Origin of the sequence: Streptomyces sp. NPDC052101 (assembly GCF_040680235.1) — a bacterium.
Classification (GTDB): Bacteria; Actinomycetota; Actinomycetes; order Streptomycetales; family Streptomycetaceae; genus Streptomyces.
This window is the reverse complement of sequence record NZ_JBFAWH010000013.1, coordinates 110,783-168,453: the sequence shown is the minus strand read 5'-3', so window position 1 is coordinate 168,453 and position 57,671 is coordinate 110,783. Positions and strand designations below refer to the sequence as shown.

At 70.9% G+C, this 57,671-nt stretch carries 26 protein-coding genes and 1 pseudogene (2 of these 27 running past the window's edge); 8 read left to right on the top strand and 19 right to left on the bottom strand.

From position 1 onward, the window contains the following. The 12 genes and pseudogenes from AB0L75_RS23755 to AB0L75_RS23700 all read right to left on the bottom strand — a co-directional run. Nucleotides 1-1,162: pseudogene (locus tag AB0L75_RS23755) on the bottom strand (thioredoxin domain-containing protein); it reaches 946 nt to the left of the window's first position. Nucleotides 1,163-1,336: 174 nt separating this feature from the next. Then, nucleotides 1,337-1,972, bottom strand: a complete 636-nt coding sequence (locus AB0L75_RS23750) for a LuxR C-terminal-related transcriptional regulator (RefSeq protein WP_365184046.1) — start codon at nt 1,970-1,972, stop codon at nt 1,337-1,339. A 528-nt stretch (nt 1,973-2,500) separates the two neighbouring features. Beyond that, a complete protein-coding gene (locus tag AB0L75_RS23745; protein ID WP_365184043.1) occupies nt 2,501-4,519 on the bottom strand; it encodes an ATP-dependent DNA helicase in 2,019 nt (672 codons plus the stop codon). 176 nt (nt 4,520-4,695) lie between these two features. Further along, nucleotides 4,696-6,261 (bottom strand): MFS transporter, encoded by a 1,566-nt coding sequence (locus AB0L75_RS23740; RefSeq protein WP_365184040.1) that lies wholly within the window; start codon nt 6,259-6,261, stop codon nt 4,696-4,698. A 280-nt stretch (nt 6,262-6,541) separates the two neighbouring features. Beyond that, the gene (locus tag AB0L75_RS23735) at nt 6,542-17,968 is read right to left on the bottom strand and encodes a type I polyketide synthase (RefSeq protein ID WP_365184038.1); all 11,427 of its coding nucleotides are present in this window, start codon (nt 17,966-17,968) and stop codon (nt 6,542-6,544) included. A gap of 2 nt (nt 17,969-17,970) precedes the next feature. Beyond that, complete coding sequence (locus tag AB0L75_RS23730) at nt 17,971-36,549, bottom strand: type I polyketide synthase (protein ID WP_365184036.1); 18,579 nt, start codon at nt 36,547-36,549, stop codon at nt 17,971-17,973. A gap of 167 nt (nt 36,550-36,716) precedes the next feature. Further along, entirely contained in the window at nt 36,717-38,255 is a 1,539-nt protein-coding gene (locus AB0L75_RS23725; RefSeq protein ID WP_365184033.1) for a long-chain fatty acid--CoA ligase, read from the bottom strand. A 2-nt stretch (nt 38,256-38,257) separates the two neighbouring features. Next, nucleotides 38,258-39,484 (bottom strand): 5-aminolevulinate synthase, encoded by a 1,227-nt coding sequence (gene hemA / locus AB0L75_RS23720; RefSeq protein WP_365184030.1) that lies wholly within the window; start codon nt 39,482-39,484, stop codon nt 38,258-38,260. Between the two features lie 56 nt (nt 39,485-39,540). Then, nucleotides 39,541-41,124 carry a long-chain fatty acid--CoA ligase gene (locus AB0L75_RS23715; protein WP_365184027.1) on the bottom strand — a complete coding sequence of 528 codons (1,584 nt, stop codon included), beginning with the start codon at nt 41,122-41,124 and terminating at the stop codon, nt 39,541-39,543. 456 nt (nt 41,125-41,580) lie between these two features. Further along, a complete protein-coding gene (locus tag AB0L75_RS23710; protein WP_365184024.1) occupies nt 41,581-41,805 on the bottom strand; it encodes a hypothetical protein in 225 nt (74 codons plus the stop codon). Between the two features lie 239 nt (nt 41,806-42,044). Next, the gene (locus AB0L75_RS23705) at nt 42,045-42,254 is read right to left on the bottom strand and encodes a hypothetical protein (RefSeq protein WP_365184022.1); all 210 of its coding nucleotides are present in this window, start codon (nt 42,252-42,254) and stop codon (nt 42,045-42,047) included. Next, a complete protein-coding gene (locus AB0L75_RS23700; protein WP_365184021.1) occupies nt 42,235-42,825 on the bottom strand; it encodes a helix-turn-helix domain-containing protein in 591 nt (196 codons plus the stop codon). The genes AB0L75_RS23705 and AB0L75_RS23700 overlap by 20 nt, the downstream gene beginning before the upstream one ends. Before the next feature lie 156 nt (nt 42,826-42,981). Between AB0L75_RS23700 and AB0L75_RS23695 the strand changes: the two genes are divergently transcribed. Both AB0L75_RS23695 and AB0L75_RS23690 read left to right on the top strand, forming a co-directional pair. Continuing rightward, entirely contained in the window at nt 42,982-43,470 is a 489-nt protein-coding gene (locus AB0L75_RS23695; protein WP_365184018.1) for a hypothetical protein, read from the top strand. Nucleotides 43,471-43,649: 179 nt separating this feature from the next. Next, complete coding sequence (locus AB0L75_RS23690) at nt 43,650-46,853, top strand: tetratricopeptide repeat protein (RefSeq protein ID WP_365184015.1); 3,204 nt, start codon at nt 43,650-43,652, stop codon at nt 46,851-46,853. 8 nt (nt 46,854-46,861) lie between these two features. Here AB0L75_RS23690 and AB0L75_RS23685 read toward each other — a convergent pair whose 3' ends face one another. Further along, nucleotides 46,862-47,107 carry a hypothetical protein gene (locus AB0L75_RS23685; RefSeq protein WP_365184013.1) on the bottom strand — a complete coding sequence of 82 codons (246 nt, stop codon included), beginning with the start codon at nt 47,105-47,107 and terminating at the stop codon, nt 46,862-46,864. Next, nucleotides 47,100-47,981: a mycothiol conjugate amidase Mca gene (gene mca, locus AB0L75_RS23680; RefSeq protein WP_365184011.1), complete on the bottom strand. Its 882-nt coding sequence runs from the start codon at nt 47,979-47,981 to the stop codon at nt 47,100-47,102. Before mca ends, AB0L75_RS23685 begins: the two co-directional genes overlap by 8 nt. Nucleotides 47,982-48,094: 113 nt before the next feature. On the opposite strand from mca, the gene AB0L75_RS23675 reads away from it, so the two are divergent. After that, nucleotides 48,095-48,493 carry a DUF4307 domain-containing protein gene (locus AB0L75_RS23675; protein WP_365184008.1) on the top strand — a complete coding sequence of 133 codons (399 nt, stop codon included), beginning with the start codon at nt 48,095-48,097 and terminating at the stop codon, nt 48,491-48,493. A gap of 197 nt (nt 48,494-48,690) precedes the next feature. Next, complete coding sequence (greA, locus tag AB0L75_RS23670) at nt 48,691-49,191, top strand: transcription elongation factor GreA (protein WP_365184006.1); 501 nt, start codon at nt 48,691-48,693, stop codon at nt 49,189-49,191. 439 nt (nt 49,192-49,630) lie between these two features. Here greA and AB0L75_RS23665 read toward each other — a convergent pair whose 3' ends face one another. From AB0L75_RS23665 to ilvA, 3 genes are all read right to left on the bottom strand, one after another. Continuing rightward, the gene (locus tag AB0L75_RS23665; RefSeq protein ID WP_365184004.1) at nt 49,631-50,482 is read right to left on the bottom strand and encodes an ABC transporter permease; all 852 of its coding nucleotides are present in this window, start codon (nt 50,480-50,482) and stop codon (nt 49,631-49,633) included. After that, nucleotides 50,479-51,480 carry an ATP-binding cassette domain-containing protein gene (locus tag AB0L75_RS23660; protein ID WP_365184001.1) on the bottom strand — a complete coding sequence of 334 codons (1,002 nt, stop codon included), beginning with the start codon at nt 51,478-51,480 and terminating at the stop codon, nt 50,479-50,481. The genes AB0L75_RS23665 and AB0L75_RS23660 overlap by 4 nt, the downstream gene beginning before the upstream one ends. A 115-nt stretch (nt 51,481-51,595) precedes the next feature. Beyond that, nucleotides 51,596-52,825: a threonine ammonia-lyase gene (ilvA, locus tag AB0L75_RS23655; RefSeq protein ID WP_365183999.1), complete on the bottom strand. Its 1,230-nt coding sequence runs from the start codon at nt 52,823-52,825 to the stop codon at nt 51,596-51,598. A 144-nt stretch (nt 52,826-52,969) separates the two neighbouring features. Here ilvA and AB0L75_RS23650 point away from each other — a divergent pair, with 144 nt between their 5' ends. From AB0L75_RS23650 to AB0L75_RS23640, 3 genes are all read left to right on the top strand, one after another. After that, nucleotides 52,970-53,494, top strand: coding sequence for a MarR family transcriptional regulator (locus AB0L75_RS23650; protein ID WP_365183997.1), 525 nt, complete (start codon nt 52,970-52,972; stop codon nt 53,492-53,494). A gap of 214 nt (nt 53,495-53,708) precedes the next feature. Next, on the top strand, nt 53,709-54,212 hold the full coding sequence (locus AB0L75_RS23645; protein WP_365183995.1) for a sigma factor-like helix-turn-helix DNA-binding protein: 504 nt from the start codon (nt 53,709-53,711) through the stop codon (nt 54,210-54,212). Nucleotides 54,213-54,261: 49 nt separating this feature from the next. Further along, on the top strand, nt 54,262-54,510 hold the full coding sequence (locus AB0L75_RS23640; RefSeq protein WP_365183993.1) for a hypothetical protein: 249 nt from the start codon (nt 54,262-54,264) through the stop codon (nt 54,508-54,510). Nucleotides 54,511-54,581: 71 nt separating this feature from the next. Here the strand turns inward: AB0L75_RS23640 and AB0L75_RS23635 are convergent, their stop codons facing one another. After that, on the bottom strand, nt 54,582-55,736 hold the full coding sequence (locus AB0L75_RS23635) for a cystathionine gamma-synthase (protein WP_365183991.1): 1,155 nt from the start codon (nt 55,734-55,736) through the stop codon (nt 54,582-54,584). A 427-nt stretch (nt 55,737-56,163) separates the two neighbouring features. Between AB0L75_RS23635 and AB0L75_RS23630 the strand changes: the two genes are divergently transcribed. Continuing rightward, nucleotides 56,164-57,282 (top strand): hypothetical protein, encoded by a 1,119-nt coding sequence (locus AB0L75_RS23630; RefSeq protein ID WP_365183988.1) that lies wholly within the window; start codon nt 56,164-56,166, stop codon nt 57,280-57,282. Between the two features lie 180 nt (nt 57,283-57,462). Here the strand turns inward: AB0L75_RS23630 and AB0L75_RS23625 are convergent, their stop codons facing one another. Beyond that, nucleotides 57,463-57,671 carry the 3' portion of a MerR family transcriptional regulator gene (locus AB0L75_RS23625; protein ID WP_365183986.1) on the bottom strand. 193 nt of this gene lie beyond the right edge of the window, so 209 of the gene's 402 nt are visible here — the last part of the coding sequence; its start codon lies off the right edge, out of view; the stop codon is at nt 57,463-57,465.

Sequence of the window (57,671 nt, the reverse complement as noted above, 5' to 3'; positions counted from 1 at the left end):
AAGGTGCCCTCGTCGGTCACGCCGTAGTACCGGGCGGCGAGTTCGCCGTCCGCCTCACCGAGGACGGCGCGCAGCTGCTCGGGAGTCCACGCGTAGTACGCGCCCTCGACGTGCCGTCCGCTGCCGCCCTCCCGTCTCCCACCACCACCCTTCTGAAGACGCGCTTCGCGCGGCACCTCCTCTTCGCTGTCGGCGTCGAGCGCCGAGGCGAACCCGCCCTGCTCGGTGCGCAGTTCACGGACGACGAAGTCTGCGGTCTCCAGGGCGACACGCCGGGCGAGGTCCGATCCGGTGGCCCGCCAGAGATGGGCGTACACGCGGCAGAGCAGCGCGTTGTCGTACAGCATCTTCTCGAAATGGGGCACGACCCAGTCACGGTCGACGGAGTACCGGGCGAACCCGCCGCCCAGCTGGTCGTAGATCCCTCCCCGGGCCATCCGCTCGCAGGTGTCCTGGGCCATCTGCAGCGCGCCCTCGGCGCCGGTGCGCGCGTGGTGCCGCAGCAGGAACTCCAGCACCATGGACGGCGGGAACTTCGGCGCCCCGCCGAATCCGCCGCGCTGCGGGTCGTACTCACGGGTCAGTCCGAGCAGCGCCTGCGCCAGCTCCGGTTCGCCGGGGGCCCGGTCGTCCTGCTGGCTGATCTCCCGCTGGGCGAGGTCGCGCACGATCTTCCCGGCGACCTCGGCGACCTCGTCCCGACGGGTGGTCCAGGCCTGCCGCACACCCTCCAGCACCTGCCGGAAGGAGGGCATACCGTGCCGTGGCGCGGGCGGGAAATAGGTCCCGAAGTAGAAGGGCTCGGCGTCCGGGGTCAGGAAGACGGTCATCGGCCAGCCGCCCTGCCCGGTCGCGGCCTGCACCGCCTCCATGTAGACGGCGTCGACGTCCGGGCGTTCCTCGCGGTCGACCTTGATGCTGACGAAGTGCTCGTTGAGGTAGTCGGCGGTGGCCCGGTCCTCGAAGGACTCGTGCGCCATGACATGACACCAGTGAATCGGTAGAAGCATAAGTGGCAGGACGCATAGCCCACACTCAAGAGGATGGGTACGTCCCGCCGCTTCGCTTCTGTCATCGCCTCCTCTCCCCATGGCCACCAGTCCACTGGATTGGAGGCGTGCTGGAGCAGATAAGGCGACTGGGAGTTGGCCAGTCGGTTCATATCGGCATCGTCGCACGATCCGGTGCGTCCGGCCCTGCAATCGGGGGCCGGACCCGGGAGCAGTCGGATGCACGCGGAACGTGATCAAGAAGATGCGTGCCCCCCGCCCCGGCGGAGGAGCCGGGCTCCGCCTCCGCCCCGGCGCGCCCTACTTGATCGCGTACTCGCGCTTCCTTACATGACGAGGAGCCCCGACTCCATGGCCCGAACAACCGCAAGAGTCCGATTTGGGCAGTTGAGCTTGGCCAAAATGATGCCGACCGCGCGTTTGACTCCATGCTCAGAGATGCTCAGCGACCGAGCAACTTGTCGGTTGCTCAGCCCCTCGGCGATCAGGCGCAGCACTTGGTGTTCACGTCCCGTCAACGCAATCATCGACGCGCGCTTCGAGGTGGTGTCGTCACCGGCTCGGTCGGGCGCCGTCACGGATCGTCGCGCCAGGGCCGCCGACACATGAAATCGTCCGTCCTTCACGTCGACGATCGCTTCGCGCAGTGTCTCAGGGCGGAGATCTGCCCAGTCCAGGAAACCGTTTGCATGATCGGCCCAGGACTGCTCGACGACGTCTGCCGAATCCACCAGGATCAGTACATTTATGTTCTGGGTGCGCAGCTTTTCAGCGATCTCGTCAGGTACAGATCCCAAAGCATTGCTGTCCGAAATGACCAGCTGGCCGTCGCAGAACACCGAGAGATCTTCGACATCCGTGATGGATTGCACTCTCAACTGACTGTCGAGCGAACGCAGCATTCCCTTGATACTGTATCGCCGAATATCGTCTTCGATCATCAGCGCTATCTCGGTCTGCAACAGGGATCGTCCAGCCCGCAGGAAAGCTCGTCTGCCAGATATATCGGGCGTCAAGTAGTCTATTTGACTGCTATAGTTTTCGTGATTTCCGCCGCTCGAAATCGGTTGCCATGTCAGCCTGCTTTTCACGCTACTCATATCAGCGATCCCCCGTCAGCCGTACCGGCGATCCCTCGTTTTCTCACGCTAAATCTGGAAGGTTCGCCCTTCGGCAGATGAGGATGGCACGGAGCGTCGGGAACTGTCCACCGCGAACCAGCCACCGCGTGATGGGCTGCCATAGGGCGGAGAATAGGGAAGAGGTGCCTGCTGACCTGCGAGGTAGGAGTTCCTGCGCTTCCACCACGCTCGATCGATAAAGCATCTCTCAAGTGAAAGTCAGGCACAGGACCACGGAACTTTTTGCCGCGTTCGATGACCCCGGCCTGATCGCGCAAAAACTCGTCGGCGGCGAACAGCCCCGTGCGCGCGGGCCGGTGTCCATGCCGCGTCGGGTGCGCCCGCGCCGACGGCGCGGGCGCCGAGCCGTCAGGCGGGCTGGACGGTGATGGTGCAGAGGCGCTTGGTGGCCCGGGTCAGGGCTACGTACAAGTCCCTTTCCCCACCGGGGCGGTTCGTGATGATTTCCTCGGGGTTCATGACGACGACCCCGTCGAATTCCAGGCCGCGTGCTTCGGACGCCGGCACGATGCGTGCGTGCTGAGCGACGCCCTGGGCCGTCAGCTCGCTCACCCTGGTGTCCGCGCAGATCACTCCCAGAAGCTCGCCCGGATGCGCGGTGCTCTGGGCGCGGAGTTCCTGAACGACGGCGGTGACCAACCCGTCCGGAGCTGTGGTCACGGTGCGAGGGATCTCACCGCTTCGCAGTGACCGCGTGGGCTTCTGGTCCGGAGCGATCCGCGTGAGCAGATCCCGGACGCTCTCCAGGATCTCTTGCGTGGTGCGGTAGCTGACGGTCAGCTCGTGCAGTTTGAACCGCAGTCCGACGTGCGGGCTCAGTGCTTCCTTCCAGTCGCGTGCTGTCGCGACCGGGCCTGCCTGGGCGAAGTCACCCACCAGCGTCATCGACCTCGACGGGCAGCGGCGGACGATCATCCGCCACTGCATGGCGGTCAGTTCCTGCGCCTCGTCGACGACCACGTGCCCGTACGTCCGCTCGGGGGGGCCGTCGACCAGGCTCGTCGCCTCGTCCAGCAACGGCACGTCGGCGTCGGTCCACGGGTCGTCCGGACCGCGCAGCAGAAGGGACCGCTCCTGCGCGGTCAGGCGGGGCAGGCGCTCGGCCAGAACCTCGGTGTCCGTCAGGAGCGCCTTCACGAGGTCACCGGGTAGCAGTCGCGGCCACAACACCTCGACCGCTCGGTCGACGGCGGCGTCGTCGAGGAGATCGGCTCGGATGGCGTCCAGGTCCAGCTCGTGGACCGGACCTGAGTCGGCCGCGCCTTCGACGCGGCGCTGGGCGACTCCCGTGAACCGGTCGAGGTTGATGCCCGTCATCATTTCGGCATCGGCGTCGATCTGCTCCAGGATGTCGCCCATGTCTCGTTGCATCGCGTCGGTGACGGCGTCGACCAAGAGCTCTTTGAACACCTGGCGCGCGGGGTTGTGCCCCTGTACGGCTGCCACGGCGGCGTCGCGTGCCGCGGCGACTTCCTCGCCGGGGAGGTGAACCAGATCCTGTCCGACCCGCACCGTGAAGTCACCGGCGGGGGCTTGGTGGACGCGCAGCAGGCCGGCCAGGGCGTCGGCGAGGTCGGAGCTGCCCTTGAGTCGCGCCGTGTCGAACGGGCCCACCGTGTCCACCGACACTCCGGCCAGTTCCCGGCAGGTCGCCAGAACGACGTCGTTCTCTCCGAGCGAGGGAAGGACCTGGGAGATGTAGTCGAGGAACCGGGCGTTCGGGCCCACCACCAGGACACCCTCCTCCGCGGCGCGCGGGAACGCGTACAGGACGTAGGCCGCCCGGTGCAGGGCGACCACCGTCTTGCCGGTGCCGGGCCCACCCTGCACCACGGTCACCTTACGGTGGGCGGAGCGGACGATCTCGTCCTGCTCGGCCTGCAGCGTCGCGACGGCCGCGTGCATCCTGCCCGTACGCCGTGCCGACAGAGCCTCGGTCAACGGGCCGTCCCCCACGACGTCCTCGTCGGTCGGGGCGGTCCCGTCCAGCAGTTCGTCGCTCACCGAGACGACCGTGCGCTCCTCGAGGCGCAGGTGCCGACGGCGCCGCAGGTCCATCGGGTGGACCGGTGTCGCCTCGTAGAAGGGTCGCGCCGCGTTCGCGCGCCAGTCCACGAGCAGGGGCAGTTCGTCCTCCTCCGTCTGCAGTCCGATCCGCCCGATGCGCAGGGCCGTGCCGTCCGTCCAGTCGATGCGCCCGAAGACCAGCCCCTTTTCGGCGCCTTCCAGCCGGCCGATTTCCTTGGTCAGACGCTCGGCGGCGATTTCTCTCTCGTATGCCTCACCCGCGCTGTCCGCCTTGGCCTTCAGCACACTCGCTCGATTTGCTCGCGCCTCCGAAAGCCGCTCGGTGAGCAACTCGTACAAGGAGGAAACATAATCCTGCTCCGATTCGACCGCACGCACAGCGGGATCAGTGATGTTCGACAACAGGGGTCTCCTTGACCTACTTGGTGAAATGTGCCGCTGCCGCCAAGCGCACCGTCCGGCCGACGGCAGGCAGCTGGAGGTCATCGCCATATGTGCTCAATGCCAGGGCCAGGTCAGGAGCTGCGGGCCTCTGCGTAGTCCGGCTCCGGGGCCGGAACATTCTTCTTTCCGGCAGAAGGCGAAGGCAGGGTGATCAGCAGCACAGCTGCTCCGAGGAGTGCGATGGCCGCGATCCAGCCCGCACCGACGTGCATGGCATGGATGAACGCATCATCAGCAGCCTGAGCAAGAGAGGGCCGGTGGATGGCGGTGGCGACGTGGCGGGCCTGTTCGGCGGAGACTCGCGCCTGGTCCCGCACCGGACCGGATGCACCCTCCAGCGAAGGTTCGATCGCATTTCGGTACGTGATCGACATGATCGTGCCGCCTACGGCGATACCGATCACACTGCCGGTCTGTCGCACGGTGTTGGTGACGGCCGATCCCGCACCGGCCTGTTCCAACGGCAGGTCGCTGACCAATGCGGCCGTGACGGGGCCGATCACCATGCCGACCGAAAGACCCTGTACCAACAACAGGATCTCGATCCAGACGAGGGGAGTCTGGAGTCCGAGGAACCCGTACCCGCCCATGGTCAGCGCGGCCATGGCCAGCGGCGGCACGGTGACAAGGCGTAGCGGCAGGCGGCGAACCAGGCGCGAGGCAAGGGGCGCCCCCGCGAGCGCGCCGAGTGCGGTCGGGATGTTGGCCAAACCCGCCTTCATCGGCGAAAATCCGAGCGCGCCCTGCAGGTAGAAGGCGTTGTAGAAGGTGATGGCGGCCACGCCGAAGAGCAGCAGCCCGAGCGCCACATTGCCGCCACCGAATGTGCGTTGCGCGAACAGTCGCGGATCAAAGCTGGGCACCTTGAGGCGCAGTTCGACGAGTACGAAGACGGCCAGCAGAACCAGACCGACAACGATCGGCACCCAGACGTCGGTACGACTCCACGCCGCCACCTGCCCCGCCCGGATCAGCCCGTAGGCCAACGCCACGAGCCCACTGATCGACAGCAGCATTCCAGCGGGATCCAGTGGGCGCGGAGTGGGGCTGCGGAAATTCGGAACCAGCATGGCAAGCCCGACCAACGCCAATGCCGCGACCGGAACATTGATCAGAAATACCGAGCCCCACCAGAAATGAGCGAGCAGGAACCCCGCCAGCACCGGTCCGGCAGCCATTCCGACACCGGCCGACGTCGAGAAAATGCCGATCGCGGCAGCCCGTGCGGGGCCGGTGAAGGTCCACATGAGGATGGCCATCATGGCGGGCGTGATCAGCGCGCTGCCCACCCCCATCGCAGCTCGAGCTGCAATCAGCTGGCCCGCATCGCCTGCGTACGCCGCACACAGCGAGGACCCGGCGAAGATCACCAACCCACTGGAGAACACAGTCCGGTGACCGAACCGGTCGCCCAGTGCGCCTGCGGTGAACATCAATGTGGCGAAGGCCAGAGTGTACGCACCGGTCGCCCATTGCAGCTGACCGGGATCGGCCCCCAGTCCACGGACCGGGTCCGCAAGGGTCTCCAGCGTATTGCTCAGGACGGTGTTTTCTATCCAAATCAGCAGTGAACACAGCATAAGAATGGCGAGAATCAACTGCTGCCTGGATTTCGGCAACGCTAGAGGCGCGGTCATGAACACCTTCCGATATCGCTGGGCGGGAACTTGACCGACTGAAATATAAGCAGACGCCACACCGCTGTCAAGCTTGGATTTTCTCGCCGAAACCATTGCGGCCGGACGCACTGTATGCCTCTGCCGGATTTGCGGACTGAGTAGTTTTGTGCCTCTGAAGGAATTGAGAATTGCTGGATTTTCACTTGAGGAATGGTTGCGGCTGAACGGATTTCATGTCTCCAGTGCTCTTGGAGCCGTCGAGGGACCTCGACGGCTCCAAGAGGCCAGGGTTCGGATATCAGTGGCCGCTGAGCGAATCGAGCCAGCGCCGGAGGTGCGCGGCGGTCTCTGCCACCTGCTCCTCGATGATCGAGAAGTGATCTGCCTCGATGTACTCGGCCGGTCCACGGTGTTGCCAGTCGGGGACGGGGTCGACGTCCCCGAAGCCGCTCAGTGTCACGGTGGCCCGCAGATTCAGCGTCGGCGCGGCGATCGGCTTGAACTCCCGCTCGGGATATATCCGCACATAGCCGCCCATGGAGACCAGGCCATGGTCGTCGACGGGGGTCAGTGCGTTGTCCCGGGACAGGATCTGCCCCAGCGCGTCGGTGAGCACGAGGCGGTTGAGTTCGTGCTCGTCCGGGGAGTAGGTGTCGACCATCGCGACGCCCACGAGCTCGCGGCCGTCGTCTTCGAGCCGCCGGGCGACCGCATGGGCGAGCGCACCACCGGCCGAATAACCGACGAGCGCCACCGGCCCTCGCTCGAGTTCCGGCGCGACGGCCGCGGCGAGGCTCTCGATCGCCGCCGCCCATGTCGCCGGCAGGTCGTCGCCCGCGCGCATGCCGGGCAGCCGCAACGCGCTGACCTGCCGCTCGCCGCCCAGTTCGCGGGCCAGGCGGGCGAACTGGTGGGAGCCCGATCCCGCCAGGAACGAGGGAACGCAGATCAGTGCCGGCGCCGCGGCGCCGCGCGCCAGGAGCTGCACAGCCGGGCGCTGTGCGGCAGCCTCGTCGGCGGAGTACGTGGTCATCAGAGCCGAGCTCGCGGTCAGCAGGGGCATCGCCCCTGCCAGCTCACCGCGGCGATGCGCCGCCGACACCAGGTCGGTGATCGTGCCGCGCACGCCGGCCGGTGCCTGCTCGACCACGCCGGTGTCGGATTCCTCTTCCTCGAACCGCGATCCCACCAGTTTCGCCACATCGGAGGCGGTCGGGTGGTCGAAGATCAGCGTCGACGGCAGCGTCAGCCCGGTCAGCTGTGCGAGCCGGTTCCGGAATTCGACGGCGCCGAGGGAGTCGAAACCCAGCTCGGTGAACGGCGCGTTCGGGTCGATCGCGTCGCCGGACAGGTGGCCGAGGACCGCCGAGGCGGCGTTGCGCACCTCTCGCAGGATCACAGCGTCACGGTCGGCGTCGGGCAGTGCGGCCAGCTGCCGCGCAAGGCTGACACCGGCACTCGCGGCGGCCGGGGGAACCCGGATCATGCCGCGCAGTACCGCGGGGAGCGTGCCGCCGCGCGCCAGGTCGGTGAGCGCCGCCGTGTCCAGCAGTGCCGTCGTCGGTGTCGCCCGATCGCTCGCGAGTGCGTTGTCGAACAGCGCCATCCCGGAATCCGGGTCGATCGGGAGCAGGCCCAGCCTGGCCCGGATCTGGCGGGCGTACTGCTCGGCACCGTCCCCGCTGAGCACCCCTGCCATGCCGACGGTCCACAGTCCCCAGGCCAGTGAGTGCGCGGGCAGGCCCGCGCTGCGCCGCAGGCGTGCCAGCGCGTCCAGCGCGCTGTTCGCGGCGGCGTAGTTGCCCTGTCCTTGTCCGCCGAGCAGCGGCGCCGCGGACGAGAACAGCACGAACGCCGACAGATCCAGGTCGCGGGTCAGCTCGTGCAGGTGCAGTGCCGCATCGACTTTCGGTGCCAGCACCCGTGTCGTCTGCGCGGCGGTCAGGGTGTCGAGCGTGCCGTCGTCCAGGACGCCCGCCGCATGGATGACGGCGGTCAGCGGGGCGTCGGTGTCGATGTCCGCCAGCAGGGCCTGGACCGCGGTGCGTTCGGTGACGTCGCACGCCACGACCCGGACGTGGGCGCCGAGGTCGGTCAGCTCGGCGGCCAGTTCGGCGGCGCCGTCCGCGGCGGCACCGCGCCGCGATACCAGCAGCAGCCGTCGTGCGCCGTGCGCCGCGACCAGATGCCGGGCGACGATCGCGCCGATGCCGCCGGTGCCGCCGGTGATGAGCACGGTGCCGTGGTCGAACGACAAGGGCGCGCCCGGTTCGGTGGCGGGCAGCGGCTGCAGTCGCGGTGCCAGGAGCCGGCCTTCGCGTACGACCGTGTGCGGTTCGTCCTGGGCCACGGCTTCGGCGAGCGACGTGATCGGCAGGGCGTCGCCGTCGTGGTCGATGAGCAGGAACCGGCCCGGGTGCTCGGACTGTGCGCTGCGCACCAGGCCCGCCACGGCGGCTCCGACCAGATCGGGTTCCTCGCCGGGCAGTCCGGCGGCCGTGCGCGTCACGATCGCGAGCCGGCCGGGGTGATCGGCGCCCATCCAGCCCTGCAGCAGTGCGAGCGTCGTCAGCACGCCGGCGTGAACGTCCGCCGCGCCGGCACCGGTTCCGCGGGGCGCCGACCACACCACCGTGTCGGGAACGTCCTGCAGCACGGTGAGTTCCGCGAGATCGACACAGGATGTCAGGGGCTCAGGGGCCTCGACGGTCGCCGGGTCGCCGAGCACGACGATGCGCCCGGCGTCCGCCTTGGAGACGGCGGGTACGGCGACCCACTCCAGGTCGAACAGCGGTGCCGCGCCGCGCAGCTGGGCCAGCGCCTGCTGGTCGATCGGGCGGGCCCGCACCGACTCCATGCTCAGCACGAGGGCACCGGTCGCGTCGACCGCGTCCACGCGCAAGGTGTTCGGTGCGATGCGGGCGATGCGGACGCGCAAGGCACCCACGCCGGACTGTGCCAGCTGGACACCGTCGAAGGCGAAGGGCAGTGGCACCCGGCCGTCGGACCCGCCCTCGGTGAGATGGCCGACAGCCGCGTGGAACACCGCGTCCAGCAGCGCGGGATGCAGTCCGAAGGCCGTGGCGCGCTCCGCGGTGTCGGTGTCGAGCGCCAGGTCGACGAAGACTTCCTCCCCACGCGACCACGCGGCGCGAACACCCTGGAACACCGGGCCGTACCCGAAGCCGAGGTCGCCGAGCGCGCGGTACACCTGCTGCCCGTCGACCGGATCGCCCGCGACCGGAGGCCACACCTGGGACCAGTCCGGCGCCGCGGCCGGCACGGCGGGCGTGAGCAGGCCACGGGCATGCAGCACCCAGGCGTCGGCGGCGCGGGCGTGGACGGCCACGGTCCGGTGCCCCTCGGCGTCGGGTTCGCCCACGGCGAGCTGAATGTCCGCGGCACCGTCGGTCGTGAGCGTCAGCGGCGCCTCCAGCACCAGTTCCGCCAGGCGCGGCACGCCGAGCCGGGCTCCGGCGGCCAGAGCCAGTTCCACGAATCCGGTACCTGGCATCACGACAGCGCCGAAGACGGCGTGGTCGGCGAGCCATGGGTGCGTGCGCAGCGAGAGCCTGCCGGTGAACAGCCACTCGTCCTTGCCGGCGAGCTGCACCTGGGCGTGCAGCAGCGGATGGTCGGCGGAGTCGGCACCGGCGAGCGGCGCGGCGGCCTCCGCGGGCAGGAGCCAGAATCGTTCGTGCTGGAAGGGATAGGTGGGCAAGGTGATCCGCGCCTGCGGTCGAGCGCCGAAGTAGGCCGCCCACCGTACCGGCCGGCCCGCGCAGTGCGCGGTGGCCAGCGCGGCGACCAGCTGCTCGGGTTCGGCGACCGTGCGACGGGATCCCGCGACCACCGATGCGCGCGCTGCGGGGTCTGTCGCCACAGTGGCGCGGGTCATGGTCGTCAGCACCGCGTCCGGGCCCAGCTCGACGAACAGGCCCACACCCGAATCGAGCAGTGACCGCACCGCCGGGGCGAAGCGCACCGCCTCGCGCACCTGCCGTACCCAGTACTCGGGCGTACCCACCGAATCGCCTGCGAACGCGCCGGAAACCGTGGAACACAGAGGTATGCGTGGCTCGTGGTACGTCAGGCCCGCGGCGATCTGCGCGAAGTCGGTCAGCATCGGGTCCATCAGGGCGGAGTGGAACGCGTGGCTCACCCGCAGCCGGCTGGTCTTGACGCCCTCGGCCACCAGCCTCGACTCGAGCGCCGATACCGCCTCGGTGTTTCCGGAGAAGACCACCGCGTCGGGGGCGTTCACAGCGGCCAGCGAGACCGCGCCGGCCGCCGGATCGGCATCGGCCGCCGCCAGCAGCTCCAGGGCCCGCTCCTCCGGCACCGCGGCGGCCAGCATGCCCCCGCCCGCCGGCAGCGCCCCCATCAGTCGGCCCCGGGCCGCAACGAGTCTGCACGCATCGGACAGCGACCACACACCGGCCACGTACGCCGCGGCCAGCTCGCCGATCGAATGCCCGGCCAGCACGTCCGGCGTCACGCCCAACGACTCGACGAGGCGGTACATCGCCACCTCGAACGCGAACAGCGCGGGCTGGGCGTACTCGGTGCGGTCCAGCAGGGCCGCCTCGGCAGTCGCGCCGAACATCACATCCCGCAGCGAATGCTCCAGGTGTGCGTCGAATTCCGCGCACACCTCGTCGAGCGCGGCGGCGAAAGCCGGGAACGCCCGGTACAGTCCAGCGCCCATCCCGGTCCGCTGCGCGCCCTGACCGGTGAACAGGAACGCTGTGGTGCCCGTCTGACCGATGCCGTCGGCGATGCCCGGTCCTGGCTCGCCGGCTGCCAGGCGTGCCAAGGCCGCCAGCAGCGTCTCCCGGTCCGCGCCCACGACGGCGGCGCGCTGCTCCAGCTGCGCGCGGTGCAGCGCCAGCGTCGCCGCGACGTCGGTCAGGTCCAGCTCCGGACGTTCGCGCAGCGCGTCGTACAGACGGCGCGCCTGGCTCCGCAGCGCGTCGGTCGTCCGCGCGGACAGCAGCAGCGGCAAGGCCGCCGGGCGCGGTGGATCGACCGGCCGCGGCGCGGCCGCGGGCGCCTCTTCGAGGATCACGTGCGCGTTGGTCCCGCTGAGCCCGAACGACGACACTCCCGCCCGGCGCGGACGCTCCCCGACCGGCCACGGCTCGGCCTCGGTCAGGATCCGTACCGCGCCCTGCGACCACTCCACGTGCGGCGACGGCGCGTCGACGTGCAGGGTGGGCGGCAACACCTCGTGCCGCAGCGCCTGCACCATCTTGATCACACCGCCGACACCGGCAGCCGCCTGCGTGTGCCCGATGTTCGACTTCAACGACCCGATCCGCAGCGGCTCGGCGCGGTCCTGTCCGTAGGCGTTGATCAGCGCCTGCGCCTCGATCGGGTCGCCGAGCGTGGTGCCGGTGCCGTGCGCCTCCACCGCGTCCACCTCGGCCGCGGTCACCCCTGCGTTGACCAGTGCCTGCGCGATCACCCGCTCCTGGGACGGACCGTTCGGTGCGGTCAAGCCGTTGCTCGCACCGTCCTGGTTGATGGCGCTGCCGCGGATCACGGCCAGCACCGGGCGCCCGTTGCGCTGCGCGTCGGACAACCGCTCAAGGGCGAGCATGCCGACGCCCTCGGCCCACGAGACACCGTCCGCAGCATTCGAGAACGCCTTGCAGCGCCCGTCCGGTGACAGCGCCCGCTGCCGGGAGAACTCCACGAACAGCAGCGGAGTCGACATGACCGTCACCCCGCCGACCAGGACCAGCGACGTCTCCCCGGCGCGCAGTGCCTGCACCGCCAGGTGCAAGGCCACCAGCGACGACGAACATGCCGTGTCCACCGTCACCGCGGGTCCTTCCAGACCCAGGGCGTAGGACACCCGGCCGGAGACGACGCTGCCGCCCGATCCGGTCGCCAGGTAGCCTTCCGCGGCACCGTCGGCGGCCTCGCGCGCCACGTAGCCGTAGTCCTGGTACATGACGCCCGCGTACATTCCGGTGTCGCTGCCCCGCAGTGAGGTCGGATCGATACCGGCGTCTTCGAGCGCTTCCCAGGACGCCTCGAGCATCAACCGCTGCTGCGGGTCCATCGCCGCGGCCTCACGGGGTCCGATTCCGAAGAAGGCGGCATCGAAGTCACCTGCGGCACGCAGGAATCCGCCTTCTCGGGTGTAGATCCTGCCAGGCTTGCCGGGGTCGGCGTCGTACAGGTGGTCGAGGTCCCAGCCGCGATCGCCCGGGATCGGGGTGATCGCGTCGACGCGCCCGTCGATCAGGTCCCAGAGCTGGTCGGGATTCTCGACGCCGCCGGGATACCGGCAGCTCATACCGACGATCGCGATCGGCTCGTCGGCCCTGGTCCTGGTACTGGTCGAGGCGGGGCGCGGTCGCGTCGGCGCCGAACCGTCGACCCGGGTACGCAGGAAGCCCGCGACGGCGGCGGCGGTCGGATAGTCGAACACCAGCGTGGACGGAAGCTGGACACCTGTGGCTGCGGTCACCCGGTTGCGGAACTCGACTCCGCCGAGCGAGTCGAGGCCCAGTGCCGTGAACGGTGTCTCGGGGTCGATGGCGTCGGCCGACTCGTGGCCGAGGACCGCGGCGGCGATCGCGCGGACCTCGTTGCGGATCAGCGCCTCCCACTGCTCGGCGGGGGCGTCGAGCAACCGCTGGCGCAACGGGCTGTCGGCGATCTGGCCGCGCGGCGGTACGTGAATCAGGCCGCGCAGCACCGCGGGCAGCGTGCCGAGCCGGCCCAGCGCGGTGAGGGCGGGTGTGTCGAGCAGCGCGGTCATCAGCATCGGTTCGCCGGTGGTCAACGCATGGTCGAACATCTGCATGCCCGTGTCCGGCTCGATCGGGGACAGACCCAGACGCGTGCGGATCTGACGCGCCAGGTGCTCGCCGCCCGCGTCGTTCAACGCCTCGGCCATGCCGCGCTTCCACAGCCCCCAGGCCAGCGAATGCGCGGGCAGACCGGCGCCGCGCCGCGCCTGGGCGAGCGCGTCCAGCGCCGCGTTCGCGGCCGCGTAGTTGCCCTGGCCCTGCCCACCGAGCAGCGGCCCGGCGGAGGAGAACAGCACGAACGCCGACAGGTCCAGGTCGCGGGTGAGTTCGTGCAGATGCCAGGCGGCATCGACCTTCGGGGCGAGCACCCGATCCACCTGCTCGGCGGTCAGGGTCTCGATGGTGCCGTCGTCGGCCACGCCCGCGGTGTGCACGACGGCGGTCACGGGTTCGTGCGCCGGTACGGATTCCAGCAGTGCCGCGACCTCGGCGCGATCGCTGACATCGCACGCGGCGACGCGTACGTCGGCGCCCAGCGCGGTCAGCTCGGTGACCAGCTCCGCGACACCCGGCGCGGCCAAGCCGCGGCGCGAGGCGAGCAACAGGCTGCGCACCCCGTGCCGGGTGACCAGATGGCGTGCGGTGACGGCGCCCAGTCCGCCTGTGCCGCCGGTGATCAGGACCGTGCCGTCGCCGAAGTGCTCGCCGGTCGGGTCGACGGTGGTCGCACGGATCAGCCGCGGTGCCACCGTGGCGCCGTCGCGGATCGCGAGCTGTGGTTCGTCCATGGCAACTGCGGCGGCGATCCGCTGGTGCAGGTCCGCGAGGTCGTCGTCGTCGAGGTCGACCTGCACGACGCGCCCGGGATGTTCCGACTGCGCACTGCGTACCAGGCCGCGGACGGCCGCCGCCGCGGGGTCCGGCGTCTCACCGGGCAGACCCGCTCCATTGCGGGTCAGCACGATCAGCGTCGAGTCGGCGCAGCCCGGTTCGGCGAGCCAGTCGCGCAGCACCGCGAGGGCGTTGTGCACGGCGGTGCGGACGGTCGCGGGGACGTCGTCGCCGTCCGCCGCCGCCGTCTCGGGCGACCAGACCACAGCCGCGCCCGTGTGGCCCCCGCCTGTCGCGAACGCCGCGACGTCCTCGAACGTCTCGGTGCAGCCTGCGACGGGTCGGCCCAGTGCGACCAGTCGCCGGTCCGGCACCGCAGGCGCGGTCACCGGCGTCCAGTCGAGGGCGTAGAGCGGGCTGCGGGCACCGGCGAGAGCGCTCGCCTCGGCGGGGCGGGCGAGCACGGCGTCGATGGACAGCACCGCGGCGCCGGTGGCGTCGCAGGCGTCGATGCGCACCTTCTCGGGACCCGAACGGATGATCCGGGCGCGGACCGCGGTGGCACCTCGCCGGAACACACGGACGCCGCCGAAGGAGAACGGAAGCGGCAGCCTGCCGTCGGGCAGGTCGTCGGCGAGCACATCGATGGCGGCGTGGAAGGTCGCGTCCAGGAGCGCCGGATGCACCCCGAAGCCCGCCGCCCGGCCCGCTGTCGTCTCGTCCAGGGCCACCTCGGTGAACACCTCGTCACCGCTGCTCCAGGCGGCGCGCACGCCTTGGAAGCTCGGGCCGTAGCCGAATCCAAGGTCGGCGAGCCGGTCGTACAGACGCGTTCCGTCGATCGGCGTGCCGTCGGCCGGCGGCCAGTCGGGGTCGGTCCAGGCCGGCGTCACGCCGTCGGCGGGGGCGAGGGTGCCGGTGGCGTGCAGCGTCCAGTCCGGCTCGCCCGGGTCGGCCCCCGCGGTGCCGGTGACGGCACGCGAGTGGATCGACAGGCGTCGACGGCCGGTGTGGTCGGGTTCGGTCACCGAGACCTGCACGTCCACGGCGGCGGCACCGTCGAACAGCAGCGGCGTCTCCAGGACGAGTTCGTCCATGACGGGCAGTTCCAGGCGGCTGCCCGCGGCCAACGCGAGATCCACGAACCCGGTGCCGGGCAGAAGCACCGATCCGAAGGCCGTGTGGTCGGCGATCCACGGCTGGTCGGTGGTGGAAAGCCTGCCGCTGAAGAGCCATTCGTCGCGACCGGCGAGCGGCGCGGCGACGCGCAGCATCGGGTGATCGAGCGCGCAGAGGCCGGCACGGCCCATGTCACCGAGCGCGTCGTCGTCGGGCTGCACCCAGTAACGGCGATGCTGGAAGGCGTAGACAGGCAGGTCGAGGTGGGGGACCGGCCTTCCTGGTGACAGCGGCGCCCAGTCGACGCCGGCGCCCGAGCAATGGGCGGCGGCGAGCGACCGCAGGAACTGGTCGACCTCATCGACGCCGCGCCGTGCCGCCGCCGCGACCAGCGAGCGGGACGCCACCTCGTCGGTCACTGTCTGGCGGGTCAGCGCCGCCAGCACCGCGTCCGGACCCACCTCGACGAACCGGCGCACGCCGGCGTCGGCGAGTGACTGCACCGCCGGGGCGAACCGCACGGCCTCGCGCACCTGCCGCACCCAGTACTGCGGCGTCAGCAGTTCGGGGCCGGCCGGCGCACCGGACACCGTGGAGCACACATCCATGCGTGGCGCCCGGTACGCCACCGACCTGGCGACCTGCTCGTACTCGGCAAGCATCGGCTCCATCAGCGCCGAATGGAAGGCGTGACTGACCGTCAGCCGGTTCGTCTTCACCCCCTCGTCCGCCAGCAGGGCCTGCAGTGCGGCGATCGCCGCCGTCTCGCCCGAGAACACCATCGCCGCAGGCGCGTTCACGGCCGCCAGCGAGACCGTCCCGGCCGCGAGCAGTTCCAGCGCCCGCTCCTCCGACACCGCGGCGGCGAGCATCGCTCCCTCGGTCGGCAGCGCGCCCATCAACCGACCACGGGCGGCGACGAGCCGGCACGCGTCGGACAGCGACCACACCCCGGCCACATAGGCCGCGGCCAGCTCACCGATCGAATGCCCGACCACCACGTCCGGGGTCACGCCGAACGACTCCAAGAGGCGATACAGCGCCACCTCGAACGCGAACAGCGCGGGCTGGGTGAATTCCGTCCGGCCGAGCAGGGCCACGGGCTCGCTGTCGCCGACGCTGTTCCCGGCACCACCGGTCTCGCCGAACATGACCTCGCGCAGCGATACCCCCAGCAGGGCATCGAATTCCGCGCACACCTCGTCGAGGGCGGCGGAGAACACAGGGAACGCGGCAGCCAGCCCCGCGCCCATACCGACGCGTTGCGCACCCTGGCCGGTGAACAGGAAGGCCGTCTCGCCGGTGGTGGCGGCACCTGACACGACGTGCGGGGATGCCGAACCCGCGGCCAGGGCCGTGAGGCCGGCGAGCAGACCGGCCCGGTCGGCGCCGAGCACCGCGCCGCGCCGACCCAGCTGAGCGCGCCCAGCGGTCAGGGCGGCGGCGACATCGGCGTCATCCACCTCGGGGTGGTCGGCGAGCCAGGCCAGCAGCCGGCTCGCCTGTGCCCGTAGCGCGCTCTCCGACTTGGCCGAGAGCAACCACGGTGCCGGCAGCGTCGACGGGCCCGACTCCGACGGTCGTACAGCGGCATCCGGTCCTGTCACCGGGTCGACGGCACGGTCGTGCGGCGCCTCTTCGAGGATCACGTGAGCGTTGGTCCCGCTGATGCCGAAGGACGACACACCCGTGCGGCGCGGACGATCCAGCTCCGGCCACTGCTGGGCCTGCGTCAGCAGTCGCACCGCGCCCGCCGACCAGTCGACCTCGGGGGTCGGCTCGTCCACGTGCAAGGTCGAGGGCATGACCCCCTCGCGCATCGCCATGACCATCTTGATCACGCCCGCGACACCCGCCGCGGCCTGCGTGTGACCGATGTTCGACTTGAGAGAACCCAACCACAACGGGTTGTCGTCCCCGCGGGCCTGGCCGTAGGTGGACAGCAGCGCCTGCGCCTCGATCGGATCACCCAGCCGCGTACCCGTACCGTGCGCCTCCACGGCGTCCACCTCGGACGCCGACAGCCGCGCGTTGGCCAACGCAGCCCGGATGACCCGCTCCTGCGAAGGCCCGTTCGGCGCGGTCAGCTGGCTGCTCGCACCGTCCTGGTTCACCGCGGAACCACGGAGCACCGCCAGCACCCGGTGCCCGCTGCGCTCCGCGTCCGACAGCCGCTCCAGCACCAGCACGCCCACGCCCTCGGCCCAGCCCGTGCCGTCCGCCGACGACGAGAACGCCTTGCAGCGCCCGTCCGGCGACAACCCGCGCTGGCGGGAGAACTCCACGAACGTGCCCGGTGTCGCCATCACCGTCACACCACCGGCGAGCGCCATCGAGCACTCACCCTGACGCAGCGACTGAGCGGCGAGATGAAGCGCGACCAACGAGGACGAACACGCGGTGTCGACCGTCACCGCCGGCCCCTCCAAGCCGAAGGTATAGGCCAGACGACCCGACGCGACGCTGCCCGCGCTTCCGGTCAGCAGGTAGCCCTCGAAGCCCTCGGGCGCATGGGGGCGGGAGCCGTAGTCGTCGTACATGACGCCCATGTACACCCCGGTACGGGTGCCCCTCAGCGCGGTCGGGGCGATGCCCGCGTGCTCGAAAGCCTCCCAGCCCGTCTCCAGGAGCAACCGCTGCTGGGGGTCCATCGCCGCCGCCTCGCGAGGGCCGATGCCGAAGAACTCGGCGTCGAACCGGTCCGCCTCGTGCAGGAAGCCGCCTTCGCGGGTGTACGAGGTCCCGAGGTGGTCGGGGTCCGGGTGGTACAGGTTCTCCAGGTCCCAGCCGCGGCCCTCCGGGAAGGGACCGACCGCGTCACGTTCGGCGCTCAGCAGCTCCCACAGGTCGTCCGGGGAGGCGATACCGCCCGGGAGCCGGCATGCCATGCCCACGATCGCGATCGGCTCGTGTGCGCGCTCCTCCAGGTCCTGCACACGCTGACGGCTCTCCCGCAGGTCGACCGTTGCCCGCTTGAGGTAGTCGCGAAGTTTCTGCTCGTTGTCCATGTCTACCTGCCGAGTTCGTTGTCAAGTACTGCGAAGAGTTCGTCGTCGGTCGCCAGGTCCAGGTCGGCGCCATCGGGGCCGCCGTCCACGGTCCGAAGCAGGCCGCGCAGTCGCGCGGCGTACGTTCCCGCCGGTCCGTCGCCGTCCGACGGGCCGGCGGCCAAGAGAGCGGCCTCAAGGGCGTCCAGGGCTGCCTGGACCGGGTCTGCCACTTCGCCGACCAGCTCGCCCCACAGGTATTCGGCGACGGCTCGGGTGGTCGGGTGGTCGAAGACGAGCGTGCTGGGCAACCGCAGTCCGGTGATGATGTTCAGCCTGTTGCGCAGTTCGACCGCGGCGAGGGAGTCGAGGCCCAGGTCCAGCAGTCCGCGCTGGACGTCGATCGTCCGCGGGGCCGGGTGGGCCAGGACGATGCCGACCTGTTCCCTGACGAGGTCGAGCAGCAGCTGCTGCTGCTCTTCCGCGCCCAGGTCCGCAAGTCGCTGCGCCAGCGGGATCTGCTCCGGAGCGGAGGTACGCCGGCCGGCTCGGCGCTCGGTGCGCACCAGACCCCGGTACAGCTCGGGCAGGGCCTCCCCGAGGCTCCGCAGTACCGCGAGGTCGAGTGCCACCGGCGCGAGCACCGGTCGGGTCCCCGCCTCGTCGTCGGCCTGAGGCGCCTTGGCTCCGGCCAGGACCGCGTCGAGGGCCGCGAGTGCCCGGTCGGTCGGCATCTGCAGGATCCCGTTGCGTGCGAGCCTGGCCCGGTCGGCACGGTCGAGGTCGCTCGCCATGCCGTCCTGCCACATCCCCCAGGCGAGGGACACGGCGGGCAGGCCCTCGGCGCGCCGGTGTTCGGCGAGCGCGTCCAGGAAGGTGTTGCCGGCGGCGTAGTTGGCCTGTCCGGCGTTGCCCACCAGGCCGGCGACGGAGGAGAAGAGGACGAAGTCCGTCAGCTCCAGTCCGGCGGTCAGCTCGTGCAGGTTCCAGGCGGCTTCCACCTTCGGCCGCAGGACCCGGGAGAGGCTCTCCGGGCTCATGGCCTCCAGCGTGGTGTCCTCGACGACTCCGGCCGCGTGCACGACCGCGGTGAGCGGGTGCTCGTCCGGGATCGAGGCGAGCAGCCCGGCCAGCGCGTCGCGGTCGGCCGCGTCGCATGCCGCGACCCGTACGTCCGCGCCGAGCGCCGTCAGTTCGGCGACCAGGTCCTGCGCCCCGCCCCGCCGGCTGGTGAGCAGCAGGCGACGGGCGCCGCGGCCGGTCACCAGGTGCCGGGCGACCTGGGCTCCGAGTGCGCCCGTGCCACCGGTGATCAGCACCGTGCGCTCCGGGTCGAACGCACCGTCGGCGTCCGGGGTCCGGACCGGGTGCGGGACCTTGGCGAGCCGGGTCACGTAGGCCTGTCCCTCGTGCAGTTCGAGCTGCGGTCGGGGGTCGGCCAGGGCCGCGGCCAGCAGCTCGCGGCCGGCCGGCAGGCCGTCCGTGATCACGTGCTGGAAACGTCCCGGGTGTTCCGACTCGGCGGTCCGCATCAGCCCGGACAGTGCGCTGTGCGCCAGTTCCCCGGTGCTGACCACGGCGAGCCGCGCTGCGGCCGGCGCGTCGGTGTCGAGCCACTGCCGCAGTACCGCCAGCACCTCCTCCGTGACCCGGCCGGCCTCCTGCGGAGCGGCCGGGCGTACCGGAAGGACAACCACGTCGGGTGCGGCCGCGCCGTCCGCCGTCGCGGCGGCCAGGTCGGCGAGGTCGGCGTGGTTCTCGGCGGCGAGTCCGAGGTCGGCCCCGCCGAGGACCGCGATGGCCGTGTCGCCACCGGTGGGGAGTTCCACGCCGACCCGCTCCACCGCGTACACGTGCTGGTCGAAGGGGCGGGTCAGCGTGGTCCCCGCCGGCAGGGCCCGCAGGGCGAGCGATGCGACGGTGGCGACCGGCGCGCCCGTCTCGTCGGCGATGCCGACCGCGACCGTTCCGTCCGGGCCGGCCGACAGCTTGACCCGCAGGGTGCCGGTCCCGGACCCGGTCAGCTGGACGCCGCCGAAGGAGAAGGGCAGCCGCAGTTCGGCCGACTCCTCCAGGAGCAGTGCGTGCAGCGCGGCGTCGAACAGTGCCGGGTGCAGGGCGAAGCCGTCAGCGTCGACGGGCAGCCGTACCTCGGCGTAGAGGTCGTCGCCCAAGCGCCATGCCGCCTGGAGGCCCTGGAATGCGGGGCCGTAGCCGTAGCCCCGGTCGGCGAGGCGGTCGTACAGGTCCTCGACCGGCTGGGGCTCGGCGCCGGCCGGAGGCCAGGACGCGAGGTCGGGTTCGGGGCCGCCGGGAACGGCGGCCACCACGGTTCCGGTGGCGTGCCGGTTCCAGACGTCGCCTTCCTGGTCCCCGCGCGAGTGGACGGCGACGGGCCTGCGGCCTTCTCCGTCGGGGCCGCCGACGGTGATCTGGAGCTGGAGCGCGCCCTCGTCGGGAAGGACCAGGGGTGCCTGGAGGGCGAGTTCCTCCAGCCGCTCGCAGCCGAGTGCGGCGCCCGCGTGGAGCGCCAGCTCCACCAGGGCCGTGCCCGGGACCAGCGGGGTCCCGGCGACGGTGTGGTCGGCGAACCAGGAGTGGCTGCGGGCCGAGATCCGGCCGGTGAACAGGACACCGTCGGAGTCGGCGAGCGGAACCGCGGCCCCGAGCAGCGGGTGCCGCGCGGAGTCGAGTCCGGCCGAGGTGACGTCGCCGCCGGGCCCCTCCGTGAGCCAGTAGCGCTGGCGCTGGAAGGGGTAGGTCGGCAGGTCCGCGGCTCCGGCGTTCTCGCCGAACAGTGCGCGCCAGTCCACCGGTACGCCCCGTACGTGGGCGTGGGCCAGGGCGGTGACGGCGGTGTGCGGCTCGTGGCGCCCGCCGCGCACCACCGGGACCAGGAGCGATCCCGCGTCGAGGAAGTCCTGCCCCATCGCACTGAGCACGCCGTCCGGGCCGAGTTCCAGGAAGGTCCGTACGCCTTCGGCCTCCAGGGCGCGTGCCGCGTCCAGGAAGCGCACGGGCCGGCGGACGTGCCGGACCCAGTACTCGGGCGCGGTCAGTTCCTCGGCGCCGACCGGCTGCCCGGTCAGGGTGGAGACGATCGGGATGGTGGGCGCGGCGAACGCGAGCCCCTTCGCGACCGTGTGGAACTCGTCCAGCATCGCGTCCATGTGCGGGGAGTGGAAGGCGTGGCTGACGCGCAGTCGCTTGGTCTTGCGTCCCTGGGCGGAGAGTTCGGCTCCGACGGCCTCGACGGCTTCCGCGTCGCCCGAGAGCACCACGGAGGTGGGGCCGTTGACGGCGGCGATGCCCAGCAGGTCCTCCCGTCCGGCGAGCAGCGGCAGCACCTCCTGCTCCTCGGCCTGCACGGCGAGCATCGCGCCGCCGCCGGGCAGTGCCTGCATCAGCCGGCCGCGGGCCGCGACGAGCTGCGCCGCGTCCGCCAGCGAGAGGACGCCGGCGACGTGCGCGGCGGCCAGCTCACCGATGGAGTGGCCCGCGAGGAAGTCCGGCCGTACGCCCCAGCCTTCGAGGAGCCGGAAGAGCGCGACCTCGGTCGCGAACAGGGCGGCCTGCGTGAAGCCGGTCTGGTCCAGCGGCTCCGGGTCCTCACCGAAGAGGACGTCGAGCAGCGGCGTTTCCAGCCATGGGTCGAGCGCTTCGCACACGGCGGCCAGGGCCTCGGCGTAGGCGGGGTAGGCGGTGTACAGCTCCCGGCCCATGCCGAGCCGCTGGCTGCCCTGACCGGTGAAGAGGAAGGCCGTACGGCCGTCCACGGGTGTACCCCGCACGGTCAGTTCCGCGCATCCGTCGACCGCTTCGGCGGCGGTGGAGGCCACCACCACGGCGCGGTGCGGCAGTGCGGCCCGTCCGACGGCCAGGGTCCGGCCCGTCGGTGCCAGGTCCTGCTGCCCGGTGCCGGCGAGGGCCGCGCCCACCTGGTCGGCCTGCGCCCGCAGGGCCGCGTCGTTGTGCGCGGACAGCAGCAGCGGCACGACCGGCATCGGCTCGGCCGGCGGGACCGTCCCCTCGGTCGGCGGCTGCTCCACGATGACGTGGGCATTGGTACCGCTGATGCCGAAGGAGGACACGCCTGCCCGGCGCGGCCGATCGGACTCGGGCCACGGCACCGCCTCGGTGAGCAGTTCCACCTCGCCGGCGGACCAGTCCACGTGCGGGCTGGGCGCGTCGATGTGCAGGCTCTTGGGGAGCACCCCGTGCTGCATCGCCATGACCATCTTGATGACGCCGGCCACACCGGCGGCGGCCTGGGAGTGTCCGATGTTGGACTTCAGGGAGCCCATCAGGAGGGGGGACGGGCGCTGCTGCCCGTAGGTGGCGAGTACGGCCTGGGCCTCGATCGGGTCGCCCAGCGTGGTGCCGGTGCCGTGGGCCTCCAGCGCGTCCACGTCCGCGGTGGTCAGGCCCGCGTTGGTCAGGGCCTGGCGGATCACCCGCTCCTGGGAGGGGCCGTTCGGGGCGGTGAGGCCGTTGCTCGCACCATCCTGGTTGACAGCGGTTCCGCGGATCACGCCGAGGATCCGGCGGCCGTTGCGCTGGGCGTCGGAGAGCCGCTCCAGCAGGAGGATTCCGGCGCCTTCGGCCCAGGCCGCCCCGTCCGCCCGCGCGGAGAAGGCCTTGCACCGGCCGTCCGGTGCCAGGCCGCGCTGCCGGCTGAACTCCACGAACAGGGTGGGCGCGGCCAGTACGGTCACGCCGCCGGCCAGGGCCAGAGCGCACTCGCCGTTCCGCAGCGCCTGGGCGGCGAGGTGGACGGAGACGAGCGAGGAGGAGCAGGCGGTGTCGACGGTGATCGCCGGTCCCTGCAGGCCGAAGGTGTAGGCGACGCGGCCGGAGGCGACACTGACCGTGCTGCCGACCGCCAGGTAGCCCTCCAAGGCCTCGGGGGCGTCCTTCAGGCGCGCCGCATAGTCGTTGGCCATGACACCGGCGAACACACCGGTCTGGCTGCCCTTGAGAGAGGTCGGGTCGATGCCCGCGCGCTCGAAGGCCTCCCAGCAGATCTCCAGCAGCAGGCGCTGCTGCGGGTCGATGGCGGTGGCCTCCCGTGCGCTCACCCCGAAGAGCTCGGGGTCGAACTGCGGGGCCTCGTAGAGGAATCCGCCGTGCCGGGTGTACGAGGTGCCCACGTGGTCGGGGTCCGTGTCGTACAGGCCGTCCAGGTCCCAGCCGCGGTCGTTCGGGAACGGGCCGATGGCGTCCCGCTCGTCGGACAGCAGCGCCCACAGCTCCTCCGGGGAGCTGACCTCGCCCGGGTAGCGGCAGGCCATCGCGACGATCGCGATCGGCTCGTCCACGGCGCCGACGACCGGTTCGGCCTCGGCCACCGCGGCGGCCGAGCCCAGCAGTTCGGTCCGCAGGAAGCCGGCCAGCTCGACCGTGGTCGGGTAGTCGAACACCAGCGTCGCGGGCAGCTTCGTACCTGCGGCCGCGTTCAGCCGGTTGCGCAGTTCCACCGCCTTGAGCGAGTCGAAGCCCAGCTCGTTGAAGGCCCGGTCGGGCGCGACCTGGTCGGCGTCGCTGTGCCCCAGTACGGAGGCCACCGCGCCGCGGACCAGTTCCAGCAGCGCGCGCTCCTGGTCCTGGGGGGCCAGGGGCGCCAGGCGTTCTTGGAGGAAGTTCCCGCCCGTCTGCTCGCCGGCGGCGGCGCGCCGCGCCGGACGCACCAGGCCGTGGAAGAGCGCGGGCAGCGTGCCGTCCTCGCTCTGCGCCCGCAGTCCGGTGTGGTCCAGCAGCGCCGGAACGAGCACCGGCCGGCGGGTCGCGAGGGCCGCGTCGAACAGCGCCAGCCCCTGCTCGCTGCCGATCGGGGCGATGCCGCCCCGGGACATGCGGGCGAGGTCGGCGTCGGTCAGGTGACCGGTCATCCCGCTGCCCTCGGCCCACAGGCCCCAGGCCAGCGACGTACCGGGCAGGCCCAGGGCCTGGCGGTGGTGCGCGAGGGCGTCCAGATAGGTGTTGGCCGCCGCGTAGTTGGCCTGTCCCGCGGTGCCGACCGTACCGGCCAGCGAGGAGAACAGGACGAACGTGTCCAGCTCCAGGCCGGCCGTCAGCTCGTGCAGGTGCCGGGCGGCATCGACCTTGGGACGCAGTACGGTGTCGAGCTGCTCGGCCGTGAGGGCGTGCAGCGTGCCGTCGTCGAGGACGCCGGCGGTGTGCAGGACCGCGGTGAGCGGGTGCTTTGAGGGGATCGCGTCCAGCATCGCGGCGACCGCCCTGCGGTCGGCCGTGTCACAGGCGACCACGGACACGTCTGCTCCGTGGGCCGTGAGTTCGGCCTCCAGCTCCAGCATGCCCGCCGCGTCCCGGCCGCGGCGGCTCGCCAGCAGCAGGTGCCGTACGCCGTGTTCGGCGACGAGGTGGCGGGCGAACAGCTGGCCCAGGGTGCCGGTGGCGCCCGTGACGAGCACGGTGCCCTCGGGGTTCAGGGCGGGCACAGTGCCGCCCGTCGTGGGCGACTTGACCAGCCGCGGTACGAGCAGTGCCCCGTCCCGCAGGCTCACCTGCGCGTCCGGTACGGCCAGCGCACGGCCCAGCTCGGCCTCGGAGAGGTCCCAGTCCGTCAGGTCCAGCAGGCCGAACCGGCCGGGGTTCTCGGCCATGGCGGTGCGCACCAGCCCCCAGACGGGAGCCGAGCCGAGTCCGGCCTCCGTGCGGGCGGTGGTCCCGTCACGGGTCACGAAGACCAGGCGCGAGTCGGCGAACCGCTCCTCGGCGAGCCACTCCTGGGCCAGCCGCAGGGCCCGGTGCGCGACGGCGCGGGGGCCGTCCTCGCCGGGGAAGGGGACCACGACGAGCGGCGGGGCTGCGACGATGCCGGCGAGGTCCGAGTAGCTGCCCAGAGGGGCGGGCAGACCGTGGCCGAAGTCGTCGAGGACGGCCCATCCGGCGGCCGGGGCGGCGTCGGGGGCGGTCGTCCACTCCACCTGGAGCAGCGGCTGGCGGGGGGTGTCCGAGCCCGCCAGCTGCGCGGGGTCCACGGCCCGCAGGCCGAGCGTCTTCACCGACGCGATCGGCGCACCGCTCGCGTCGGCGAGGGACAGGGCGGCACCCGAGCCTTCCGGGGTGATCCGTACGCGCAGCACGCTGGCGTTCACCGCGTGCAGCCGAACGCCGGTCCAGGCGAAGGGCAGCACCAGGCGGCCGTCCTCCGCGAGCGCCAGCGGGTGCAGGGCGGCGTCGAGGAGGGCCGGGTGGATCCCGAACTCGCCCAGGGGGACGTCCTTCGGGAGCGCGACCTCGGCGAACGTCTCCTGGCCGGCGCGCCACAGCGCCCGCAGGCCCTGGAAGGCGGGTCCGTACTGGAAGCCCCGCTCGGCCAGCGTGTCGTACGCCGCCGTCAGGTCGACCGGCTCGGCGCCGGCCGGGGGCCAGGTGGTGTCGGCCGGTACGCCCGCACGTCCTTCCGCGTGACCCAGTACGCCGGTGGCGTGCAGGGTCCACGGGTGGATCGCGGCGTCGTCGGACTCGGGCTCCGGGCGGGAGTGGACCGACAGCGCGCGCCGGCCCTCCTCGTCCGGAGCGTCGACCACGACCTGGAGCTGTACTCCGCCGCGGCCGGCCAGCACCAGCGGTGCCTGGAGGGTCAGCTCGTCGAGCTGGTCGAGGCTCGTGTGGTCACCCGCCCGGATGGCGAGGTCCACGAAGGCGGTACCGGGGAGCAGCACGGTGCCGGCCACGGCGTGGTCCGCCAGCCAGGGCTGCGTGTTCAGGGCGATCCTGCCGCTCAGGACCAGCTTGTCCTCGTCGGCCATCCAGAGCGCGGCGCCGATGAGCGGGTGCCGCTCGGCGGCCATGCCGAGCCCGCCCGCGTCACCGGCCGGCGCCGGGCCCTCCAGCCAGTGGCGCCGGCGCTGGAAGGGGTAGGTCGGCAGGTCGACGACCGCGCCGGGTCCGCCGGCCACGGCCGCCCAGTCGAGCGGGGCGCCAAAGACGTGGGCCCGCGCCGCGGAGGCGAGGAAGTCGTCGAGTCCACCCTTGTCACGGTGGAGCGAGGGCACGGTGACGGCGCTGTCGTACGACGTGTCGTCGATCGTCTCCTGGAGCGCGATGGTCAGCACCGGGTGGGCGCTGGCCTCGATGAAGACGCGGTGGCCCTGGTCGAGCAGGGTCCGGGTGGCCTCCTCCAGCTGGACGGTCCGGCGGAGGTTGCGGAACCAGTACGCGCCGTCTAGCTCCGTGCCGTCCAGCGGCTGCCCGGTGACGGTGGAGAGGAAGGGCACCGTGACGGCGCGCGGGGTGAGCGAGGACAGGGCGTCGAGAAGCTCGTCCCGCAGGCTTTCGACGTGCGCGGAATGGGAGGCGTAGTCGACCGGGATGCGCTTGGCGCGCATCTTGTTGTCCTTGCAGTGGGCGACCAGCTCCTCAAGAGCGGTCACCTCTCCGGCGACCACCACGGAACGCGGGCCGTTGTGTGCGGCGATGTCGATGGCGCCGTCCCAACGGGTGATCAGCTCGCGGACCTCGTCGGCCGGCAGGGCCACCGAGACCATCCCGCCCGTACCCGCCAGCTTCACGATCGCCCGGCTGCGCAGCGCCACGACCTTCGCCGCGTCGTCCAGCGACAGCGCACCCGCAACCACAGCCGCCGCGATCTCACCCTGCGAGTGACCGACCACCGCGTCCGGCTCGATGCCCACCGAACGCCACAACGCGGCCAGGGAGACCATCACCGCCCACAGCGCGGGCTGCACCACCTCCACCCGGTCGAGACCGGGCGCACCCTCCGCACCGCGCAGGACGTCCAGCAGCGACCAGTCCGTGAACGGCGCCAACGCCCGCTCGCACTCCAGGAGCCGGGCGGCGAACACCGGGGAGGAGTCGAAGAGTTCCAGGGCCATGCCCTGCCACTGCGAACCCTGACCCGGGAACACGAACACCGTCTTGCCCGAGCCCGTGGCCGTGCCCTGCACCAGGTTCGCCGCGGACCCACCCGAGGCCAGCGCCTCAAGACCCGCCAGCAGCTCGTCCCGGCCGGCGCCCGAAACCGTCGCCCGGAAGGGCAGGTGCGGGACCCGGGTCGCGAGAGCCGAAGCCACCCGCGCCGGGTCGACGCCCTCCGAGGCCAGCAGCTCACGCACCTGGCCGGCACGCGCCGCCAGGGCCGCCTCGCTCTTCGCCGACACCACCAGCGGAAGCCCCGCCACCACCGGCTCACCGGCCACGACCGGCTCGGGGCCCTGCTCCAGGACCACATGCGCGTTCGTACCGCTGATACCGAACGAGGACACGGCCGCGCGACGCGGACGCGCCACCTCCGGCCACGCCCGACGCTCGGTGACCAGCTCCACCGCACCCGTCGACCAGTCGACGTGCGGCGTCGGCTCGTCCACGTGCAGCGTCGCCGGAAGCTCCCCGTTGCGCATCGCCATCAGCATCTTGATGATGCCCGCGACACCCGCGGCAGCCTGCGTGTGACCGATGTTCGACTTGATCGATCCCAGACGCAGCGGCTCCTCGCGGTCCTGGCCGTAGGTGGCCAGCAGCGCGTTGGCCTCGATCGGGTCACCGAGCCGGGTACCGGTGCCGTGCGCCTCGACCGCGTCCACCTCGTGCGGAGCGAGGCGGGCGTTGGCGAGGGCCTGGCGGATGACGCGTTCCTGCGCGGGCCCGTTGGGGGCGGTGAGGCCGTTGCTCGCACCGTCCTGGTTGACCGCGGAACCGCGGATCACACCAAGGATGTTGTGCCCGAGCCGCTGAGCGTCCGACAGACGCTCCAGCACCAGCACGCCCGCGCCCTCGGCCCAGCCCGTACCGTCCGCCGACGCCGCGAACGACTTGCAGGTCCCGTCCGGCGACAGACCGCGCTGACGCGAGAACTCGACGAAGGTCGTCGGCGTGGACATCACGGTGACACCACCGGCGAGTGCCATGGAGCACTCGCCCTGGCGCAGCGCCTGAGCGGCCAGGTGCACCGCTACCAGCGACGAGGAACACGCCGTGTCCAGTGTCACCGCCGGCCCCTCGAGACCGAACGTGTAAGCCACCCGGCCCGACAGGACACTCGAGATCGTGCCGGTCAGCAGATGCCCCTCGAAGCCCTCCGGAGCACTGCCCAGCCGCGACCCGTAGTCGTTGTACATCACACCCGCGTAGACACCGGTCGAGGAACCGCGCAGCGAGGCGGGGTCGACTCCCGCACGCTCCAGCGCCTCCCACGCGACCTCCAGCAGCACACGCTGCTGCGGGTCGGTCGCGATCGCCTCGCGCGGACTCAGACCGAAGAACTCGGCGTCGAACTCCGCTGCCTCGTGGAGGAATCCGCCCTTGCGCGTGTACGACTTGCCGGTCTTCTCGGGGTCCGGGTCGAAGAGGCCTTCCACGTCCCAGCCGCGGTCGGACGGGAACTCGCCTATCGCGTCCCGGCCCTCCGCCACGAGCCGCCACAGGTCCTCCGGCGAGGAAACCCCGCCCGGGTAGCGGCAACCCATACCGACCACGGCGATCGGCTCGTCCGGTCCCGGGGCGTGGGCGGCCGCCGACGGGACGACAGCCGTTCCGGTCGCGCCGAGCCGGTCCAGCAGGAAGTCCGCCACCGCCTGGGGCGAGGGGTGGTCGAACACGAGGGTGGTGGGCAGTCGCAGCCCGGTCACCGCGTTGAGCCGGTTGCGCAGTTCGACAGCCGTGAGGGAGTCGAAGCCGGTGTCCTTGAACGCCTTGGCCGGGTCGATGTCGGTGTCGGCCCCGTGCCCGAGAACCAGCCCCACGGTCTCCCGTACGGTCTGGAGCACGGCCCGCGCCCGCTCCTCCGCGGCCAGCGCGCCCAGCCGCTGGACCCACGACGAGTCTGTGCCGCGGGCGGCGCCGGCCGCCTGCCGGCGGCGGACGCGGACCAGGCTGGTGAACAGCTCGGGGAGCGCGTTCTCCTCGGCCCGGGCGCGCAGGGCGCCCAGGTCGAGTTCGGCGGGGACCAGCAGCGGCTCCGCCGAGGCGAGCGCCGCGTCGAACAGATCGAGACCCAGTTCCGGGGTCAGCGGGACGATTCCGCTCCGCTTCCACCGCGCGACGTCGGCGTCGGCGAGGGTTCCGGCCATGCCGTCGGCGCTGTCCCACAGGCTCCACGCGAGGGAGGTGGCGGGCAGGTTGTGGGCGCGGCGGTGCCGCGCGAGGGCGTCGAGGAAGGTGTTCGCGGCCGCGTAGTTGGCCTGGCCGGCGTTGCCCATGAGACCCGCGATGGACGAGAACATGACGAACGAGGCGAGGCCGAGGGACTCGGTGAGGCGGTGGAGGTTCCAGGCCGCGTCCACCTTCGGACGCATCACCCGCTCCAGATGACCGGCCGACAGCGAGGCGACCGTCGCATCGTCCAGGACACCCGCCGTATGCACCACGGCAGTCAGCGGACGCTCGGTCGCCACCTCGTCCAGCAGGCCCGCCAGCGCGTCGAAGTCCGACACGTCGCACGCCGCCACCCGGGCCCGCGCACCCAGCTCCGCCAGCTCCGCCACGAACTCGGCGGCACCCGGAGTCCCGTCACCACGACGCGACACCAACAGCAGGTGCCGCGCACCGTGATGCGTCACCAGCCGGCGCGCCACCAGACGGCCCAACGTACCCAGAGCACCGGTCACCAGGACCGTACCCTCCGGGTCCAGCCCCTCCACCACACCCGCCACGGCACCCGCGGCACGCGCCAGACGCGGCACGAACAACCCGCCGCCCCGCACCGCCACCTCGGGCTCGCCCGAAGCCAGCACGGCAGGCAGCAGCTCCTGACCACCCTCATCCACGTGGGCGAGGACCAGTCGGCCGGGCTGCTCGGTCTGCGCCGTACGGATCAGGCCCACGAGCGGGGCCGTGTGCAGCGCGCCGTCCGGCACGACGAGGACGAGGCGGCTCTCCGCGAACTGCGGGGCGGCCAGCCATTCCCGCACCGCCTCCAGCCCGCGCGCCGCCGTGGCGTGGGTCCGGTCGAGTACGTCACCGGTGGTGCCCGCGACGAGCTGCTGCTCGCCGATCACCACGAACTCCGGTACGGCGGCTCCGGCGTCGACCGCGGCGCCGAGCGCGGCGAGGTCGGCATAGGGCGCCTCGCCCAGCCGGACCCACCGCTGGTCGGCGACCGGCTCGGCCGCCGGGACAGCCTCCCAGGCCACCTGGTACAGGGACTCCACGGCCGGACCGGCGACGGCGAGCTGATCACGGGCGATCGGCCGCAGGGAGACCGACTCGATCACCGCCACCGGAGCGCCGGCGCCGTCGGCGAGAGCGAGACGGACCGTGTCCTGGCCGGTACGGGTCCAGCGGACGCGCAGCACCGTGGCACCGACCGCGTGCAGCACGAAGCCCGAGAACGAGAACGGCAGAAGGATCGTGCTGTCGTCCTGCGCCGAGGCCGCGGCCTCCAGCGCCAGCGGGTGCAGAACCGCGTCGAGGACGGCGGGGTGCACGCCGAAGCGCGCGGCTTCGGCGTGGAGCTGGTCGGGCAGGGCGACCTCGGCGAAGAGGTCGTCGCCGACGCGCCAGGCGGCGCGCAGGCCGTGGAAGGCCGGCCCGTAGCCGTAGCCCAATTCGTCGAGGCGGTCGTAGACGCCGTCCAGCAGGATGGGGGTGGCATCGGCCGGGGGCCACTGATCCAGGGAAACGCCCGGCGCGGGGACGGAGGCCGTGAGCAGGCCGGCCGCGTGGGCGGTCCACTGCTCCTCGCCGGTCCGCGAGTACACGGTGAACTGACGATCGCCGCGCGCGTCGGCCCGGTCGACGGTCAGCCGCAGCTGAGCGCCCGTCTTCTCCGAGAGGATCAGGGGTGCCTGGAGGGTGAGTTCCTCGACGGTGGCGTAACCCAGCTGCTCGGCCGCGGTGCCCGCGAGCTCCAGGAACACCGTCCCCGGCACCAGGACCGTCCCACCGATCGCGTGATCGGCCAGCCACGGATGCGAGGACAACGACACCGAGGCCGAGAACTGCACCGCGTCACCATCAGGCTCCGTGATCACCGCGGCCAGCAACGGATGATCCACAGCCGTCAGACCCAGACCCGCCGCATCACCGAAACGCGGCGCGTCCAGCCAGAAACGCTGACGCTGGAAGGCGTACGTGGGCAGCTCCACCACACCGGAACCCGGCAGGAGCCGCTCCCAGTCCACATCCGCACCATGTGCGTGCACAGCGCCCAGGGCGGCGAGGAGGGAACGCTTCTCGGCACGGTCCTTGCGCAGCAGGGGAACCACGACGATGCCCTCGGTGTCGGCCAGGCACTCGCCCGTCAGACCCGCGAGCGTCCCGTCGGGACCCAGCTCCACGAACGCCGTCACACCAAGGCCGGCCAGCGTGGCGATGCCGTCGGCGAAACGGACCGCCGATCGGGCCTGAGCAGCCCAGTACTCGGCAGTGAACTCCTCGATCACCTCACCGGTGACATTCGAGACGACCGGGATCCGGGGAGCCGAATGGGTCAGAGTCCGGGCGACCTCGGTCAGTTCCGCCAGCATTCCGTCCAGGTGCGCGGAGTGGAAAGCGTGGCTCACCTTCAGCCGCGTCGCCTTCACACCCTCCCCGCGAGCCAGCTCCAGGACTTCGAGCACTGCCGTCTCGTCACCCGAGATCACGGTGCTGGAAGGGCTGTTGAACCCGGCCACGGCCACACCGGGACGACCTTCGAGCCACCCGGCGACGCGCGCTCCGCCCGCGTTCAGGGCAACCATCGCGCCGCCCTCGGCAACACCCTCCATCAGACGCGCCCGCGCACACACCAAACGCGCCGCGTCCTCGAGCGACAGCACACCCGCCACATGGGCCGCCGCCAGCTCACCCACCGAATGACCCACCAGATAATCCGGGGTCACCCCGTAATGGGACAGCAGACGGAACAGGGCCACCTCGACCGCGAACAACGCGGGCTGAGTGAACACCGTCCGCTGAAGCAGCTCCGGCTCATCCTCGATCACCACGGCGAGCGAACGGTCCAGGTGGACGTCCAACGCCCCGACGACCTCGTCGAAGGCCGCCGCGAACACCGGCTCCGCCGCGTACAACTCACGGCCCATACCCACACGCTGACTGCCCTGCCCCGAGAACAGGAACGCCACCGAACCCGCCGAGACGGCCTCGGCCGGGGTCAGCGCCCGCAGAGCGTCAAGGAGTTCCTCACGGGTCTCCCCCACGACCACCGCACGGTGATCGAAGCGAGCACGCGACACGGCCAGCGAACGGCCCACGGCCACGACGTCCAGCTCCGACCGCTCCTGAAGGAACGACACCAGCCGATCCGCCTGCTCCGACAGGGCGGCCCCGGACTTGCCCGACACCACCCACGGCACCGGACCCGACACCGACAGCTCCTCCACCGGAGCCTCGATCTCCGTGACCTGCTCGACGATGAGGTGTGCGTTGGTACCGCTGATGCCGAAGGACGAGATGCCCGCCCGGCGCGGACGGTCCAGCTCCGGCCACTCCTGGGCCCGCGTCAGCAGCTCCACCGCGCCGGCCGACCAATCGACGTGCGAGGTCGGCTCGTCCACGTGCAGCGTCGCCGGGAGCACCCCGTTGCGCATGGCCATGACCATCTTGATCACGCCCGCGACACCCGCCGCGGCCTGCGCGTGACCGATGTTCGACTTCAGCGAGCCGAGTCGGAGCGGCTCTTCGCGGCCCTGGCCGTAGGTGGCCAGCAGCGCCTGCGCCTCGATCGGGTCGCCGAGCCTGGTGCCCGTGCCGTGCGCCTCCACCGCGTCCACCTCGGACGCCGACAGGCGGGCGTCAGCCAGCGCGGCGCGGATGACCCGCTCCTGCGAAGGCCCGTTCGGGGCCGTCAGACCGTTGCTCGCACCATCCTGGTTCACGGCGGAACCACGGATCACCGCGAGCACCTGGTGCCCGTTGCGCTCCGCGTCCGACAGCCGCTCCAGCACCAGCAGACCCACGCCCTCGGCCCAGCCCGTACCGTCCGCCGACGAGGAGAACGCCTTGCAACGCCCGTCCGGCGACAGCCCGCGCTGCCGGGAGAACTCCACGAAAATGCCGGGCGTGGCCATGACGGACACACCGCCGGCGATGGCCATGGAGGACTCGCCCTGGCGCAGCGACTGCGCGGCGAGGTGGAGCGCGACGAGCGAGGACGAGCAGGCGGTGTCGACCGTCACCGCCGGGCCCTCCAGCCCGAAGGTGTAGGCCAGCCGGCCCGAGGCCACACTGGCGGTGTTGCCCGTCAGCAGATAGCCGTCGTACCCGCCGGACGACTCGTGCAGCCGCGGCCCGTACTCCTGTGCCATCGCGCCCACGTACACACCGGTGCGGGTGCCGCGCAGCGCGGCGGGGTCGATGCCCGCCTGCTCGAAGGCCTCCCAGGCCGTCTCCAGCAGCAGCCGCTGCTGGGGCTCCATCGCCGCCGCCTCGCGGGGACTGATGCCGAAGAACTCGGCATCGAACCGGTCCGCGTCGTGCAGGAATCCACCTTGGGTGGCGTAGGTCTTGCCGGGGCTGTCCGGATCGGTGGTGAAGAGCGAGTCAAGGTCCCAGCCCCGGTTGGTCGGGAATCCGCCGACCGCGTCGGCCTCGCTGCTGACCAGACGCCACAGGTCCTCCGGAGAGGCGACCCCTCCCGGCAGCCGGCATGCCATGCCCACGATGGCGATCGGCTCGTCAAGGGCTGTGGCCTCGTACGCATCGTCATCCTGGCCCTGGCCCTGGTCCAGGCCGCGCAGCTCAACACGGAGGTGTTCGGCTAGTACGGCCGGGGTCGGGTAGTTGAAAAGGAGGCCTGCGGGCAGCGAGAGCCCGGTGGCCCTGTTCAGCTCGTTGCGAAGCTCGACGGCCGAGAGGGAGTCGAAGCCCAGGTCCTTGAAGGTCGTGTCGACGTCCACGTCGCGTGCCGATCCGTGGCCGAGCACTGCTGCCGTGTGCGCACGCACCAGCTCCAGCTCATCGCCGCGCGGCGCGGACCGCTTCGGACCGCTCCGCCTTGCCGCGCCGGTCCGGACCTGGGCCGGCTCGATCGCCGAACCATCCAGCCAGAAAGGCTCACGCTGGAAGGCGTACGTGGGCAGGTCCACCAGACCCGAACCCGGCAGGAACTGCTCCCACTCCACCCCCACACCGCCTGCGTGGGCCTCTGCGACCGAGGCCAGGAAACGGTCCCATCCACCCTTGTCGCGCCGCAGCGATCCGACGACGACAGTGCCGCCGACGCCTGCCGCGTCGGCCGTGTCACTGAGGGCCGAGGTGAGCACCGGGTGGGCACTGACCTCGATGAAGACGCGATGCCCGTCGTCGAGCAGAGCGCGGGTGGCCTCTTCCAGGTGGACGGTCCGGCGGAGGTTGCGGAACCAGTACCCGCCGTCGAGCTCCTCGCCGTTCAGCGGCTGACCGGTGACAGTGGAGAAGAACCTGATGTCACCGGTACGCGGCGTGACGCCGGCCAGCAGCTCCCGCAGCTCATCCTCCAGCAGGTCGACGTGGCCGGAGTGAGAGGCGTAGTCGACCGGAATGGTGCGGGCACGGTATCCCTCGGCCTCGCTCTGAGCGACGAGGTCGGCCAGGGCCTCCGGGTCGCCGGAGACGACCGTGCTCAGGGGGCCGTTGTGTGCGGCGATATCGATCGCGCCGCCCCAAGGGGCGATGAGTTCGCGAACCTCGCCGGCCGGTAGGGCTACCGACACCATCCCACCCGTGCCGGCCAGCTTCACGATCGCCCGGCTGCGCAACGCGACGATCTTCGCCGCATCCTCGAGCGACAACGCGCCAGCGACCACAGCCGCCGCGATCTCACCCTGCGAGTGACCGACCACCGCATCCGGCTCGATGCCCACCGAACGCCACAACGCCGCCAACGACACCATCACCGCCCACAACGCGGGCTGCACCACATCCACCCGGTCGAAGCCAGGCGCACCCTCCACACCGCGCAGCACATCCAGCAGCGACCAGTCCGTGTACGGCGCCAGAGCCTGCTCACACTCCACCAGCCGGGCGGCGAACACCGGGGAGGAGTCGAAGAGTTCCAGGGCCATGCCCTGCCACTGCCAACCCTGACCAGGGAAGACGAACACGGTCTTGCCCGCACCGTCCGGCACCGCACGACCCGACACCACACCAGCCGCAGGCATACCCGCAGCCAACGCCCGAACGCCCGCCAGAAGCTCCTCGCGGGTCTCCCCCACCACCACCGCACGGTGATCGAAACGAGCACGCGACACCGCAAGCGAACGACCCACCGCCGCGACGTCCAGCCCCGGACGCCCCTCCAGGAACGACGCCAGCCGCCCCGCCTGACCGGCCACGGCCTCAGCCGACTTGCCCGACACCACCCACGGCACCACGCCCGAGCCGGACCCGGCGCCAGGCAGCTCCTCCGCCGCCGTCCGCTCGGTGCGCCAGTCCGAAAGCACGACGTGGCAGTTCGTACCGCCCACACCGAACGAGCTGACACCTGCGTAGAGCGGCTCGTCCGGCCGCGGCCACGCCTCGGCGCTTCGCTGCACGGCGAGCTTCAACTCGTCAAACGGGATGTCCGGGTTGGGGGTTTCGAAGTTCAGGCTCGGCACCAGCTCGCGGTTACGGATGCAGAGCGCCGCCTTCAGCAAGCCGACGATGCCGGCGGCACCCTCAAGGTGTCCGACGTTGGTCTTCACCGATCCGACCCGCAGCTCGGCCCCGTCCACACGGCCGTCGCCGAGCACCGCGCCCAGGGCCGACGCTTCGACCGGGTCGCCCACCTTGGTACCCGTGCCGTGCAGTTCGACGTACTGCACCTGCTCCGCGGACACCTTGGCACGCTCGTACGCCTGCCGCAGGACGTCCTGCTGGCCGGCCGGACTCGGTGCGGCGAGACCCTCGGTCGTCCCGTCGTTGTTCATCGCGCTGCCGTGCAGCACGCAGTAGACCGGGTCGCCGTCCGCCATGGCGGCGTGCAGCGGCTTGAGCACCACGAACGCGCCGCCCTCACCGCGTACGTATCCGTTCGCCCTGGCGTCGAAAGTGAAGCTGAGACCGTCCGGTGAAAGTGCGCCGAACCGCTCCGCGCCGATGGTGCTGTCCGGCACCACATTGAGGTTGACACCGCCGGCGATGGCCATGGCGGACTCGCCGCGGCGCAGGCTCTCGACTGCCAGGTGCACAGCGACCAGCGAGGAGGACTGGCCGGTGTCCACGGCCGCGCTCGGTCCGTGCAGACCCAGGGTGTAGGAGATCCGGTTGGCAATGACGCCGCGGTTGAGACCGGTCAGGGTGTGGCGGGTGATGGCTTCGACCCCGTGCTGACGCGTGAGGGCGGCGTAATCGTCGGCAATGACGCCGACGAAGACACCGGTCCGGCTGTCGGCAAGATCGGACGGGAGGATCCTGGCGTCCTCCAGGGCCTCCCAGGCGAGTTCAAGCATCAGCCGCTGCTGCGGGTCCATCGACGACGCCTCACGCGGACTGATGCCGAAGAAGCCCGCGTCAAAGCCGCTGACGTCCTCGAGATAGCCCCCCGGCCGAGAGGGCAGTTCGGGGCGCCCTGCCGGGGGCGCGCCGATCGCACTACGGCCGTCGCGCAGCAGCTGCCACAGTTGCGCGGGGTTCTCCGCATGCGGCAGTCGGCAGGACATACCGACAATGGCGATCGCCTCGGTTGATGTCGACGTGTCAGCTTGGAATTCAACCATGGTCGAGTCGCCCTACCTATCGATACGTACGATGCCTGAGCCGAGGCGTAGCCCCCGCAGCCGTGCCGCGGGTGCTACGCCCATGTGATTCTGTGGCGGCCGGTCAGCCGCACCGGGAACTGAACGATCCAGAGCCGGCTCCGAGAGCGAAGGCCCTTCGTTTACGGCTACGAGCTGGCGGCCGGCTCGTATTTCGAGACGAGCATCCGCTTGAGAACTTTTCCGCTGGACCCCAACGGGAGAGCGTCGATGAACTCAACTCGGCGTGGGTACTTATATGCGGCGAGACGCTGTTTGCCCCATTCGATGATTTCTTCATCCGATCCAGAGGTGACTTCCTCCGGCCGGGCAGGCACGACAATCGCCCAGACCTCCTCACCGAGCACAGGGTGCGGAACACCGATAACCGCGACCTGCGCCACGGCCGGATGCTCGACGAGGATCTCCTCGATTTCGCGCGGATAGACGTTGTAGCCGCCACGCAGAATCAAGTCCTTCTTACGGCCCACGACCGAAAGGTAGCCGTCGCCGTCCAGCCTGCCGAGATCGCCGGTGAGGAACCAGCCGTCGATCAGAACCTCGGCGGTGAGATCCGGGCGACCGAGATATCCGGCCATGACGCTCGGGCCGCGCACCACGATCTCGCCCACCTCACCGACGGGCAGGAGATCGATCCTGTCGGAATTCGGCCGAGCTATACCGACAGTGATGCCAGTGATCGGAACACCGACTGTTCCGGATCGAAAAGTCAGGCCGGGATAGTGATAGGCAACGCTGCAGGAGGTCTCGGTCATCCCGTAGCCCTCGTACACAGGACATCCGAAGGTGCTTCGGACATCCTCGAGGGTCTTGACCGGAAGCGCCGACCCTCCGCTGTACACGCGGTCGAGCCGAGGAACCTGCCCTCCCTGGGCCACCGCATCGAGCAATCCGAAATACATGGTCGGCACGCCCATGAACACCGTGCATCGGTGTTTCGTCATCAGTGCGAGGGCCTCCCGTCCGGAGAACCTCGACATCATGACGATGGAGATACCGGCGCGGAAGCCAGTCAGCATGCCGCAAATCTGCCCGAAGCCGTGCGACAGCGGCAGACAGCCGAGCAGTACGTCGTCACTCCGGAACGCGTAGGGAGTGGTGACCATCCTCTCGACGTTGTACAGGATGTTCCGGTGGGTGAGCATCACCCCTTTCGGCTTGCCCGTCGTACCGGACGTGTAGAACACGACCGCGACATCGTCGGGTTCCCGCACCGCGGAATCGTCGATCGGCGCTGTGTCCTGTGCCGTGCTCTCCAGGTCGACAGTGCCCGCGGGGCCGCCCGGGCCGAGGGTGAGGAGCGTCGTGCCGAGCGGCTCCGCCGCCTCTCTCGCCTGGGCGAGCAAGGAGGCGGCGCACACCAGAAAACGGGCGTCGGCATCGGTCAGTACGTGGTCGATCTCCGACGCGGTCGACATGACGTTCAGCGGGATCGCGACGGCGCCGGCCGCCAGCACGCCGAAGTACACAACGGGAAACTGCGGGGTGTCGACCAGGAGCATGGCGACCCGGTCTCCTGGCCGTACCCCGTTGGCTCGCAGCACGGAGGCGTAGCGACGGGCCTGTTCCCACAGCCAACCGTAGGTGAAATGCTCTGACTCGTAGATCACGGCCGAGTGGTCGGGTCGCTGCGCCGCCGTGTCGGCCAGCACGCCGGCAACTGACATGGTCACCAGTCCCGGGAACTCGCGGTCGGGATGTTCAATTCCTTCCAGATTCCGTGAAGGGCGTGGGCGAAGTTCTCGACATCGCTCTGATCGTGCACGGCAGACGGAGCGATGCGCAGGATCTCCTCGCCCGCGGGCACGCTGGGGGCATTGATGGACTGAACGTAGATCCCGTGCTGCTCGAACAGCAGCTGGGACGCCCGCTTGCACATCTCGTCATCACCGACGAAGGCCGCAACGATGTGGGAGTCCGTCGAAATGAACGGGATGTCGGCCTCGATCAGGAGGCTGTGCAGCAGCCGCGCGTTCTCCGAGAGGCTCTTTCGCTCGACATCGGAGGACCGCAGGTACTGAACCGACGCCAGCGCACCGGCCGCGACCGCCGGCGGCAGCGAGGTGGTGAAGACGAACGAGCGCGAATAGGTCCGCACCGCGTCCACGAGGGCCGCCGGTCCGGCAATGTAGCCGCCGACCGTTCCGTAACCCTTGGCCAGGGTCCCCATCACGACCGTGAACCGATCGGCGATGCCTTCCTGCGCGGCTATGCCGGCGCCCTGCGGGCCGTACATGCCGACCGCGTGGACCTCGTCGATGTAGGTCGTGGCACCGTACTTGTCCGCAATGTCGGCAATCTCGGCGAGCGGCGCAACGTTGCCCGACATGGAATAGACCGATTCCGCGACGATCAGCTTCGGGCAGTCGGCGGGAGCGGCCGCGATCAGTTCTTCCAGGTGGGCGACGTCGTTGTGCCTGAAGATATGCTTCTTCGCGCCACTGTGCCGGAGACCGTCGATGATCGAGGCGTGGTTCTTCGCGTCGGAAAAGACGATGGTGTCCTCCGGCAGCCCCGCCAGCACGGTGAGGGATCCCTCGTTGGCCGTGTAGCCCGAGGTGAAGAGGAGAGCGGCCTCCTTGCCGTGCAGATCCGCGATCTCATTCTCGAGGAGAACGTGGTTGTAGTTGGTTCCACCGATGTTCCGGGAACCCCCGGAGCCCACGCCGTAGGTGTCTATCGCGGCGTGCATGGCCGCAATAACCTGGGGGTTCTGGCCCATTCCCAGGTAGTCGTTGCTGCACCAGACGCTTACTTCCGAGTCCACCCCGTCGCGCCGAGCACTGGCCATGGGGTAACTACCGGAACGGCGGCCGATCTCCAGGAACTCGCGCTTGCTGTCAGCAAGATCGGCGACAGTGTTCCCACTCAGGTATGATGCCAGGTGAACGTTCATTCACTTGCCTTCTCGACGTAGCGGTTGGATTGTCCTGCGAAACGGAAAGGTATTCGCTAGGAGAGTTGCGACTTCAGGAGCACCTTGTCGGGCTTGCCGTTGCTGTTCATCGGCAATGCGCTCAAGACATGTATCTTCTCGGGCACGTGAATCGGGGACAGAGCCTCAGCGATTCTCGCGCGAATATCTTCCACTTCGACCACCTCGGCCGGATCGCATTCGATTGCGGCGTGAATGTGCTCGCTGCCATCCTCGTCCCGCACGCCGTAGACGGCGGCGTGCCGGACACCCTGGTGGGCAAGAATTTCCGCCTCGAGAACGATCGGATGAACCTTGACGCCACCGACCTTGATGACCTGGGCCACCCGACCCAGGAGAGTCAGATATCCTCGCTCGTCGAGGTAGCCGATATCTCCGGTGTAATACCAGCCGTCCCGAAGAACTTGCGCGGTCAATTCCGGTTCGCCGTTGTAGGCGTCCATCATCTGAGGCGAGCGGACCCGGACCTCACCGATCTCCCCCACCGCCAGCTGCGCACCCGACTCCGAGTTGCAGACAACGACCTCCACCTCGGGGAAGGGCCGCCCGACGGTGGCCGCAAGCTCCGGGTCGGTGTGCTCCTCAGGTGTCAGGATCGTGATTCGACCGGCCTCGGTCGCAGCATACCCCTGCGCCAGAATGGGGCCGAAAAGCCGCACAGCCTGTGCAATTCTGGCAGGTGCCGCGGGGGTGCCGCCGTAGACGATCCGCTTCAGTGAAGACAGTCCCGCAGCTGCCACAGCGTCACTGTCGCGGATTCCTCGCTCGAACAGGTGGTCCAGGATCTGGAACACGTGGTTCGACGCCATGAACGTCCACGAGACCTCGTCCTCGGCGGCGACGGTGTCCACGAATTTCTCGGCATCGAAGATCTCATGGATATAGAGCGCTCCGCCCAGGACGAAGACCGCGTCCACCATCGGGGCAACGCCATGACTCAGAGGGGTCGACACCAGGATCGACGCACAGTCGTATTCACGACCGACCTCCATCCATGCACGCACTGTGGCTTCCCACGCGCGGCCCGACACCCGGATGCCCTTGGGCCGTCCCGTGCTGCCACTCGTGTAGCCGATGAAGGCCAGCGCATCCGGATCCCATGACACTGCGTCCGGGGTATCGGCACCATCGACCCGGCCGACCTCATGGCGTTCCCCATGCTGAAGTCGCGTTACCGGGATCCCACTACCCTCAGCGAGCTCCGTCGCGCGCTCCGCGCCTTCGGCATCGGCATAGATGGTCACGGCGTCGGTCTCGCGCAGGATCTGGATCTGGTGATCCAGCGGAAGGACCGTTGTCCTGGTACCAGGATTAGTGGTTCGCAAATAGCACACGGCGCCGCCGAGCAGATGTGTCGCGTACCGCGCGGTGAGCATCTCAGGGCTGTTGGGTGCGACCAGAATCGCTACTACATCCCCCTTACCCACCCCGCGGTCGCGCAGCGCAAGGAACGTTTCAGTCACGGACCGAATCAGGTCACCACCGGAGAAGGCTTCGCCACGCCAATGAACGAATTCTCGATCGGGCGCGGCCGCGAGCAGCGAAAGGATCTCCGAGACATAACTTTGACTTGCACGCCACCAGGGCTCGGGCAGGCTCATGGGACTTCCTTTAATTTTGCCAACCATAACGACGCCATCTAACTGGGCGGTTCAATCTTCGCCACGCAGTTGAAGTAAGCGGTAGATCGTTCGACTGGCTATAACGGAGTGCCGGAGGGCTTCCCGATCGGGGTAGCCGTTCGGTGCGCGCCGAACGGCTACCCCGGGCGTCGGCGTGAGCGGCTGGCGGTGATCCGTGAGGTCGTGGGGACGCTCCGGGTCCCGTGCGGGCCAAGCGGATCGTGCCGAGGATCGGCCTTGCGGCCGAGACCGCGAAGATCGGGGGAGCGCGCGCGAAGCCGAAGCGTCTGGGCGAACGGGGCTGTATGGACGGGCGAGTTGGGCAGACCGATGTCGGCGTCCCCGAAATCCAGTCGGCGCCCCGTGGCCGGATACCAGGTCCTGCAGACCGCTTCCTTCATGCTGAACAGCAGGCGGTCCCAGCACACGCCGGGTTCACATCGCCCGGAGTCCGCTCAGCCGCGCGATCTCACCGGGCAGGGCAATCACCTCCAACACGCCTTCGGGCAGCGGCTCATCGGGTTCGGCGTCGATCCCCGGCATGACGACTTCGGACGTACGGGCCAGGGCCGCGAACCGATAGCCGGTGCAGTGCGAAACGGTGGGGACGTTGCGCGAGTGGCCGGGGCGGCGCCATTCGCGCGGACAGCCGACGGACACCTCCTCGAAGTGGTCCCGCAGCGTGCTCAGCGCCCACTCGACGCCCTCGGTCAGCTCCCCGGCATCACCGGCGACCAGCAGCCAGTCGTCAGCACCGCCGTCGGCCGCAGGCGCAGGTTCGCGGGGCCATCCGTCACCGCTCCGACGCGGGCGGGCCGGTCGACGACGGCTCCGCGATGCCGGCCGAGATCGCCTTCGTCACCGCCGCCGCATGGGAGTTGAGGTAGAAGTGACCGCCCTCATTTGGGGGGCGTCGTCGCCGGTGAGGGCGACGACGGGCAGTCCGGCAGAGGGCTTGGAACGTGGCAGTGCGACTCCACCGCCGGGTAGTCGCTCCCGACGGCCGGGAGGATCATCCGCAGCTTGTCCGCGTCGCCCAGGATCTGGGAGTCAGGGGTGTCGGCGTGCTGGAGCAGATACGGGGACGTCTCATGGGCCGGTCGGTTCACCGTTCCGCTCTCCCACGGGCTCGGGGACGGCGTAGAAACGCATCATCACCGGGCGTGCCCCGTCCGGGGCTTCCTCACGGGGATGGCCGTAACGGTCGAGCAGCGCGTGGTACTCCCGCATGAAACGGAGGAGTTCCTCCCTGGTCAGCCAGGTGCCGTGGCGCTGGACCTGGGCCCAGCCCTCGGGGCCGCGGTACTCCTGGTGGGCGCGGCGGTACAGAGCGGTGTCGAACTCTATCTTCAGATCGGCGAGCCGGGCCGCGGCGTCGTACTCCTCCGGGGCCATGGTGGCGGGGTCGGGCGTGGTGTGCCGGAAGGGCAGCGACCGCCACCAGCGCTCGCGCCCGCCGGACTTCTCCGGGATCTCCTCGATGAGCCGCTGCTCGGCGAGTTTGCGCAGGTGGTAGCTGGTGGTGCCGGAACTCTCGCCGAGTTCGCGGGCGAGGACGGTGGAGTTCGCCTCGCCGTGCCGGCCGAGGTATTCGAGGATCCGGCGGCGCAGGGGGTTGCCGAGGGACTTGTAGAGGGCGGTGCGCTCCAGGCTGGTCATCTCGGGCATGCCGTCGGTCATGCCGCCACGGTAACCCTGAGAACCCTGAGAACCCTGATAGGTCCCTGAGGATTGCCGAGTTTTCTTTGCAGAGGTTTCTCTGCGTTCTACGGTGGAGGAGGTCGAAGGCCGCTGAAGGCAGACGAAGGCAGCTGGAGGAGGCTGCGGGAGGGGGAGATGATGCTGGCGACCGTGGTGGAGGGGACGGCGTTGAAGGAGACGGCGGCGAGGAGTACGGGGGCACAGGACACGGCGTCGGGGGATGCGGCGGCCAGGGATGCGGCGGCCAGGAGGAGATGGGCGCTGATCGCGCTGGCGGCGGTGGCGGTGCTGCTGGTGCCGTGGACGGTGGTGCTGGCCGTGACCCTGCCGGGCAGCACGCAGGTGGACAACTGGCCGCTGGCCTGGATCGGCCTCGACGTCCTCATGGCGGCGGGCTGCGCGACGACGGCCCTGCTCGGCCTCCGCGGCGACCCCCGCGCCCGCCTCACCGCCTCCGCGACGGCCGCGATCGCCGTCCTGGACGCCTGGTTCGACATAACGACGGCAGGGACGGGGGCTCCCCTGGCGCAGGCGCTGCTGTGCGCGGTGGCGGAGGCGGGCCTGGCGGGAGCGTGCGCCCGCCTCGCCCTGGGCAAGGGGCGAGGCCGACGACAGGCACCCTGACCTCGGCGCCCGGCCAACCGTCAGGAAGTCGACGGCCGCCCGCCAGGACGTCGAAGGCCTACCGTCAGGACGTCGGCACGAAACCCTCACCGCACCCGCTGATCGTCAGCCCCTCGCCATCCCGCCCTGGCCGAAGGACACTCGTAGGCAAGGAAGTTGCCACCGGAGGGGGACGGGACATGCGGGACGGCCATCGGACTCAGGCCGAGCGGCTGCTGGCGCGCGCCGTCGAGGAGGAGGTGCGGCGTTCGGGCGGGCGGATCGACGGGCAGGTGCTGCTGTCGCGGGCGCGCGGCGCGCTGGACACGATGGCCGGCGCGGCCGGCGAGGAGTACGAGGCCTACACCCGGGCGCTGGACGAGGCCGAGGCGGGCCGGCTGACCTTCGGGCAGCGCTACGCCCGCGCGGGCGCCGGAACCGCCCTGCTGACGGCGGCCGTTGCCGCGGTCGCCGCGGCCGCGGCCGACCTGTCCCTCGGCACGGGTACGGGTACGGCCGTCGGCGCGGGCGTCGTGGCGGGCGTGGCCGGTGCCGCCGCCTCCGTGGTGAAGGTGGCCGGCACCCATCTGCCCGCCGCGCACCACTCGGCGGGCGCGGCCGGCCAGCCCGGCGGGTCCGAGCAGCTGCGGCTTCAGTGGCTGACCGCGCTGGAGGTGCGCGGTATCCGCCCCTTCCTCGACCAGCAGCGGGTGCTCAGCGCCTCCACGGGCCCGAAGAAGACCGGCGGCCCGACGCTGCGCGGCACGGACAAGAGCGCGGCGGCCCGCCGGCGCACGGTACTGGAGCAGTCGTTCGGTCAACTCCCCGATCCGGACGGCCCGTTCGCGGGGCGTCGGGCGGAGCTGGCGCGGATCAGACAGTGGGCGCAGGCGGCCCGGGCGGCCACCGAGACCCGGCCGACGGTGGTCGTGCTGCACGGCGAGCCCGGCTCCGGCCGGACCACACTCGCGGTGCGCGCGGCGCACGAGCTGCGGGACCACTTCCGCGGCGCGGTGGTCGTGGATCTGCGCGGCGGCCGGCGGGAGGAGGCCCCACTGGCGACGCGGGACGCCCTGCTGCATCTGCTCAACCGGCTCGGCGCACCCCGCGAACAGCTGTTGTTCCGGGAGCGCTCCTCCCCCGACCAGCAGGTCAAGCGGCTCGGCGAGCTGTATCACCGGCATCTGACCGGCCTACCGGTGACGATCGTGCTGGACGACGCCTCGGACCCGGAGCAGGTGCGGGCGCTGGTGCCCGAGCGCTCCGACAGCCTGGTCCTGGTCACCGCCCCCACGGCCCTCGACCTGCCCGCGGACCTGCCGGCCTGGGTGCACCACCTGCCGGTCGAGGCACTGGACGCGGCCGGTGCCGAGGAACTGCTCGGCGCGACCGCCGAGGACGCGTCGGGTCCCTACGACGCCGAGTCCGCCGAGCGGATCCGCGAGCTGTGCGCGGGGCTGCCGCTGGCCCTGAAGATCGCGGGCTCCGCGCTCGGCCCGCGCTCACCCCGGCAGCTGGCCTCGGACCTGGCGGCGTACGGCCCGGTGGAGCCGGTCGAGCGGGCCCTGTGGCTGCGCTACACCGACCAGCCGGAGCCCGCGCGCCGACTGCTGCGCAGGCTCGCGCTCGTGGGCCGGGCCTCACTGGGCGCCGCGGCGGCCGCCGCTCTGCTCACGACCGACGAGGCCGAGGCCGCACGGCATCTCGCCGCCCTGGCCCGGGGCGGCCTCATCGACCATGTGCGCGGCAGCCGCTACCGGCTGCACGACCTGGTGCGCGCCTTCGCCCAGTCCCGGCTGCTGGACGAGGAGGACCCCGCCGAGCGCACGGCGGCGCAGGAACGCCTGATCGTGAACTACGCCGAGCTGGCCGACTCGGTGCTGCGCCTGGTCGACGGGAACATGTCCACGCGGTCCCACCAGTTCGGCTCGCACGGCTTCACCTCGCTGGACGAGGCACTGCGCTGGCTGGACGACGAGTCCAGCTTCATCACCGCGGCGCTGCGCCACGCGGAGGGCGTGAACCAGTCGGCGGTGCAGAACCTGCTGGGCGCGCTGTGCGACTACTGCCTGCTGCGCGGCGACCTGTACCGGCTCGGGGAGATCAGCGAGCTGGCGCAGGCCGTGGACCAGGGGCTGCTGGTGCGCTCGGTGCAGTGGCGCACCGGGATCGCCGCCCGGCAGCTGGGCGAGCTGGACAAGGCGCGCACCACACTGGCCTCGGTGGTCGACCTCTACCGGGAGGCGCACCACGACGCGGGGGCGGCCCGCGCCCTGTGCTCCCTCGGGATCACCCTGCACCACCAGGGCAACCTCACCGAGGCCGCCGCCAAGCTGCAGGAGGCGCTGGATCTGCAGGGGGCGCCGGAGCTGGCGACGGACCGCGCCTGGACGATGCACGCCCTGGCCGCCGTCCAGCGCGACCGGGCCCGTCCCGCCGAGGCGCTTCAGCTGCTCACCCGCTCCCTGGTCCTGCATCGCGAGGGCGGCTCGCTGCACGGCGAGGCGTGGGCGCACTTCCAGCTGGGCCAGCTGGCGCTGCGGATGGGGGACGTACCGCGCGCGGAGACCGAGCTGCGGGCGGCCCTGGAGCGGTACGGCCAGACGCGTGACGCGCGCGGCGAGGCCTGGGCGCTGACCCAGCTGGCCAGGGCCCGCCTGGTGGCCGGTGATGCCTCACCGGCCGTGGAGGGCCTGCGGCAGGCCGGCGCCCGGCACCGGGAGAACGAGGACGCGCGCGGCGAGGCATGGACGCTGTACTACCTGGGCCAGGCCCTGGAGGAGACCGGCGATCTGGACCAGGCGGTGCGTGACCTGGAGCGCTCGCGCACGATGTTCTCCCGGATGCGGGACGTCTACGGCCTGGCCTGCGCCCGGCACCACTCGGCCCGGGTCACCCGCGACCAGCGGGCCGCGCAGACCGGCTCGCTGCGCAACTCCGGCTTCGCCCGGCAGCTCCTCGTGGACGCCCGCGCCGACTTCCAGCGCATCGGCGTCGCCCATGGCGAGGCGTGGACCTGCCTGGAACTGGCGGTGGTCGACGCGGGCAACGCCCGCACCCAGCAGGCGCTGGCCCTCTCCGACGAGGCGCTGGAGCTGTTCGTCTCCTACGGCGACCGGCGCGGCGAGGACTGGGCCCGCTTCCTGCGCTGCACCCTGCTGCCGTATGCGGCGCCGGGCGGGCTGGAGGTGGGCACGGCGGTCGCCCAGGAGGAACTGGCCCAGCTGGCCCGCGCCGGCCACAGACTGCGGGACGAGAAACTGGCCGACTACCTCGCGGCGTACGCCCTGCTGCTGGAGCGGGGGGTCAGCCTGGAGGACGGCTGGCAGGCCTGGCGGCTGCGCATGACCCCGGACCGCCACGCCCGGGATGTGATGGGGGTGGCGGTGCCGGCGGGGCGCTGACGCCCGGGTCAGCCCCGCTGTGCGGCGGAGTCGGCCTTCTCGGCCTGCTGCGCCTCGGAGTCCGGGGCTTCCTTGAAGTCGACCTTCCGCATGTGCTTGCTCATCGACTTCATCAGGCCCCACACCGCCAGGGCCATCACCGCGAAGACGATGAAGCCGAGGACACCGGGGGTGACCTTGTTCTCGTCGACCTCCTTGGCGAGGGGGACGAGGTGCGTCACTGCCAGGCTCACGCTTGCGCTCATGTCAGGCATTGTCGCGGATGCCCGCGAAGAGGTCGTCCTCGGGGAGGGAGGTATCGACGAGAGACTTCGCCAGCTCGTACTCCTCCGTGGGCCAGACCTCCTTCTGCAGCTCCATCGGCACCTTGAACCAGCCGCCGTCGGGGTCGATCTGCGTGGCGTGCGCGATCAGCGCCTTGTCACGGGTCTCGAAGAAGTCCGCGCACGGAATGTGCGTGGTCAGCGTGCGCTCGGTGCGCTCGAACTCGCTCCAGCGCTTGAGCCACTCCCCGTACGGCGACTCCAGGCCCCGGTCGAGCATCGCCTGGTGCAGCGCCTCGGTGCGGGGGCGGTTGAAGCCCTGGTTGTAGTAGAGCTTCAGCGGCTGCCAGGCCGGGCCGAACTCGCTCTCGGGGTACTTCTCGGTGTCCGCCGCGCCCTCGAACGCCACCATGGAGATCTTGTGGGTCATGATGTGGTCGGGGTGCGGGTAGCCGCCGTTCTCGTCGTAGGTGGTGATCGCCTGCGGGCGGAAGGCGCGGATCTTGCGCACCAGCTCGCCGGCCGCCTTGTCGACGTCCTCCAGGGCGAAGCAGCCCTCGGGCAGCGGCGGCAGCGGGTCGCCCTCGGGCAGGCCGGAGTCGACGAAGCCGAGCCACTCCTGCCCCACGCCGAGGATCTCGCGGGCCTCGTCCATCTCCTTCTTGCGAACCTCGTGGATGTGCTCCTCGATGTACGTGTCGCCCTGGAGCTTCGGATTGAGGATGGACCCGCGCTCTCCGCCGGTGCAGGTCACCACCAGCACGTCCACCCCCTCGGACACGTACTTCGCCATGGTGGCCGCGCCCTTGCTCGACTCGTCGTCGGGGTGCGCGTGTACGGCCATCAGTCGCAGCTGGTCAGTCAAGACTCAATCCTCGTAAGTCGGCGCCCCGTGTCTCCGGTGCGATCGGCGGCTTCTATAGTGACGGAATCGGGGGGCGAATAATTCCGGGACCGGTTCCTGCCGAGAGGACGATCATGAGTACGGCGAGCGCGCGGCTGCCCGAGGGTCGCTACGGCCGTTCCTCGGACGAGCGTGCCGACCGCAAGCTCAAGATCGCCGGCGCGGTGCTCGGCGCGGCCCTGCTCGCGCTGGTCGGCTACTTCGCCTACCACTATGTCGTCGAGAGCAGGATCAGCGCCCAGGTGATCACCTTCGAGGCCACGGACAACGCGGTCAAGGTGCATCTGGAGGTCCACAAGGACTCCGGCACCGACGGCTACTGCACCCTGCGCTCCCAGGCCGCGGACGGCTCCGAGGTGGGCCGGGCCGACTTCCGCTTCACCGGATCGGCCACGCGCATCGACCAGGTCGTCACGCTCCGTACGACGGCGAAGGGCACGACGGCCGAGCTGCTCGGCTGTCACACCGGCTGACGACGGCGAGCGGCGGACACTCCCCGGCCGTCACCCGGAATACGTAGGCGCTGACCTGCGTTGATGTAATTCTGATGGCTTATGTCCTCCCCCTTCCGGCCTTGAATTGTTAGGCTCGTGGTTTCGCCCACCCGAGAGGGAACATTCTTCTGGGTAGGGCGATGCTTTGTATTCCCAGTACCGACGAGGAGCACCCTGTGACCCAGACCAGCGAGAACGTCACCTGGCTGACCCAGGAGGCGTACAACAAGCTCAAGGTCGAGCTTGAGTACCTTACTGGTCCTGCGCGCACGGAGATCGCCGCCAAGATCGCGGCCGCGCGCGAGGAGGGAGACCTGCGCGAGAACGGCGGGTACCACGCGGCCAAGGAGGAGCAGGGCAAGCAGGAGCTGCGCGTGCGGCAGCTGACCCAGCTTCTCGAGAACGCCAAGGTGGGCGAGGCTCCGGCCTCCGCCGACGGTGCCGTCGCGCCCGGCATGGTCGTCACGATCGCCTTCGACGGTGACGAGGACGACACGATGACGTTCCTGCTCGCCTCCCGCGAGTACGCGAGCGCCGACATCGAGACGTACTCGCCGCAGTCCCCGCTCGGCGCCGGCGTCATCGGCCACAAGGTGGGCGAGGACGCCGAGTACGAGCTGCCGAACGGCAAGAAGGCCTCGGTGACGATCCTGAAGGCCGAGCCGTACTCGGGCTGATCCACCCCCTTCTGTGACCTGGAAGCCCCCGCTGTCCGCCGATCCGGCCGGACACCGGGGGCTTCGACGTGTCCGAGGCCGGCCGCAGACGGCTAGGAGCTACGTCGACGGACGAGCGCAGTCGCGACTATGGCCACCCCTGTCGGCGCGCCGACGTAGAACAGCAGTTGGAGCACTCCACCACCGATGTTCGGGCCACCCCATTGCGTGGGGTATGTCTCCCGAGCCCACAGGTTCACTGCCGCACCAACTGCACTCACGGCAACCATTGCTAGACCGACCTTCAAGAGTCGGTACATCTCGAGACCTCCCACTTGGGCACATGACATCACGACGGCCGGCAGAGCCAATAGTGAACAACGCTGACGCCAAGCACATCCGTACTGGTACTCGTTCCCAAGCTGTCGGCGCACTCAGTCCGGTGAGGTGGCGCTGGCCGTCAACCGGCTGCCCGGCGGTACTTGCGGACCGCGAGCGTACGGAAGGCCAGGATGATCACGACCGACCACATCAGCGAGGCCAACACAGGGTGCTGCATGGGCCAGGCGTCGGGCGTCCGGAAGCCCGGGGGGAGGTTGCCGAACAGCTCGCGGGAGGCCTGCACGGTGGCGCTGAACGGGTTCCATTCCGCGATGTGCCGCAGGAAGGCCGGCATCTGGTTCGCGTCCACGAACGCGTTCGAGATGAATGTCAGCGGGAACAGCCAGATCAGACCGCCCGAGGTCGCCGCCTCAGGGGTGCGCACGGCCAGGCCGATGAGCGCGCCGATCCATGAGAACGCGTACCCGAGGAGCAGGAGCACGCCGAATCCGGCGAGCACCTTGCCGATGTTCTCGTGCGCGCGCCAGCCGACGATCAGGGCGACGACCGCGAGGACGACGAGGGTGAGCGCCGTCTGGACCAGGTCGGCGAGGGTGCGCCCGGTCAGGACCGCGCCGCGCGCCATGGGCAGGGAGCGGAAGCGGTCGATGAGGCCCTTGTGCATGTCATCGGCGATGCCCGCACCGGCGCCCGCCGTTGCGAACGTGACGGTCTGGGCGAAGATGCCGGCCATCAGGAACTCGCGGTAGGCCTGGGTCGAGTTGGACGAACCGACCTGGATCGAGCCGCCGAACACGTAGGTGAACAGCACCACGAACATGATGGGCTGAATAAGCCCAAAAATGAGCATCTCGGGAATTCTGCCCATGCGGATCAGATTGCGTTTCGCCACGACCATCGAGTCGCGGAAGGACCGGCTGATGGGATTGCCGGGTGGTGCCACGCGTACGGCTTCGCTGGCGGCGGTCATTTCACGGCCTCCTTGCCGTTCTTCGCCTCGTCCTGGTCGGCGGTCTCGGCCGCGTGGCCCGTCAGCGACAGGAAGACGTCGTCGAGGGTCGGGCGGCGCAGTCCGATGTCGTCTATCTCGATCCCGCGGGTGTCCAGCTCGCGGATGATCTCGGCGAGCAGCTTGGCGCCTCCGGTGACGGGGACCGTGAGCTTGCGGGTGTGCTCCTCGACGGTGACCTCGCCCTTGCCGACGCCGCGCAGGCCGTATTTGTCCAGCAGGGCGGCGGCGGACGCGATGTGGTCGCGCTCGTGCACCACGACCTCGACGCGCTCGCCGCCGGTGCGGGACTTGAGCTGGTCCGAGGTCCCCGTGGCGATGACCCGGCCGTGGTCGACCACCGCGATGTCGTGGGCGAGGTGGTCGGCCTCCTCCAGATACTGGGTGGTGAGCAGCAGGGTCGTACCGCCGGAGACGAGCTGTTTGATGACTTCCCACAGCTGCTGGCGGTTGCGCGGGTCGAGGCCGGTCGTCGGCTCGTCCATGAACATCACCGGCGGCGAGACCACGAGGGCCGCGGCGAGGTCGAGGCGGCGGCGCATGCCTCCGGAGTAGGTCTTGGCGGGGCGGTCGGCGGCTTCCGCGAGGTTGAACTGCTCCAGCAGCTCGGAAGCGCGCCGCCTGGCCGCCTTGGCCTTCATCTGGTACAGCTGCCCGACCATCTGCAGGTTCTCCCGGCCGGTCAGATACTCGTCGACCGCCGCGAACTGGCCGGACAGGCCGATCGAGCGGCGCACGGCGTCGGGGTGCTTCAGCACGTCCACGCCCGCCACGACCGCTTTGCCGCTGTCGGGGCGCAGCAGGGTCGTCAGGCAGCGGACGGTCGTCGTCTTGCCCGCGCCGTTCGGCCCGAGCAGGCCGAGGACCGTGCCCTCGGGCACGTCCAGGTCTACGCCGTCGAGAGCCCTTACGTCGCCGAAGGTCTTCACCAGGCCTTCGGCATGGATGGCACCTGGCATGTCTGTCTCCACGTCATCGGGGTCCGTCGTTTCCGGGTCACCACAACACACCATAACGCGATGTATCGCGTTGCTCAATGGGCTTCACCCGAACGAGGGCGAAGGGGTGCCGGCCTCAGCCGATGACCGTGTAGCCCGCGTCCCGCAGGGCCTGGCCGACCTCGGCGCAGTGCGCCGGGCCCTTCGTCTCGAGGTGCAGCTCCACCTCCGCCTCTGTGAGCCCGAGCCGGGGATCGGTCCGAACGTGGCTCACGTCGAGGACGTTAGCGTCGACCACTGACAACACCCCGAGCAGCGTGGCGAGGGCGCCCGGGCGGTCCGTCAGCCGGAGCCGGACGGCCAGGTAGCGGCCCTGCGCGGCCATGCCGTGCCGCAGCACGCGCTCCATCAGCACCGGGTCCACGTTCCCGCCGGAGAGCACCGCGACGACCGGTCCCTCGAAGGCGTCCGGCGCGGCCAGCAGCGCCGCGACCGGGCTCGCCCCGGCCGGCTCCACAACCAGCTTGGCCCGCTCCAGGCACAGCAGCAGCGCGGCCGACAGCTGGTCCTCGCTGACGGTGCGCACCTCGTCGACCAGATCGCTGATGATCCCGAACGGCACCAGGCCCGGCCGCCCCACCTTGATGCCGTCGGCCATCGTCGCCGGGTTCTCCACCGACACCGGGTGCCCGGCGGCCAGCGAGAGCGGATAGGCCGCCGCGCCCTCCGCCTGCACGCCGACGATCCTGACCTCCGGCCGTATCGCCTTCACCGCCACCGCGATCCCGGCCGCGAGCCCGCCGCCGCCGACCCCGACGACGATCGTGCGCACCTGCGGGCACTGCTCCAGGATCTCCAGGCCGACCGTGCCCTGACCGGCGATGACGTCCGGGTGGTCGAAGGGGTGGATGAACACCGCGCCGGTCTTGGCCGCATACTCCTCGGCAGCGGCCAGCGTCTCGTCGACCACCTGGCCGTGCAGGCGCACCTCGGCGCCGTAGTCCCGGGTCGCGCTGATCTTCGGCAGCGGGGCGCCCTTCGGCATGAACACCGTGGAGTGCACCCCGAGCAGCGAGGAGGCCAGCGCCACGCCCTGCGCGTGGTTCCCGGCGCTCGCGGCCACCACACCGGCCGCCCGCTCCTCCGGCAGCAGCCCGGCGATCCGCACATAGGCGCCGCGCAGCTTGAACGAGCCGGTCCGCTGGAGGTTCTCGCACTTCAGCTGCACCGGTGCGCCGACCAGCTGGGACAGGTACCGGCTTCCCTCCATCGCGGTCACCCGTGCCACACCCGAGAGCATCTTCTGGGCTCCGCGCACGTCGTCGAGGGTGACGGATCGCACGGAGCCGACCGTGCCGTAGCTCATGACTCCAGCATCGCAGTTCACGGTCGTACACGACGGGGGTGACCAAGCTGCGAGACCGGTTTGCGCAGCGCCGGTACGGGCCGCCGCCGGGCCGCGTACCCTGTCCCCCAACCCAGCAGCCCTTCATGAAGCGAGCCTCCGGCCATGCCCACAACACCTGAAATGTCGATGGACATGACGACCGTCGGTGACACCGGTCTCCTCGACACCCTCCAGCACGAGGTGGCGGTGTTCGCCCGCCGTGCCGAACAGACGCGGCTCGGGGGTGTCGGGCAGGTGCGCAACTCCATGGACCGGGCGGCGTATCTGCTGCTCAACCGCCTCGACAAGGAAGGTCCGATGGGCGTCAAGGCGCTCGCCGCGAGCATGGGCATCGACTCCTCCACGGTCACCCGTCAGGTGGCTCCGCTGGTCGACACCGGGCTCGTCAAGCGCACCTCGCACCCCGAGGACGGGCGTGCGGTGGTCCTTCAGCTGTCCCCGCGCGGGGTGGCCCGCCTGGAGGAGGTGCGCTCCTCCCGGCGTCAGCTGATGGCCGAGCTGACGCAGGACTGGGCGCCGGAGGAGCGCGAGGAGTTCTGCACCCTCCTGACCCGCTTCAACCACGCGCTGTCCGCGCGGATGACCGTGCAGGGGCCGACGTCGGCGGAACAGTCGCCGGCATCCTGAGCGACGTCCTGAACGACGCGAAGAACGGCATCCGGAACGGCGTTCTGTTGCGGGGACGGCCACCGCGGGCGCGGGCGCCCCGTCGCCTCGCCCGCCGCACCGTTGCCTTCCGGAGTCTTGACCCCGGGCCCGCCCTGGCCTCATATGAGACCGGGTCCTGTGTCGTACGCGGTTCACCTGTCGTACCGGGCAGGGCTCCTCTAGGGGAGGCGCGGTGCGTGATCGGCAGGTGTCCCGAAATGCCCGCCGGGCCCGGGAGTTCGAGGCGTTCGTCGCGGGCGCGGCCGGGCGTCTGCTGCATGCCGCCACACTGCTCACGGCGGAGGCGCCGCATGCCAACCCGCGCGCGCGGCGGCTGCTGGCACTCGCGCTCGCCCACACCTACGCGCGCTGGGACCGGCTGCACGGCGAGGACCCGTACGACTGCGCCCGCCAGTACCTCGCCACGCGCTTCGCCCGCGCGACCTGGCACCAGTACGTCGCCTTCGTCCGCACCCGCCCGGATCCACGCAGCCCGCTCGCCGCGCTCACCCCGCAGGAACGGCTGATCCTCGTACTGCGCCTCTACGAAGGCGTCGCCGAAGAACAGGCGGCGGCCGTTCTGGGCCTCCCGAGGGAGCGCGTCCACACCATCTGCGACCGCGCGACAGCCACGCTGCTCCACCCGGCCCGTCCGACCGCGCCACGGACGGCGGGCCCGAAGGTGGCCCCGTCATGAGGGGCCGGGGTGCTGCCGTGGGCACGAGGACGGGCATCAGGAGGGCGGGGTGAACCGGACCGAGCGGGAGGCCGCCGCGCGGCAGATCATGGAGCAGGCGCCGGCACCGGTGCCGCCGGACCTGTGCGCCGAGGCCGTCCGGCGTGGCGAGCGCCTGCTGCACCGCAGGCTGCTCGTCCGCCGGGTGCTGTGGCTGCTGGCCTGCGCCGCGGCCGTCGCGTTCAGCGTGTGGGCGGCCCGGGTCCACCCGTGGACGGAACCGCCCTCCCAGACGACACCGCCGATCACCGGCTGGTGATCGGCGGTTGTGATCGACGGCTGGTGATCACTGGTTCGGTGCGAGCGGTGTCCGTCCGGCCGGCCCTTCGGCTAGCCCAGGGCCTGCTGCAGGTCTGCCAGCAGGTCGTCGACGTTCTCGATGCCCACGGACAGGCGGACCAGGTCGGCGGGGACCTCCAGGGCGGAACCCGCCGCGGAGGCGTGCGTCATACGGCCGGGGTGCTCGATCAGGGACTCGACGCCGCCGAGCGACTCTCCGAGGGTGAACACCTTGGCGCGGTTGCACACCTCGACCGCGGCCTCCTCGCCGCCCTCGACGCGGAAGGACACCATGCCGCCGAACGCCTTCATCTGCTTGGCGGCGACCTCGTGACCGGGGTGCTCGGGCAGGCCCGGGTACATCACGTGCGTCACGCGCGCGTGCCGGGTCAGCATGTCGGCGATCCTCGTGGCGTTCTCGCTGTGCCGGTCCATCCGCACCGCGAGGGTCTTGGTGCCACGCAGCACCAGCCAGGAGTCGAAGGGGCCGGCGACGGCGCCCATCGCGTTCTGGTGGTAGGCCAGCTCCTCGCCGAGGCCCTGGTCGGCGACGATCAGCGCACCGCCGACCACGTCCGAGTGACCGCCCATGTACTTGGTCAGGGAGTGGACGACGACATCCGCGCCGAGCGCCAGCGGCTGCTGGAGGTAGGGCGTGGCGAAGGTGTTGTCGACGACGAGCCTCGCGCCCGCGTCGTGCGCGACCTGAGCGACGGCGGCGATGTCGGTGATGCCGAGCAGCGGGTTGGAGGGGGTCTCCACCCAGACGGCCTTGGTCTTCGGGGTGATCGCGGCGCGCACGGCGGCCGGGTCGCTGGTGTCGGCGACGGACCACTCCACGCCCCAGCGGGTGACGACCTTGGCGAAGAGGCGGAACGTGCCGCCATACGCGTCGTTCGGGATCACCACATGGTCACCGGGGCTGAGCAGCGTGCGCAGCAGGGTGTCCTCGGCCGCCAGGCCGGACGCGAAGGCGAGGCCGCGGCGGCCGCCCTCCAGCGCGGCGAGGTTCTCCTCGAGGGCGGTGCGGGTGGGGTTGGCGCTGCGGCTGTACTCGTAGCCGCCGCGCAGCCCGCCGACGCCGTCCTGCTTGTAGGTCGAGACCTGGTAGATCGGCGGGACGACCGCGCCGGTGAGGGGATCCGCGGTGTTGCCCGCGTGGATCGCGAGGGTCTCGAAGTGCTGACTGATGTGCCTGTCGCTCATGTGCACCGAGCGTAGTGCGCCCGGCCGGATGGTGGCGCCCTCAAGGCAGGGGGAGCGCCAGCCGGAGGGATTTCCCTGCATGGGGCCGTGAGCCACGCCCTGGCCGCCGTGCCCTCCCCCGCCTCGCTCCGCCCCTCGGTCATCCCTCGCCTCGCTCCGGCTCTCGACCCTCCCCCGCCTCACCCCGCCTCGCACCCTCCCTCGCCTCGCCCGCCTCACCCTGCCTCGCGCCCTTCCCGCTCCCCCTGCCTCGCGGCCCTCCCCCGCCACGCCCTCGCCCCGTCTCGCCCTCTCTCGCCCCGCCGCCCTGCCCGCCTCCCCGCCCCGCCCTGCCCCGCCCCGCCCTGCCTGCCCTCCCGGACCGGAGTTATCCACAGCCCGGCGGCGGGGTTGGCCATTTGTCGGCGGTGTCTGGTTCGCTTGAGGCATGGCGATTCTCTGGCTGCTGATGGCGCTGCTCATGCTGGGCTTCGTGCTGCTCCCGCTCATGCGGCGCAGGCGCGGGGTGATCGAGCAGGTTCCCCCCGGACACCCGGACGCCGCCGACCCGGCGGCCTACGGCTTCGTGCGCCAGGAAGAGCTGGACCTGCGCATGCCCGGCCCGGACCAGGACCTGCTGGACGTCCTGGAGTTGGTGCAGCGCACGCAGGACTACCGTGCGGCCTCCCAGCTGCTGGCCGGCACCGAGACCGAGGGTGAGCGGCGCTGGCAGCGGGTCCAGGCCTTCGCGGGCGCCGCCGCGCTGGAGCTGCAGCAGCGGCCCGGCGGGGTGCATGAGACGCCGGGCGGCCAGTGGCTACGGGTGTGGCGGGCCGAGCAGCCCAAGGACGCGGGCGCCGCCGCCGTCTACGCGGAGTTCCTGGTGCAGCAGGCCTGGCGGACGTCGACGCCGGGCACGGACGACTTCCGGATCATCATGGAGGAGGCCCGGGACGCGTGCGCGCAGGCGGGTCTGCTGGCCCCCGGCGACCCCGTGCCGTACATCGTCGAGCTGTCCATCGCCCGCGGACTCGCCTACCCGCAGGCCGAGTTCGACCAGCTGTGGCTGAAGATCCTCGACCGTGCCCCGCATCACATGGGCGCGCATCTGGCCGCGCTGCACTACTGGTGCGAGAAGTGGCACGGCTCGCGCGAGCAGGCGTATTCCTTCGCCGAGGCCGCCGCGGCCCGCGCCCCGCAGGGTTCGCTGCTCGCCGCGCTGCCGCTGTTCGCGGTCTTCGAGCACCTCCCCGAGGTGAACCTGGTGGCGAGCTTCTACCAGAGCGAGGTCGTCACCAAGGCGATGCACGGCGCCCTGCACGCGGTGCACGCGGCCCGCGCCGACGACCCGATGCTCGCGCACGTCCGCCATCTGCTGGTCTTCTTCCTGGTCCGCGCCGAGCGCTGGCAGGAGGCCATGCACCAGCTGATACACGTCGACGGGCACGTCGGCGCGCTGCCCTGGACGCTGTCCGCCGACCCGGCGGCGGAGTTCGCCGTCTACCGCGCCCTGGCGGTGGCCGGTTACGAGGCCAACGGCGGCAGCCCGGCCACCCTGCCGGGCTGACCCGGGAAGGGCTCCGGACCCCCCGGACGCCCTGACCGGCGTGGGCGCGACACGGGTGGCCGTCGGAGCGTCCGGGTGCCGAGCGCAAGTTCTGCGGGCCGGGCCGGACGGGGATGTCCTGCCCGCCCGGCCGGTGTCACCGCCGCCGGCCCCGCCAGGCAGCCACACGTACGGCGACGCTCAGGCTTTCCCCGACCGGCGAGGGTGAGACCCGGGGGCCGCGGCGTCTCGGGCCAGCTCCGCTATCAGCCGGCGTAGCTCCGCCCGCTCGGTCTCCAATCGGGCGGCTCTGTCGTCCAGTTCGGCCAGTCGGTCGCGCAGGGCCTCGGGGACGCCGGGGCAGGGGGCGAGGGCCGGGCCGGTGTCGCCGCCGGCCGTGCAGGGGAGCA

Bases quoted from the DNA above. Each gene is read 5' to 3' on its own strand.
- AB0L75_RS23665 (WP_365184004.1), bottom strand. From the start codon at position 50,482: ATGACCGCCGCCAGCGAAGCCGTACGCGTGGCACCACCCGGCAATCCC.
- AB0L75_RS23730 (WP_365184036.1), bottom strand. From the start codon at position 36,549: ATGGTTGAATTCCAAGCTGACACGTCGACATCAACCGAGGCGATCGCC.
- AB0L75_RS23695 (WP_365184018.1), top strand. From the start codon at position 42,982: ATGATGCTGGCGACCGTGGTGGAGGGGACGGCGTTGAAGGAGACGGCG.
- hemA (WP_365184030.1), bottom strand. From the start codon at position 39,484: ATGAACGTTCACCTGGCATCATACCTGAGTGGGAACACTGTCGCCGAT.
- AB0L75_RS23630 (WP_365183988.1), top strand. From the start codon at position 56,164: ATGGCGATTCTCTGGCTGCTGATGGCGCTGCTCATGCTGGGCTTCGTG.
- AB0L75_RS23675 (WP_365184008.1), top strand. From the start codon at position 48,095: ATGAGTACGGCGAGCGCGCGGCTGCCCGAGGGTCGCTACGGCCGTTCC.
- AB0L75_RS23700 (WP_365184021.1), bottom strand. From the start codon at position 42,825: ATGACCGACGGCATGCCCGAGATGACCAGCCTGGAGCGCACCGCCCTC.
- AB0L75_RS23715 (WP_365184027.1), bottom strand. From the start codon at position 41,124: ATGAGCCTGCCCGAGCCCTGGTGGCGTGCAAGTCAAAGTTATGTCTCG.
- AB0L75_RS23740 (WP_365184040.1), bottom strand. From the start codon at position 6,261: ATGACCGCGCCTCTAGCGTTGCCGAAATCCAGGCAGCAGTTGATTCTC.
- AB0L75_RS23635 (WP_365183991.1), bottom strand. From the start codon at position 55,736: ATGAGCGACAGGCACATCAGTCAGCACTTCGAGACCCTCGCGATCCAC.
- ilvA (WP_365183999.1), bottom strand. From the start codon at position 52,825: ATGAGCTACGGCACGGTCGGCTCCGTGCGATCCGTCACCCTCGACGAC.
- AB0L75_RS23735 (WP_365184038.1), bottom strand. From the start codon at position 17,968: ATGGACAACGAGCAGAAACTTCGCGACTACCTCAAGCGGGCAACGGTC.
- AB0L75_RS23725 (WP_365184033.1), bottom strand. From the start codon at position 38,255: ATGTCAGTTGCCGGCGTGCTGGCCGACACGGCGGCGCAGCGACCCGAC.
- AB0L75_RS23685 (WP_365184013.1), bottom strand. From the start codon at position 47,107: ATGCCTGACATGAGCGCAAGCGTGAGCCTGGCAGTGACGCACCTCGTC.
- AB0L75_RS23690 (WP_365184015.1), top strand. From the start codon at position 43,650: ATGCGGGACGGCCATCGGACTCAGGCCGAGCGGCTGCTGGCGCGCGCC.
- AB0L75_RS23650 (WP_365183997.1), top strand. From the start codon at position 52,970: ATGCCCACAACACCTGAAATGTCGATGGACATGACGACCGTCGGTGAC.
- AB0L75_RS23660 (WP_365184001.1), bottom strand. From the start codon at position 51,480: ATGCCAGGTGCCATCCATGCCGAAGGCCTGGTGAAGACCTTCGGCGAC.